Genomic DNA, 55,078 nt, shown 5'->3' with positions numbered 1-55,078 from the left:
GTGAACAGCGCGCCGGGGCGCGGCGTGGCGGTCGCCACCGTGGCGTCGTCGAGGGTGAGGGTGACGAAGCCGGCCCCGACCTCGATCGTCTCGACCCCGCGGAGCGTGAAGGGGCCGAGGACGACGCTGAGGTTCCCGTCAATGGCCAGCACGTCGTGCGTGCCCGCCCCGCCGTCGAGCCGGTCGGCGGCGTCGAGCATGGCGCCGGCGACGATGCGGTCCTCGCCCGCGCCGGCATCAACGGTGTCGGCGCCGCCGCGGTCGATCGCGATCCAGTCGGCGCCGTCCGTGCCGGCGCGCGTGCTGTTGCCCGGGCCGTCGAGGAAGAGGACGCTGCCGTCCTCGAAGACGAAATTCGCCCCGCTCAGCCCCGAGCCGACGAGCGCGACATCGAGCAGGCGCAGGCTCTGCCCGCCGGAGGAGACCAGCAGATCCGCCCCGGCCTGGGTGAAGCGGATGGAGGCGGCGGCATAGGCCGCGCCGAACAGGAGCTGGTCCTGGGAGGGGACGAAATTGACGGCGCCGCCGGCGAGGTCGGCGAAGACATGGGTGGCCATCGCATCCTGCGATCCTGACCGCCCTAGCAAGCAGCCTCGCGGTGAAGCCCCGGTTAACCGGCGCTCGGCGCCGCGGCTGGACGCCCGCGCGGGGGCGGGCCAAGGTCCGGCCCATGAGCATCGCCGCCGCCATCATCCCGGTCACGCCCTTCCAGCAGAACTGCACCCTGATCTGGGACGAGGAGACGAAGGAGGGCGTGGTCGTGGACCCCGGCGGCGATGCGCCGAGCATCCTCGAGGCGGTGCGCCAGAGCGGGATGACGGTGCGGCGCATCCTGCTCACCCACGGCCATCTCGACCATGCCGGCGGGGCGGCCGAACTGGCCGAGGCGCTCGGCGTGCCCATCGAGGGGCCGCACCGGGCCGATGCCTTCCTGCTCGACGGGCTGGCCGCGCAGGGCGCGGCCTATGGCATGGACTGCCGCCCCGTCACCCCCGACCGCTGGCTCGAGGAGGGCGAGACGGTCGAGATCGCCGGGCACGACTTCGCCGTGCTGCATTGCCCGGGCCACACGCCGGGGCATGTGGTCTTCGTCTCCACCGCGCTCGGCTTCGCGCTGGTGGGCGACGTGCTGTTCCGCGGCTCGGTCGGGCGGACGGATTTCCCCTATGGCGACCACGCGGCGCTGATCGGGGCGATCCGCGGCAAGCTCTTCCCGCTGGGCGACCACATCCGCTTCATCTGCGGCCACGGGCCGGGCTCGGATTTCGGCACCGAGCGCCGCACCAACCCCTATGCCGGAGAGGGCGCGCCATGAGCGTCATCGAGACCGACACCCCGCCCCTGCCGCCCGCACGCCCCGAGGCGGTGGGCATGTCCTCGGCGCGGCTCGCGCGCATCCGCCCGGCGCTGGAGCGCGAGGTCGCGGAAGGGCGCCTGCCCGGGGCGGTGGTGGCGATCGCGCGCGAGGGGCGGCTCGTGCATCTCGAGGCCGCGGGCTTCCTCGATGCCGAGGCGCGGGTGCCGATGCGCGCGGATGCGATCTTCGCCATCGCCTCCATGACCAAGCCGGTCTGCGGCGTCGCCGCGCTGAGCCTGGTCGAGGAAGGGCGGCTGCTGCTCTCCGACCCCGTGGGCGCCTATGTGCCGCCGCTGATGGAGATGCAGGTGGCGCGGCCGACGCCAAGGATGCTCTCCGGGGAGGGGCCGATCGAACTCGAGCCGCAGCGGCGGCCGATGACGGTGCAGGACGCGGCGCGCCACACCACCGGCTTCGTCTATGGCGGCGGCTTCGGCGGCACGGCGGCGCACCGAGCGAATCCGGGATCCTCGCTGACCGTCGCGCGCGAGCATGACGCCGAGAGCCTCGCCGCCGCGCTGGCCGCCACACCGCTGCGCCACCATCCGGGCGAGGCGTGGGAATACGGCTTCTCGACCGATGTGCTCGGCCTCGTCGCGCAGGCGGTCGCCGGCTGCTCCCTCGGCACGCTGATGCGCGAGCGCATCTTCGCCCCGCTCGGGATGGAGGAGACGGGCTATGTCCTGCCGGCGGAGAAGGCGCATCGCTTCGCCAAGGCTCTGCCGCGCTGCCCGCTGACCGGCGCGCCGCAATCGGTCGCCGCGCCGCTCGCGCCGCCGCGGCTCGAAGTGGGCGGGGCGGGGCTGGTCTCCACCGCCGCCGACTACCTCCGCTTCGCCGAGATGCTGCGCGCGGGCGGGCGGCTCGGCGCGGCGCGGGTGCTCTCGCCGGCGACCGTGCGCTGGATGGGCTCAGACCATCTGCAGGGCATCGAGGGCGGGCCGGACCGGATGGACCCGGGCCTGGCCGGCTACGGCTTCGGCCTGACGGTGGCGGTGCGGCGCCATCCCGGCGGCTCGGCCTTCATGGGCGCGCCGGGGGCCTTCGGCTGGTCGGGCGTCTTCGGCACTTTCTTCTGGGTGGACCCCGCCGAACGCCTCGCGGTGGTGCTGATGGCCCATGCCCCGGGCGAGATGCGGCTGCGCTACCGGCGGCTGGTGAACATGCTGGCCTACCAGGCGCTGGACGCCTGAGCCCCGGCGGGCGCAGGCTGCACCTCCCGCCGAGGGAGGAGCCCGCCATGGTGATCGTGCAGATCAACTACACCCGCCCCGACATGCCGAAGGCCGAGTGGGAGGCGCGCTACACGCCCGAGCGGGCGCGGCAGTTCCTTGCCGTGCCCGGGCTGCAATGGAAGATCTGGCTGGACGGGGAGGCGGAACGGCGCGCCGGCGGCATCTACCTCTTCGACAGCCGCGCGAGCGCCGAGGCCTACGTCAACGGCCCGATCGTCGCGCGCATGAAGGCCAATCCGGACATCACCGACCTTCAGATCCGCATCTTCGACGTGCGCGACCGCATGACCGCGATCACCCGGGGCCCCGTGCCGGGCCTCGCGATGGCGGCCGAATGATCAGGCGAGGTCGCCGCGCCGCCTGAGCGCGGCGACCGCCTTCTGCACGATCGCCGGCGGATCGGGATCCACGTCGAGGTCGATCACGTCCGCCTCGGTGTCCGGCGGCTCGAGCGTCGCGAACTGGCTCGCCACCAGGCTCGCCGGCATGTAGTGGCCCTGCCGCGCCGCCTGGCGGGCCATGATCAGCGCCGGCTCGCCGGTCAGGTGCAGGAAGCGGATGTCGGCATGGCCGGCGCGCAGCACGTCGCGATAGGCGCGCTTCAGCGCCGAGCAGGCGATCACCACGCCCCGGCCCTCCGCCCGCGCGGCGGTGATGCGCGCGGCGATGGCGGCGAGCCAGGGCCAGCGATCCTCGTCGGTCAGTGGCGTGCCGGCGCGCATCTTCTCGACATTGGCGGGCGGGTGGAAGGAATCCCCATCCTCGAAGGGCCAGCCCAGGCGTTCGGCGAGCAGCGCGCCCACCGTGGACTTGCCCGCCCCCGAGACGCCCATCACCACGATGCCGGCGAGGCTCATCCCTGCTTCGGCTCCAGATGCCCGCCGAAGCCCGCGCGCATGGCCGAGAGCGCCTTGCCCGCGAAGCGCCCCTCGTCGCGCGAGGCGAAACGCGCATAGAGCGCCGCCGTCAGGACCGGCGCGGAAACCGCCGTCTCCACCGCCTGCTGCACGGTCCAGCGGCCTTCGCCGGAATCGCCGACGCGGCCGGAATACTTCGCGAGCTCCGGGTCCTCGGCGAGCGCCGCCGCCGTCAGGTCGAGCAGCCAGGAGGTGATGACCGAGCCGCGCCGCCAGACCTCGGCGACATCGGCGATGTCCACCGTGATGCGGTGCTCCTGCGGCAGGTCGGGGCTGTCGGCGTGGCGCAGCAGGTCGAGGCCCTCGGCCAGCGCCTGCATCATCCCGTACTCGATGCCGTTGTGGACCATCTTCACGAGATGCCCCGCGCCATGGCCGCCGCAATGCAGCCAGCCTTCCTCGACATTGGGCGCGCGGCCCTCGCGCCGCGGCGTGGCCGGGATGCTGCCGCGCCCCGGCGCCAGCGCGGCGAAGATGGGCGCAAGCCGCGCGACGGGCTCCGCCTCGCCGCCGATCATCAGGCAGTAGCCGCGCTCCAGCCCCCAGACGCCGCCCGAGGTGCCGATGTCGAGGTAGTGGATGCCCTTGGCGCGCAGGTCCGCCGCGCGGCGGACATCGTCCTTCCAATGCGTGTTGCCGCCGTCGATGGCGACATCGCCGGGCGAGAGCAGGCCGCCGAGCGAGGCGATCGCTTCCTCGGTCGGCGCGCCGTGCGGCAGCATGACCCAGACGGCGCGCGGCGCCGAAAGTCCCGCGACCACGCCCGCGAGATCGTCCGCCCCGGCGGCGCCATCGGCCACCACCGCGGCGACGGCGGCCGGGTCCCGGTCCCACACCACGCAGCGATGACCGCTGCGCATGAGGCGGCGGGCGATGTTGGCGCCCATGCGCCCGAGGCCGACGATCCCGATCTCCGCCATGCGGCTTCCCCCTCTGGTCGCGGGGATGCTTGCCGCAGCGGCGCCGGCCGCGCAACGCCCGTGCAGGCGCCGCTGCGGCAGCGCCGCCCCGCCCGGCGGATGCCCCGGGGTCAGGCCGCGAGCGCCGCCCTTACCCGCCCGATGAAGCCGTCCATCGCCGCGGGGTCCGTCCAGCGCAGCACCGCGACGATGCCGGAGGACGGATCGATCCAGGTCAGGTTGCCCCCCGCACCCGAGGCGAAGAAGGCGTCCCGCGCCGCGGAGGGATACTTCTTCCCGTCCGAGTTCAGCCACCAGAGGAAGCCGTAATGCGGGTTGAGCGTGCAGGGTTCGGTGGATAGGCCGAACCAGGCCGCCGGCAGCAGGAACTCGCCGCCCCAGCGGCCGCGGGCGAGCGCCAGCAGGCCGATGCGCGCCTGGTCCTCGGCATGGATCGCGACGCCGCCGCCCCAATGCGTGCCGCCGGGCACGGACTGCACGCGGCGGCCATCCTTCAGCGTGACCCAGGAGGTGCGGTAGCCGTCCCAGCGCCAGTCCGAGGACCCGCCAATGGGCGCCAGGATCCGCTCGCGGAAGACCTCCGGCAGGGGTCGCTGGAAGACGCGCAGCAGCGAGAGCGACAGGCGGTTCACCCGAACGTCGTTGTATTCCCAGTGGGTCCCGGCAGGTTCGAGGACGCGCTGTCCCTTCTTCCCCTGCCCCTCGACGCCGAGGTTGCGGCCGCGGTCGATCGCATCCGCCTTGCCGAAGAGCGTGCCGTCCCATTCGGAGGTGTTGGTCAGCAGGTGCCGCCAGGTGATCGGCGCGTTCTGGGCGCTGTCGAAGCCGCCATCGTCCACCGTCTCGCGCACCGGGCGGTCGATGTCGGGGATCAGCCCGTCGGCCACGGCGATGCCGGTGAGCAGCGACAGGTAGGACTTCGCGACGCTGAAGGTCTGGCTGACCTCCCGCGTGTCGCCCCAGCGCGCCACCAGCACGCCGTTGCGGGTGATCAGCCCGCAGGGCGCGCCGCGCGGCCAGAGGGGGCCTAGCACCTCGTTGTCCGGCGGCGGCTCGAAGGCGCCGCGGCCGATATGGCCGGCGAGGTCGTAGGGCCAGGGCGTCTCGTGCGCGGCGGCGAAGGCGACGGCCTCGGCCAGCTTCGCGGCGTCGAAGCCGAGCGTCGCGGGAGCGGCCTCGGGCCAGGGGGCGGGATGGGGCGCGGGGAAGGTCATGGTCATGGCAGGGACCATGCGCGGAAGCGGCGCGGCGTCCAAGGGGGCGCGGCGCGGGATGGGGCGCCGCCCGCCCTCCGCCGGTCACGGGGTCCGGCGGCCCCTCGGCCTGTGCCGGGGAGCGGCCCGGAGGGGGCAAGGCCCCGCTCCGGGCCCCATCCTCACACGTGGAACGGCCGCTGCACCCAGGCGTAGCCCTCGCCGTCGCGGATCACCCGCCCGAAGCCCGGCCAGGGCACATGCACACCGCCCACCTGGATGCGGTCGGCGGCCAGCATGTCGAGGTGCTTCACCCGGCTCTCGATTCCCATGGCCGGGTCCACGTCCACGCCCACGCGCCAGCGCGGGCGGGCGAGTTGGATGACGGTCTGGTGCGCGATGTCGCCCCAGATCAGCATCGTCTCGTTGCCCGAGGCGAAGCGGAAGGAGACATGGCCCGGCGTATGGCCCGGGGCGGGCACGGAGAAGACGCCCGGCAGCACCTCCACCTCGCGCGCGATGTCGAAGGTGCGGATGCGGTTGGCATAGGGGCGGATGGCGCGCCGCGCCGCCTCGATGAAGCGCTGGCCCTGGGGCACGCGGCTTTCCTGTGCCGGGTCGGTCCAGAAGGCGTGGTCCACGGCCGAGACGACGACCTCGGCATTCGGGAAGTTCGCCGTGGCGCCGTCGTAGGAGAGGCCGAGGGCGTGCTCGGGGTGGATGTGCGTCAGCAGCACCGTGTCCACCTGCTCGGGCCGGTAGCCCGAGGCGCGCAGCGCATCGAGCGTGCGCCCGGTGGTGCGGATGAAGGAGGAATGGCCGCCGCAATCCACCATGAAGAGGTTGCGGCCGGTGTTCACCACATAGGCGCCGACCGGCTGGTGCAGGCCGTTGGGCATGAACCAGGCGCGCTCGCGCAGGGCGGCGATGCTCTCGGGCGTGCTGTCGGGGAAGAAGCGCGGGATGAACTGCTCGCCCGCCCCGCCCATGGCGCCGTCGAGCAGCGCGGTCACCTCGATCTCGCCGACCTTCACGCGGTGGAAGCCGGGATTGGCGGTGCCGGCCTGGGGCGGGGCCGCGGCGCGCGCGCCGGGCGCGAGCGCGGCGCCGGCGAGGAGCGCAGGGGCGGCGAGCATGGCGCGTCGGCCGAGCGGCATGGGCATGGGCGTCTCTCCCTGGAACGAGGCACCGCTCAGATGGGGCGCGCGCATGGCGGGGGGAAGTGCGGCGGCTTGTGCGCCGGGCCGCGGCTGCCCATGCTCGGACCGTCACGCCGCAGGAAGGAGCCCGCCATGTCCGCCACCGAAGCGACCGCCGGCCGGCTCGAGATCGTCTCCGACGCGATCTGCCCCTGGTGCTGGATCGGCAAGGCGCATCTGGACGCCGCGCTGGCGCTGCTCGCCGCCGAGGGCCTGCGCTTCGAGATCGGCTGGCTGCCATACCAGCTCAACCCGGACATGCCCGAAGGCGGCGTGGACCGGCGCGCCTACCGGACGGAGAAGTTCGGCTCCTGGGAGCGGTCGCAGGAACTCGACGCCCAGGTCGCCGAGGCCGGGCGCGCGGCCGGGCTCGAATTCCGCCACGCGCTGATGACGCGCACGCCGAACACCGTCGAGGCCCATCGCCTGATCCGCCTCGCCGCACCGGACGGGGTGCAGCACGCCGTCGCCGAGCGCCTGTTCCGCGCCTATTTCCAGGAAGGCGAGGATGTGGGGGAGCCTGCGACGCTCGCGCGGCTCGGCGCCGAGGCCGGCATGGGGGAGGATGCCCTCGCCGCCTTCGCCGCGGGCGAGGCGGCGCGGGCCGAGGTGGTGGCGGAATCCCTCGGCCTCGCGCGGGCCGGGATCTCGGGCGTGCCGTCCTTCCTGCTCGATCGCCACCTGCTTTTCTCTGGCGCCATGCCGGCCGAGCGCATGGCGGCAGGCTTCCGCAGGGCGGTCGAGATCCTGCGCGAGCGGGCCGCCTAGGCCGCGGCGCCGGCGGGGCGTGGCCTCGCGGATCGGCCGAGGCCCGGGCTTCGCCGCGGGGCCTCAGCCGGGCGGATGCTTCGCCCAGGGATAGCCTGCGCGGCCCCTCTCGTAGCCGTATTGGAACAGCGCGCGCATGTAGTCCTGGTCGAAGCGTGCGCGCGGCAGCAGCGGGAAGTCCGGCCCGATCGCCGCCAGGTTGAAGTCGATCCCGTCGCGCTCGGCATAGGTCGCGATCCGTTCGATGTCGCCGAAGCCGTTGGCGCGGATCAGCGCGGCAAGGGCGCGTTCGGCGATCGAGAAGGTCGAGCGCCCGACCGGCGCCTGCGGGCCGGACGCGCCCAGGCGGGCGTTCCTGATCACGTAGGCGGCGGCGCGCGGCACGGGCAGGCCCTGCCTGATGCGCTCGCGCCGCTGCGCGCCGTAGGAGGATGGGTAGAGGAAGGTCTGCGCCAGCGCGCCGCCGTCCACGTGCATCTCCTCGTAGCGGTGGCCATCCACCGTCACGTCCAGCATGGTCGGCGGAAACAGGCCCGGGATCGCCGAGGAGCCGAGCAGGATGCGGCGCGCGAGATCGAGCGCCCCGGGCCTGCCGCTCGCGGCGATCGCGCCGATGTTCCACCAAATGCCGGCCTGGGCGTCGAGGTTGACCGTGGCGACCAGGAGCATGCGCCCGGCCTCGTAGGCCGCGGCGATGTCGGCGAGCATCGCCGCGTCGAGGTGGCGCGAGATGGTCTCGAGGAGCGGCGCGTTGTCGGCAAGGCTGTCGCCGAGCAGCGCGGCGATGTAGCCGCGCTCGCGCATCACATCCGTGGTCGAGATGCCGGTGAAGAGGCGGCGGATCTCGGGATCGCGGCCGGGACCGAGCAGCGCGAAGGGGGCGAGCAGCGCGCCGGCGCTCACCCCGGTCACGAAGTCGAATTCCGGCCGGCTCCCGTGCTCGGTCCAGCCGCAGAGCAGGCCGGCCCCGAAGGCGCCGTTCTCGCCACCGCCCGAGATGGCGAGCAGGTTCCGCTGCAGCAGCGGCGTCCCGATCGGCAGGCCCAGCGCGCGCCGGCGCCGCATGTTCGCGGCCGTCATCTCGCGCTGCAGGCCCTCGACGCCTTGCGGGGAGCCGATGACGAAGCGCTCATTCGGGATGCCGAGGACCGAGGCGTCAGTCACGCGATCGGGCGGGACGGGGTCCCCGCGCGAGGGCGGCCGGTGCCGGGCCGCCACCCAGACACCCGCCCCGCCGGCAAGCCCGGCGCCGAGAAACACACGCCTGCCCAATGCCATCGGATGCCGGAATTCGTTCTGCCGGGTCGGGAGATGGGCCCGGCAGGGCAGCGTGCCAATCCTCGCCGGGCGGGGTCAAGGCGCCGGCCCCGGCGGGTCCGGCTCAGGCGCCCCCGGCCCAGAGCGCGATCTCGGCGACCGCCCAGGCGATGGCGAGGAAGCCGGTGAAGTCCCGCATCATGCGCCGGGCGATGCGCGCCGGCGGGCGGGCGGGGACGAAGCGGACCGCGACGGGGCGCGGCGGGATCGCGAGGCCGGGATCATCAAGGGTGCGCGTGCTCATGGGAGGATAAGAACAAAAAGAGAACATTAACGCAAGCCTGATTGCGCCCGCCGAGGATCCGGCCTCCGGCATTGTGTCGGCACCGCTCCGGGCGGAGAATGGTCCCGCCAGCACGCGGAGACGCCAGCCATGACCGACAGCAACGACCGCCGCCTCGCCCGGCGCCTCCTGATGGTCAGGGCGGCGGCGGCAGGCGGCGCGGCGAGCGTGCCGGGCCTCGCCTCCGCCCAGGGAACAAAGGGACCGGAAGGCGGCGACGGCGCGCCGGGCCGCAGCCCGACACCGCCGGAACCGCGCCCGCCGGGCCCGGGCATCAGCGATGCGGACCCCAACGACCCGCCCGGCCGGGGGCGCGGGCCGCAGGGCGGCGGGCGTCCGCTCGGCCCCTCCGACTCGGACCCGAGCGACCCGCCCGGCCAGGGGCGCGGCGGCGGCCAGCGGGGCGGCATTTCCGACGCCGACCCCAACGATCCGCCCGGCCGGGGGCGCGGGCCGCAGGGCGGCGGGCGTCCGCTCGGCCCCTCCGATTCGGATCCGAGCGACCCGCCCGGCCAGGGGCGCGGCGGCGGCCAGCGGGGCGGGATTTCCGACGCCGACCCCAATGATCCGCCCGGCCGGGGGCGCGGGCCGCAGGGTGGCGGTCGCCCGCTTGGCCCCTCCGATTCGGATCCGAGCGACCCGCCAGGCCAGGGGCGCGGCGGCGGCCAGCGGGGCGGCATTTCCGACGCCGACCCCAATGATCCGCCCGGCCGGGGGCGCGGGCCGCAGGGCGGCGGGCGTCCGCTCGGCCCTTCGGATTCGGACCCGAGCGACCCGCCCGGCCAGGGGCGCGGCGGCCCGGGCCGCCAGCAGCCCGCCGGCCCGAGCGACAACGACCCGAGCGACCCGCCGGGGCGCGGGCGGGGTCCCGGCGGAGGCCAGATCAAGACCTGATGGCCGCACGAGACAGGATCGCTTTTTCCTGGATTCGTCTCGAAAATTCGTCTCCTTCTAAAGACAGGCGCTCATCCTGCGGGGGAACGGCGCGGCCGCGCGCCGCCCCCCGCCGGAGGCCTTCGCCCTGTCCAGCATCACCCTCCCCCAGGATTCGCCGAACAGCGCCACGCTCGCCGCCTTCTCCACCCTCGTCGGCGGGGCCTTCGCGGACGACATCACGGTCAGCGGCGCGCTCGCCGGCGCCTATGTGGACCTCGGCGGCGGCGCCGACCGGCTGACCCTCGCCAACGCGACCAACCTCGTCGTCGCCGCCAATGTCGAGACCATCATCGGCGGCACCGGCAACGACCACATCACCATGCTCACGCCGCTGGTGAACGGCCGCATCGAGCTGCGCGGCGGGACCGACGTGCTGGTCCTCGCCGATGGCGGCAACTCGCTGCGCATCCTGCGCATCGAGACGGTGATCGGCGGCAACGGGGACGACGACGTCTTCACCGGCACGACGATGAACGGATACGTCTCGCTCGGCGCCGGGCGCGACAGGCTCACCGTCTCCGCGCCGGGCGGCAACGTGCTGCTGCTCGCGCCCGACATCGAGACGGTGATCGGCAGCAGCGGCACGGAATCCATCACCGTCGCCGGGGCCGTCTCGGACATGCGGATCGAGCTCGGCGGCGGCCAGGACGACCTCTGGCTGAGCGAGGGCGACGACCGCGTGACCGTCTCCGGCGCCGAGCTGATCAGCGCCGGCGGCGGGGACGACACCATCCTGCTCGAAGGCGCGAATGCGGGGGCCTACGACCTCGGCCCGGGTGCGGACCTCCTGGTCCTCGGCGATGGCGGCACCGATGCGACGGTCAGCGGCGCCGAGACCATCATCGGCGGCGCGGGCGCCGACCGCATCGTGCTCGCCGATGCGCTCAACGACATCCTCATCGGCGGGATCGAGACGCTCGTCTCCGGCGCGGGCGACGACGTGGTGCGCGTGACCGGCCCGCTCGGGCCCGGCGCGGCGTTCGACCTCGGCGCGGGGTCGGACCTCCTCGTCCTCGGCGATGGCGGCGGCACGCTCGACCTGCGCGGGGCCGAGACCGTCATCGGCGGCGCGGGCCCCGACCGGGTGCGGCTGCTCGAAGGCGGCGCCTTCCTCTTCACCGGCGTCGAGAGCATCGAGGGCACCGCGGGGGCCGAGAGCGTGACGCTGGGCGGGGCGATGGCCGGAGGGGTGGTGGACCTCGGCGAGGGGGCTGACCGCCTGTGGCTCGCCGATGGGGGCAACAGCCTGCAGGCGGGCGGCGTCGAGACGCTGACCGGCGGGGCGGGCAGCGACGCCGTGACGCTGACGGGCGCGGTGCTCGACGGCATCCTCGACCTCGGCGCCGGCTTCGACAGCCTCGTGATCCGCGGCGGGCCGGTGCGCGCGCTGCTGCTCGGCGTCGAGGCCCTGCAGGGCGGCGGCGGGGACGAGGAGCTGACGCTCGGCCAGGCCGCGCCCGCCTTCGTGGATCTCGGCGCGGGGCGGGACAGGCTGCGCCTGGCCGATGGCGGCAACATGCTGGCCATCGCCGGGATCGAGACCCTGATCGGCGGCGCGGGCGACGACCACGTGACCTTCGCCCATGCCTCGACCGATGCGCTGGTGGATCTCGGCGCGGGCTCGGACGTGCTGGTGCTGGCCGACGGGGCGAACCGCGTCTCGGTGGCCGGGGCGGAAACCATCCTCGGCGGCGCCGGGGCGGACGAGGTGATCCTGCTCTCCCCCGCCGAGGACGCGCTCGTCGCGCTCGGCGCGGGGCAGGACAGGCTGGTGCTCTCGGATGCGGCGGATGCGCTGCGCATCTCGGGCGTGGCGCATCTGCATGCGGGCGGCGGCGACGACACGGTGACGGTGCTCGATCCGCTGCAGGGCGCGCATCTCAACCTCGGCGCCGGGGCGGACATCCTGGTGCTTGCCGATGGCGGCAACAGCGCGACCATCGCGCTGGCCGAGACCATCATCGGCGGCGGCGGGGAGGATGCGGTCACGCTCGGCAGCGCGATGGCCGATGGCGTGGTGGATCTCGGCGCGGGATACGACACGCTGGCCCTGACGCGCGGGGGCAACCGCATCGCGCTCTCCGGCGTCGAGCATGTGACGGGCAGCGACGGGGACGATTCGATCCTGCTCGCGGGCGGGGCCGATGGCGTGGTGCTGCGCCTCGGCGCCGGCCTCGACGAGGTGGTGCTGGCGCCGGGCGGCAACCGCGTGCTGCTGGCCGATGTGGAGCGCGTGACGGGTGGCGGCGGCGACGACATCCTCACGCTGCTCGGCGGCATCGCGGGGGCGGACTACGACCTCGGGGCGGGCCTCGATGCGGTCGCGCTCGGGCCGGGCGCGAACAGCATCGTCCTGCGCGGGGTCGAGACCGTGACCGGGCAGGCCGGGAGCGATCATGTCACCATCGCCTCGGCCGATGGGACGGTGAGCGCCGCGCTCGGCGGCGGGCACGATGTGCTGACGCTGGGCGATGGCGGCATCGCGGTGGTCGCGACCGGCGTCGAGGTGATCCGCGGCGGCGCCGGCGCGGACCATGTCGTGATCGGGCCCGGCAGCGGCGCGGCCCTCGTCACGGGCGGGGCGGGCGGCGACACCATCATCGGTGGCCCGGGCAACGACACCATCCAGGGCGGCGCGGGGCGGGACTGGCTCGCGGGCGGGGGCGGGGCGGACCTCTTCGTCTATACCGCCGTGGCGGATTCGGCCGCCGCCGCGCCGGACACCATCGCCGGCTTCAGCGCGGCCGAGGGCGATGCCATCGTGCTGGTGGGCATCGCGACCGCCGGTGCCTTCCGCTGGCTCGGCAGCGCGGGCTTCAGCGCCGGCGGACGCGCCGAGGGCCGCTACGATGCCGCGAGCCAGACGCTGCTGCTCGACCTCGACGGCAATGGCGGGGCGGAGATGGGCTTCGTGCTGCCCGGCCTTGCGGGCGGCGCCTTCGACCCGGCGGCGATCCTGTGGGTGTGAACGGCGCGCGGCCCCGGCCGGCCGGCGGGAACGCGGCCGAGGCTGGCGGGAGGGGCTCGCGGAGAGCCGGGCCCACGCCCGTCAGCGTGCGCCCAGCATCTTCCGCGCCACGATCAGCCGCATGATCTCGTTGGTGCCTTCCAGGATGCGGTGCACGCGCAGGTCGCGCACGATCTTCTCGATGCCGTAGTCGGCCAGATAGCCATAGCCGCCGAGCAATTGCAGCGCCTCGTCCGCGACGCGCGATCCGGTGTCGGTGACGAAGCGCTTCGCCATGGCGCAGAAGGCCGTGGCGTCCGGCGCGCCGGCATCGAGCTTCGCGCAGGCGCGCCACAGCAGCGCGCGCGCCGCCTCCAGCTCGGTGCGCATGTCGGCCAGCCGGAACTGCGTGTTCTGGAAATCGCTGACCGCGCGCCCGAAGGCCTTGCGCTGCCGCGTGTAGTCGAGCGCAATCTCCAGCGCCGCCTCCGCCCCGCCCAGCGAGCAGGCGGCGATGTTGAGCCGCCCGCCATCGAGCCCCGCCATGGCGAAGCGGAAGCCCTGCCCCTCCTCGCCGAGCAGCGCCTCCGCCGGCACGCGCGCATCCTGGAAGATGACCTGCCGCGTCGGCTGCGCGTTCCAGCCCATCTTGCGCTCGTTCGCGCCGAAGGAGAGGCCCGGCGTCTCCTTCGGCACCAGCAGCGCCGAGATGCCCGAGGGCCCCTCCCCGCCGGTGCGGACCATGGTGAGGTAGAGGTCGGATTCGCCCGCGCCGGAGATGAACTGCTTGGTGCCGTTCAGCACATAGCCCGCATTGTCGCGCGCGGCGCGGGTGCGCAGCGCCGCCGCGTCGCTGCCCGAACCCGGCTCGGTCAGCGCATAGGAGGCGACGCGCTCCATCGTCACGAGCGACGGCAGCCAGGCCGCGCGCTGCGCGTCGGAGCCGAAGCGGTCGATCATCCAGGCGACCATGTTGTGGATCGAGAGATAGGCCGACACGGTCGGGCAGCCCGTCGCCAGCGCCTCGAACACCACCGCCGCGTCGAGGCGCGTCAGCCCCGCGCCGCCCGACTCCTCGCGCACATAGAGCGCGGCCATGCCGAGCCCGGCAGCCTCGCGCATCTCGGCCAGCGGGAAATGGCGCTCCTCGTCCCAGCGGCGGGCATTGGGCGCGAGCACGTCGCGGGCGAAGTCGAGCGCGACGGATTGCAGCGCACGGGTGGCCTCGGGCAGGTCGAAGGCATGCATGGCGGGTCTCCCTCGCGGCGAAGGATAGCGGGGGGAGAAGGGAACTTCTCCCCCCGCGCCCCCCTCAACCTTCTCTGGCAACGGGATGATGGCGGCGGGCGCGCTATTCCGCGGCCAGGGCGGGCGCCTCGATGCGCGCGAGGCTTGCGCGCACGGCGGCGAGGTTGCGGGCCTTGATGGGGCCGAAGCCCTTCACGCCGGCCCAGGCCTCGGCCCAGTCGCAGGCCATGGCGTGCGAGGCCGGCAGCGCGGCGAGGAAGCGCTCGATGCCCGCGCGGAACTCGCCCGGCAGCGCGCGCTCCATGCGGCGCTCCTCCGTGCGACCGAAGGGGTCGAGCACCGTGCCCCGCAGCACCTTGCCGTGGCGCAGCCAGCCCATGGCGCGGAACATCCACGGCCCGAAGCGGCGCTTCGCCTGGCCGAGCGCAGGTGGCGCGAGGTGCATCTCCACCGCGCGCGTGCCGGTGAAGCCATGCGCCAGCGCCTGCTTCCATTCCGGCAGGCTGTGCAGGCGCGCCACCTCGTACTCGTCCTTGTAGGCCATCAGGCGATGCAGCTGCACCGCGACGGCGCGCGCAAGCCGCTCCTCGCCCGGCCGCGCGGCGGCCTCGGCGGCGCGCACCCGCGCGACGAAGGCGGCATAGTCCCGCGCATAGCGCGCATTCTGATAGGCCGTGAGGTCGGCCACGCGGCGGGTGATGAGCGCATCCAGCGTCTCGGCAGCCGGCGCCGGCGGGCGCAGATCCTCGAGCGCGGCGGCGCGGCCGCGGGCGAAGGCCTCCTTGTTCAGCGCCACCTGCGCGCCGTTGAGCTCCAGCGCGCGTTCGATCGCCTCCGCCGACAGCGGGACCAGCCCGCGCTGATAGGCGATGCCGAGCAGGAAGACGTTCAGATAGACCGCGTCGCCCAGCTCGTCGGCGACCCGCGTCGCCCCGGGCAGCGCGATGGTCTGCCGGCAGGCCTGGCGGATGCTTTCCAGCATCTCCGCCGCCCGGTAGCGCGTCCCGGTGTCCTTCACGAACTGCGCCGTGGGCGCGAGGTCCGCATTCACCACCGCCACCGTGCGATCCGGCCCGAGCAGCGGCCGCGCCGTGCGGCCATGGGCCACCACCATGTCGGCGGCGATCAGCAGGTCGGCGGACCCGGCGCCGATGCGCGCGCCTGCGATGCTCTCCGGCGCCGCGCCCGGCGCGCCGATGCGCAGCTGCGCATAGACGCCGCCGCCCTTCTGCGCGAGGCCGAGGAAATCGAGGCTCCGCACCGGCCGTCCTTCGAGATGCGCCGCCTGCGCGAGGATGGCCGCGAGCGAGGAGACGCCCTGCCCGCCCACGCCGGCCATCAGAAGGTTCCACGCCTCGCCCTGCACCTCGGGGCGCCTGGGCTCGGGCGGCGCGGCGCCCGAGGCGGCGACGTGATGCTCGGCCGGCGTCGCGCCGAGCAGCGTGACGAAGGAGGGGCAGAAGCCCTGCACGCAGGAATAATCCTGGTTGCAGGCGGACTGGTCGATGCGGCGCTTGCGGCCGAACTCGGTCTCGACCGGCTCGACCGCGAGGCAGTTCGAGACGCGCGAGCAGTCACCGCAGTCCTCGCAGACGCGCGGATTGATGACGACGCGCCGCTCGGCCTTCGGTGCGAGATCCCGCTTGCGCTTGCGGCGCCGCTCGGTGGCGCATTCCTGGTCGTAGATGATCGCCGTGACGCCCTTGAGGCCGCGCATCTCCCGCTGCACGGCATCGAGTTCGGAGCGGTGGTGGAAGGTGGCGTCGGCGGGGATCAGCGGGTCGCCCCGGTGCCGGTCCGGATCGTCGGAGACGATGGCAATGCGCCGCACGCCCTCGGCGCGAAGCTGCGCGGCGATGTGCGGGACGTCGATCTCGCCCTCGGGCGTCTGGCCGCCGGTCATGGCGACCGCGCCGTTGACGAGGATCTTGAAGGTCATGTCGGCCTTCGCCGCGACGGCGAAGCGCACGGTCAGCGAACCGGAATGCCCCCAGGTGCCGTCGCCGATATTGGCGAAGACATGCGCCTCGGAGGTGAAGGGCGCCTGGCCGATCCAGGGAATCCCCTCCCCGCCCATCTGGGTGAAGGCGTCCGAGTTGCGGTCCATGAAGCGCGCGAGGTAGTGGCAGCCGATGCCGGCGAGCGCGCGCGAGCCCTCGGGCACGCGGGTCGAGGTGTTGTGCGGGCAGCCGGGGCAGAAATACGGGTCCCGCATGTGCAGCGGCGGCTCCTGCGCGGCGGCGAGCGCGTCGAGCTCCGCGATGCGCGCGGCAAGGCGCTCCGTCCGCAGCGCCGGCGGCAGGCGGGCGGCGAGCGCGCGCAGGATCTGCCCGGCATCGAGTTCCGTCAGGTCCGACAGCAGCGGGCGGCCGTTCTCATCCCGCTTGCCGGTGATGCGCGGGCGCGCGGGGGCGTGGAACAGCGCGTCGCGGAGCTGCCATTCGAGCAGCGGGCGCCGGTCCTCGACGACGAGGATCTCCTCGAGACCCTGCGCGAAGGCCTGCGCCGCCTCGGCATCCAGCGGCCAGGCGAGGCCGACCTTCCAGATCCGCAGCCCATGCGCGCGGGCCATCGCGTCGGTGATGCCCGCCTCCTCCATCGCCTGGCGCAGCACGGCAAAGGCCTTGCCTCGCACGGCGATGCCGAAGCGCGCCTCCGGCGCATCGAGCAGGATGCGGTCGAACCCGTTCGCGCGGGCGAAGGCGATGGCGGCCGGCAGCTTGAAGTGGCGCAGCCGCTCCTCCTGGGGCAGCGGGCCGTCGCCGGCGCGGATATGCAGCCCGCCCGGGGGCATGGGCAGGCCCTGCGGATCGCGCGTCGCGTAGCGCGCGGGATCGAGCAGCACCGTCATCGAGGCATCCATGGTGTCGGCAACGCATTTCATGCCGACCCAGAGGCCCGAGAAGCGCGAGAGCGCGATGCCCTTGAGGCCGAATTCCAGCACCTCCCCCACATCGGCGGGGTCGAGCACCGGGATCTCGGCATCCATGAAGGCGTATTCGCAGCCCGAGGTGATGGTGGAGGATTTCGAGGAGGGATCGTCGCCCGCCAGCGCCAGCACGCCGCCGCGCGGCGCGGTGCCGGCGCAGTTGGCATGGCGCAGCACGTCGCCCGAGCGATCGACGCCCGGGCCCTTGCCGTACCAGATGCCGAAGACGCCCTCGACCTTCGCCCCCGGATAGAGCCCGACCTGCTGCGAGCCCCATACCGCGGTCGCCGCCAGATCCTCGTTCAGCCCGGGCTGGAAGACGACGCCATGGGCGGCGAGGCGCTTCTGCTGGCGGGCGAGCTCGCGGTCGAAGCCGCCGAGGGGGGAGCCGCGATAGCCCGAGATGAAGCCGCCGGTGTTCCAGCCGAGCGCGGCGTCCATCTCCCGCCGCAGCATGGGCAGGCGGACCAGCGCCTGGGTGCCGGTGAGCAGCACCGGCCCGCCCGTGGCGTCCCAGCGTTCCTCGAGCGTGGCCTCCGGCCGGATGATGCTGCCCATGGCGGTCATGTTGGGCGTCCCTCGCGCATCTGCCAATGGCGGGATGATGGGCCGGGTTTCGCGGCGTTTTCTTCCGATTCCTGTTGTGCGGCGCCGAAAGGACGGAACATCCTTCCGCCATGGACGCCACCGACCGCCGCATCCTCCGCGCCCTCGCCCGCCGGGCGCGCCTGACCAATGCCGAACTGGCCGAGGAGGTGGGCCTCTCCCCCTCCCCCTGCTGGACGCGCGTGAAGCGCCTGGAGCAGTCCGGGGTGATCCAGGGCTATCACGCGCTGCTCGACCAGGCCGCGCTCGGCCTGCCCGAGACGGTCTTCGTCGAGGTGATGATGGAACGCCACGACGACGAGCATCTGCGCCGCTTCGAGGAGGCGGTGGCGGCGATGCCCGAGGTGCTGGAATGCTGGCTCGTGACCGGCGAATACGACTACGTGCTGAAGGCCGCGGTCGGCGGCACCGCCGACTATGAACGCCTGCTGCGCGAGAAGATCTATCGTCTGCCCGGCGTGCGCCACACGCGCACGGCCTTCACGCTGCGCTGCCTGAAGCGCGTGCTCTCGCCGGTGCCCTGAGCGCGCGGGGCCGGGGCCCGCGCGTCAGTGGCGGCCTTCGGCCTCGTCGAAATGCACCTTGATGGTGTTGAACGCGTTCAGCACGCCGAAGGCGACGAGGCCCCAGCCGAAGAGCGAGATGCCGACATCGCGCGCCGCCGCGGCCAGGATCACGCCGAGCAGCGCGAGCAGGCCGTACAGCACCATGAAGAACACGCGGTTTGCGCTCATTGCGGCGTCTCCTTGCGGGGTTTGTCGTCGAAAAGGATGCGGGAGGCGGCGCCGTCGAGATCCTCGTACTGGCGCGAACGCAGCGCCCAGAGGAAGCCGACGAGGCCGAGGAAGCCCAGGAACAGGGAAACCGGGATCAGCAGCAGCAGGCTGTCCATCGCTCACTCCTTCCCCGCGCGCAGCGCGTTGAGCACGACGACGAGGGAGGAGGAGGCCATCACCACCGCCGCGATCAGCGGCGTGACGAGCCCGGCCACCGCCATCGGCACCGCGAGCACGTTGTACACCAGGGAGAAGCCGATGTTCTGCCGCGCGATCGCCTGGGCGCGGCGCGCGATGCGGATCGCGGCCGGCAGGCTGCCAAGGCCCTCGCGCTGCAGCACGAGGTCTGAGGCGGTCTGCGCGAGGTCTGTCGCGCCGGCCGGGCTCGCCGAGACATGGGCGGCGGCGAGCGCGGCGGCGTCGTTGATGCCGTCGCCCACCATCAGCGGCCGGCGGCCCGCCGCCCTGAGCGCGGCGATGCGCTCGGCCTTGGCCGCGGGGCCGGCGCCGGACCGCCATTCCGGCACGCCGGCCTGCCAGGCGACGGCGGCGACCGCGCCCTCCCCGTCGCCCGAGAGCAGTTCGACGCCGAGGCCGAGCTCCTTCAGCCCCTGGACGGCGCCCGGCGCATCCTCCCGCAGGCGGTCGGCGAAGCGGAAGACGACCGGCGGCGCCGCGCCGTCGCGGAACGCCAGCGTCATGCCATCGGCCGATGGCGGCAGGCCGCAGAAGGCGGGCGAGCCGAGGCGCGCCGTCCCGCTCTCCAGCCCCTGTCCCGGCACCTCGCGCACATTCTCGGCGAGCGGCGCATCGGGGCAGGCGCGCAGCAGCGCCTGCGCCAGCGGATGGCGGGAGGCGCGCGCGAGCGAGGCCGCGCGCCGCAGCACCGGCTCTGCCTGCGCATCCGGGATCAGCACCGGCCGGCCCTCGGTCAGCGTGCCGGTCTTGTCGAGCACGGCGTGGTCGGCCGAGGCGAGGCGCTCGAGCGCGGTGGCGGAGGTGACCAGCACGCCGCGGCGGAAGAGCGCGCCCACCGCCACCACCTGCACCGCCGGCACCGCGAGGGCGAGCGCGCAGGGGCAGGTGATCAGCAGCACGCAGACCGCGTTGACGAGCGCCACCTGCCAGGCGGAACCGAGCACGCCCCACCACAGCACGAAGGTGCCCGCGGCGACGGCATGCGCGACCGGCACGTACCAGCGCGAGGCGCGGTCGGCGATGGCGACGAAGCGGCCCTTGGCCTGCTCGGCGCGCTCGAGCAGCCGCGCCATGGCGGCGAGCGAGCCGTCCCGCGCCGCCGCCGTCACGCTGAGCACGAAGGGCGCGCCCATGTTCACCGCGCCTGCGGGCAGGGCGGCGCCGGGCGGGAAGGTGCGGGGCAGGCTCTCGCCCGTCGTCGCCGCGGCGTCGAGCAGCGTCTGCGTCTCCGCCACGCCGTCGAGGCGCAGCCTCTCGCCGGCCGCGACCAGCAGGCGCTCGCCCGCCGCGATGCGCTCGACCGGAACCGTTTCGGTGCGGCCATCGGGCAGCAGGCGCGCGACGAGCCCTTCCTGCAGCGCCAGCAGTTCCGCCACGGATTGCCGCGCCCGGCGCCGCGCCGCGCGGTCGAGCACGCGGCCCGCGAGCAGCAGGGCGAGCAGCGCCGTCGCGCCGTCGAAATAGGTGTAGGGGCCGTTGAACACGGTCTCCGACAGCGACATCAGCGCCGTCGCGAGAACGCCGAGCGAGACCGCGAGGTCCATGCTCGGCCGCCCTGCGCGGATCGCGGACCATGCCGAGCGGTAGAACGGCATGCCCGCGATCAGCACGACCGGCATGCCGATCAGCGCGGCGAGCCAGTGCAGCCCGTGGCGCGTCGCCTCGCCCATGTCCGTCCCGACCCAGACCGCGACGGAGACGAGCATCACGTTCATCGAGCCGAAGGCGGCGATGCCGAGCGCGCGGACGAGTTCGCGCCCCTCGGCATCCTCCGTGGCGCGCAGGCAGGCGGGCGACCAGGGCGCGACGCGGAAGCCCAGGCGCGCGAGGCGCGTGCCGAGCTCGGTGGCGCGCGCCGCCTCGCCGCGCCAGGTGACCGTCAGGCGGCGGGCCGAGAGCGAGGCGCGCGCCGAGAGCACGTCGGGCTCCGCGGCGAGGGCCTGCTCGACGAGCCAGACGCAGGCCCCGCAGGTCAGGCCCGAGACGACGAGATCCAGCCGGTGCGTCCCGTCCGGCAGCGGTTCGGCGAAGGTGGCGAGGTCGAGATCCGCGGCCACGCCTTCCGGGCGCAGCGTGCCGGCCTCGGTGATCTGGCGCGCATAGAAGGAGGCGAGGCCGAGGCCGGTGACGAGGGCGTGCGCGCCCTCGCAGCCTGCGCAGCAGAAGCGGTCCTGGCCGGGCGCGAGGCGCGCGCCGCAATGCGCGCAGGCGCCGGCGGAGACGGCCGCGGTCGCGACGGGCCGGACGCGGCCGATCAGGCTCACGGCACCATCACCCGCCGGCGGATGTCGAGCGCGGCCTCCTGCGGGCCGAACAGCGTCAGGCGCGCTTCCCATTGGCCGCGCTGCGGCGGCTGCACCTCGGCGGCCCAGCGGCCGCCGCCGGTCGGCGTGAAGGCGAGCGGAAGCTCGGTGCCCTCGAGCGGGCGCAGCAGCACGCCCTCGACGCGGCCATGGACGGGCCGGCCTTCGCGATCGGTCGCGACCACGCGCAGCGCGCCGCCGGCGAGCGTGACCTCCGCCGTCCAGCCGAGCGCATCCTGCCGCGCCGCCTCCGCAAGCACCGCCTCGTAGCCCCGGCCACGCTCGTAGGAGCGCGGCACGGTCACGCCGGTGAAGGTGGAGATGGCGAGCCAGGCCATCACCCCATTGACCGCGACGACGACCGACATGCCGCCCACGAAGGCCCAGGGGATCCAGCGGCTGCGGTTCGGGTCGTGGTCCTGCATGGCTGCGCTCATGATCGCGGTCCCAGGAAGACGCTCGACTGGCTGGCCGCGGCACGGCCGCCGGCATCGAGAAGGCGGAAGCTCACCGGCGTCGATTCCGGCAGGCGCTGGCCGGGCGGGACGGTGACGAAGACGCGATACTGCGAGATCCCGTCCGGCCGGCGCGAGAGCAGCGGCCGCCCGGCGGGATCCGTCGCCGCATCCGGCACGCTGAGCGCGAAGCCCTGCGGGGCCTGCAGCACGAGGGCGAGCGGCGCCTCCTCCCGCGTCTTGTTGACGATCTTGATGGTGTAGGCGTTGCGGATGCTGCCGTCCGAAAGGCGGACGAAGAGCGGCGCGCGGTCGCGCAGCACCGTCACGTCCAGCGTCGAGCGCAGCAGGAAGGCGCCCAGCATCGCGAGTGCGACCGCCGACAGCGCGCCGGCATAGAGCAGCGTCCGCGGGCGGATGAAGCGCGGCACGCTGCGCGCCTTCATGCCGCAGGCATGGCGCTCGGGCCCGGCGGGCATGCCGGCCGTCGCCGCCTGGCTGGCGGCGAGGTTCTTCAGCGTCTCGAAGGCGATGAGCCCCTTGGGCCGGCCGAGCTTCGCCATCACGCTGTCGCAGGCGTCGATGCACAGGCCGCAGCCGATGCATTCGAGCTGCTGGCCGTCGCGGATGTCGATGCCGGTGGGGCAGACATGGACGCAGGCGAAGCAGTCCACGCAATCGCCCACGCCCTCGGCCTTGGCCTTGCCGCGCGGCTCGCCGCGCCAGTCGCGGTAGGTGACGACAAGCGAGTTCTCGTCGAGCATCGCCGCCTGGAAGCGCGGCCAGGGGCACATGTAGGTGCAGACCTGCTCGCGCGCCCAGCCGGCGAGCAGGTAGGTGAAGCCGGAGAAGAGGGCGAAGAAGAAATAGACCTTCAGCGTCGCCTGCCCGGTGAGGATCTCCCGCGTCACCGTCGGCGCGTCGTTGAAGTACATGATCCAGGCCCCGCCCGTGGCGGCGGCGATCAGCAGCCAGACGAGATGCGTGAGCCCCTTGCGCACCCAGTAGTTGGCGTTCCTCGGGCCCTGGTCGAGCTTCATGCGCGCGTTGCGGTCGCCCTGGATCCAGCGCTCGACGAACATGAAGAGGTCGGTCCAGACGGTCTGCGGGCAGGTGAAGCCGCACCACAGACGGCCGAACAGCGAGGAGACGGCGAAAAGGGCGAAGGCGCCGAGGATCAGCGCGCCGGCGAGGAAGTAGATCTCCTGCGGCCAGAGCTCGATCCAGAAGAAGAACAGGCGCGCATTCCACATGTCCACGAGGACGGCCTGGTTCGGCACGCCCTCGCCGCGGTCCCAGCGGATCCAGGGCACGATGTAGTAGAGCGCGAGGCAGAGGACGAGCACCGCCCATTTGACGCTGCGCACCAGGCCGAAGACGCGCTTCGGATAGACCTTCTGCCGCGTCGCGTAGAGCGGCTGGTCGGCAGCCGCCGGGGGGGCGGCCGCCGGCCTGTCGGCCTTGGCGCGATGGGGGGCCTCGATCGTGGACATGGCTCTGCCTTGCCGCGGGGCGGGGCTATTCGCCCCCGCCCAGCGCGTGCACGTAGACCGTCAGCATGTTGATCACGGCGGGATCGAGCCGTCCCTGCCAGGAGGGCATCACCCCCATCCGCGGGTTGCGGATGAAGGCCGCGATCTGGTCCCGGCTGCTGCCGTAGAGCCAGACCTGGTCGTTCAGGCGCGGGCCGCCGAACTCGCGGTTCCCCTCCCCGCGCTCGCCGTGGCAGGAGGCGCATTGCTCGGCGAAGATCTCCGCGCCGCGCCCCGCGGCCGCCGCGTCGGTCGCGCGGTTGGTGAGGGAGAGAACGTGCTCGGTCACGTCGTTGATCTGCGCCGGGGTCAGCAGGCCGTCGGCGCCGAAGCGCGGCATCATGCTCTGGCGCTGCTCGTCGCTTTCATTGGAGCGGATGCCGTGGCGGATGGTGTGCTGGATCGCCTCGAGGCTGCCGCCCCAGATCCAGTCGTCGTCCACCAGCGCGGGATAGCCGCCTTGCGCGCCCTGCCCGCCCGCGCCGTGGCAGCCGGCGCAGTTGTTGGCGAAGGCGACGCGCCCGCCCGCGACGGCGAAGGCGCGCAGCTCAGGATCGGCCGCGATGGCAGCCGGCGTCGCCTCGCGCAGGCGGGCCAGCATCGGCTCCTGCTGCGCGCGCACCTCGGCCATCTCGGCGACGATCGCCTCGCGCGCGATCCAGCCCGAGGTGCCGCGCCAGTAGGGGAAGGAGGGGTAGATGATGACGAAGGCGATCCCCCACACGATGGTCGCGTAGAAGGTCCAGAGCCACCACTTGGGCAGCGGCGTGTTCAGCTCCTTGAGCCCGTCCCACTCGTGGCCGGTGGTGTCGGTGCCCGTGATGCTGTCCTTCTCGATCTTGGTCGGCATCCTGCGATGCTCCTCAGCGTGGGCTTCTTGCGCCGGGCCGCCGGGAATGGTCCCCGGCCTCGTCGCGCAGCGGGATGTCGGCCTGGGCGTCGTAGTAGGCCCTCCTCGACGGGCGCAGGACGAACCAGAGCATCCCGAGGAAGAGGACGAAGAACCAGACGACCCACAGGCTGCGGAACAGCGGCATGGCGTCGATCAGCGTCTGCATCGTCGCCTCCGTCACGGCTGGCGCAGCTGCGCGGGCGTCACGTCGCGGAAGTCCACGAGCGTGCCGAGCATCTGCAGATAGGCGACGAGCGCGTCCATCTCGGTGATGCGCGTCGGGTCGCCGTCGAAGGCCGCCTGGCGGGCGCGGGCATAGCGCCCCTGGAAGGCGGCGGGGTCGGCGTCGGGGCGCGCCTGCGCCTCGAGGTCGGCGCGCGCATTGGCGATCATCTCGTCGGTGTAGGGCACGCCGACCGCACGCAGCGCGCGCATCCGCGCCTCGATGTCCGAGTAGTCGAGCGGACGGTCGAGGAAGGCGTAGGGCGGCATGATCGAGGCCGGCACCAGCGCCCGCGGGTCGCGCAGATGCGCCGCGTGCCAGTCGTCCGAATACCGCCCGCCGACGCGCGCGAGGTCGGGCCCCGTGCGCTTCGAGCCCCACTGGAAGGGATGGTCGTACATGCTCTCGGCCGCGAGGCTGAAATGCCCGTAGCGTTCGAGCTCGTCGCGGAAGGGGCGGACCATCTGCGAGTGGCAGACGTAGCAGCCCTCGCGGATGTAGATGTCGCGCCCGCGCAACTCGAGCGGCGTGTAGGGCCGCATGCCCGAGACGCGCTCGATGGTGGTCTCCACCGCGAAGAGCGGGACGATCTGCACCAGCCCGCCGATCGAGACCGTGATGAGCGTGAGCACGCCCATCAGGATCACGTTGCGCTCGATGATGCCGTGGTCGCGAAGCCAGGCGAACATGGGCTGCCCTCCTTACTCGGCCGCAGCGGCGATGGCGGGAGACGCGGCCGGCGCGGGCTCGGCGGCCTCGCTGTCGGTGACGGTCTTCCAGAGGTTGAAGCACATGATCAGCGCGCCGGTGAGGTAGAGCACCCCGCCGAGGGCGCGGATCACGTAGTAGGGATGCATCGCCTCCACCGTCTCGACGAAGGCGTACTGGAGGAAGCCGAGCTCGTCATAGGCGCGCCACATGAGCCCCTGCATGATGCCCGAGACCCACATCGCGGTGATGTAGAAGACGATGCCAAGGGTGGCGAGCCAGAAGTGCCAGGCGATCAGCTTCTCGCTCCAGACGCCCTTCTTCCGCCACAGCACGGGGAACAGGTAGTAGAGCGCGCCGAAGGTGATGAAGCCGACCCAGCCCATCGCACCCGAATGCACGTGGCCGATGGTCCAGTCGGTGTAGTGCGACAGGCCGTTCACCGCGCGGATGGACATCACCGGGCCTTCGAAGGTGGACATGCCGTAGAAGCCGACCGCGGTCACGCTGAAGCGCAGCGCCGGGTTGGTGCGCAGCTTGTCCCACGCGCCCGAGAGCGTCATCAGCCCGTTGATCATGCCGCCCCAGGAGGGCATCCAGAGCACGACCGAGAACACCATCCCGAGCACCTGCGCCCAGTCGGGCAGCGCGGTGTAGTGCAGGTGGTGCGGACCGGCCCAGATGTAGAGGAAGATCAGCGTCCAGAAGTGCACGATGGACAGGCGGTAGGAATAGACGGGCCGCTCCGCCTGCTTGGGGATGAAGTAGTACATCATCCCGAGGAAGCCCGCGGTGAGGAAGAAGCCCACCGCGTTGTGGCCGTACCACCACTGGATCATCGCGCTCTGCACGCCCGCCGGCACCGAGTAGGAGGCCGAGGAGCCGAGGCTGACCGGCACATGCAGGTTGTTGCCGATGTGCAGCATGGCGATGGTGATGATGAAGGCGAGGTAGAACCAGTTCGCCACGTAGATGTGCGGCTCCTCGCGCTTCACGATCGTGCCGCCGAAGACGACGAGGTAGACCACCCAGACGAAGGTGAGCCAGAGGTCCACATACCACTCGGGCTCGGCGTATTCCTTGCCCTGGGTGATGCCGAGCACGTAGCCCAGCGCCGCCATGACGATGAAGAACTGGTAGCCCCAGAACAGGAACCACGCCGCGTCGTCGCCGCCGAAGAGCCGCGCGCGGCAGGTCCGCTGCACGACATAGAGGCTGGTGCCGAGCAGCGCGTTGCCGCCGAAGGCGAAGATCACCGCACTGGTGTGCAGCGGGCGGAGCCGGCCGAAGGTGGTCCATTCAAGGTCGAGGTTCAGCAGCGGATAGGCGAGCTGCAGGGCGATGACCACACCCACCAGGAAGCCGACCACCCCCCAGAAGGCGGTGATGACGGCGAAGGCGCGGATCGGGGCCTCGACATACCCCACCTCCTGCGCCCGCGAAGCCTGCCCCGGAGCCAGGGCGGCGGTTGCCGTTGCTGATGCCACGACCGGATCTCCCCACGCGACGCCGCGGCGGAGTCGCCGCGCGCATCATGCCGCGCAGGGAAGCCCCGTCCCGTCCCCGCGTCCTTGATCCGGATCAACTCTTCCGCATCGCAACACGACTAGGGTTCCGCCCTGGCAAAGGGCGGAGCAGCCGCCCGACCGGGGGGAGAGCGCCTGCCATGACCAGCGATGCGGAGACACTGACCCGTCGCCCCGTGACCATCCAGGCGGTGGCGCCCGACCGGCCCTGGGCCTGGCTGACCGCGGGCTGGCGCGATCTGATGGCCAATCCGCAGATCGGCTTCTTCTACGGCGGGGCGCTCACCGTGGCCGGCTGGCTGCTCGCGCTGCTCCTGCTCTGGACCCGCACGGCCTGGGCCATCCTGCCCGCCTCGGCGGGCTTCTTCATGGTCGCACCGCTGCTCGCCGCGGGGCTCTACGAGGCCTCCCGGCTGCGCGAGGAAGGCAAGGAGGTCACGGTCGCCGCCTGCCTGCGCGGCTTCACGCGCAATGCGGGGCAACTCGCCTTCATGGGCGTGGTGCTGCTCGTGCTGCACCTGTTCTGGGTGCGCGTCGCGGCGCTGATCTTCATGCTGATGTTCGGCATCAACTTCGCCCCCGCGCTCGAGGACGTGCCGATGGCGATGCTGCGCTCGCCGATGCTGCTGCCCTTCCTCATCGTCGGCACGGCGGCCGGCGCGGTGCTCGCCGCCGTCGCCTTCGCCATCTCGGCGGTCTCCATCCCGATGATGCTCGACCGCGACGTCTCGGCGATGGAGGCGGTCGCCGTCTCGGTCCGCACCGTGCTCGCCAACCCCGCGGCGATGCTGTTCTGGGCGGGGCTGATCGTGGTGCTGACCGCGATGGCGATGGTGCCCTTCTTCCTCGGCCTCGCGCTGGTCATCCCGCTGATCGGGCACGCGACCTGGCACGCCTACCGCGACCTGGTGCGGTAGGCGGCGGCGCTCAGGCCACCACGCGCAGGGCCATCGCCGCCAGCACCGCGCCGTTGATCGCGAAGAGCGCGGCGCCCGCGACCCGCATCCCCGGCCCCGCCTGCCGCCCGAAGAAGCGCCCGAGCAGCGCCACGCCGACCAGCGCCGGCACCGTCCCGGCGACGAAGGCGGCCATCGCGAGCGCCCCGCCCAGCGCCGAGCCGGTCGCGGCCGCGCCGGCCAGCGCGCCATAGAGGAGGCCGCAGGGCAGCGCGGACAGCATCAGGCCGAGCGCGACGCCGCGCAGCCCCGTCGGCGCGGCGAGCAGGCCGGCAAGCCGCGCCTGCAGGGCCCGAGGCAGGCGCGGCGCGGGAAGCCTCGGCAGCAGCGCGGCGACGCGCGCGCTCGCCTGGGCGAACATCAGCACCGCGGCGAGCAGCAGCATCGCCGCGAGCACGAAGCGGAACCCCGTGCCGAAGGCCACCACGCCCGCGAGCCCGCCCGCCCCGGCGCCGAGCGCGCCATAACCGAGCAGCCGGCCGAGGTGATAGGGCACGAGCGCCGCGCCCGAGAGCCGCGCGAGCATGCCGCCGGCCGCCGCGCGATCGGCCACCGCCGCCGCCTGGGCGAGGACGAAGGGCCCGCACATCCCCGCGCAATGCGTCGCCCCGCCTGCCAGCCCGGCCAGGAACAGCGCGCCCATCACCGCCGGAACGCCGCCGGGCCCGAGCGCCGTCAGGTCGTGCAGGCAATTCGCGAGGAATTCCATGCGCGCTCTCTAGCACGACGCGGCCGGCGCGGCTTGCGGCGGCGCAAGCCCTCGCCAGGATGCGCGGCGCGGCCTATTCCTCGGGGCATGCGCCCGATCGCCCTGACCATGGGAGAGCCCGCCGGCATCGGCGCGGAGATCGCCGCCGGCGCCTGGGCCGCGCTGCGCGGCACGGGGCCGGCCTTCTTCCTGCTCGACGACGCGACCCGCCCCTTCGCCGCGCCGGTGCGTGCCATCGCCGCACCGGAGGAGGCCGCCGCCGCCTTTCCCGAAGCCCTTCCCGTCCTGCACCGGCCGCTGCCGCGCCCGCCCGTCCCCGGCCGGCCGGACACCGGAAATGCCCCGGCCGTGATCGCCGCCATCACCGAGGCGGTGGCGCTGTGCAAGGCCGGCCGCGCCGCGGGCGTGGTGACCAACCCGATCCAGAAGGCGACGCTGACCGCGGCCGGCTTCCGCCATCCCGGTCACACCGAATACCTGGGCGAGATCGCCGGCACCGGGACGCCACCCGTGATGATGCTGGCCTGCCCCGGGCTGCGCGTGGTGCCGGTGACGGTGCATGAGGCGCTCGCGCGCGCCATCGCGCGCCTGACGCCGGAGCTGATCGCCGGGACCGCGCGCATCACCGCCCGCGCCTTGCGGGAGGAGTTCGGCATCGCGCGCCCGCGCCTCGCCGTCGCGGGGCTGAACCCCCATGCGGGCGAGGCCGGCACCATGGGGCGCGAGGAGATCGACATCGTCGCCCCCGCCGTCGCCATGCTGCGCGCCGAGGGCATCGAGGCGCGCGGCCCGCTGCCGCCCGACACCATGTTCACAGCCCATGCGCGGCCGACCTACGACGCGGCGATCTGCCTCTACCACGACCAGGCGCTGATCCCGATCAAGACGCTCGACATGGCCGGGGGCGTGAACGTGACGCTCGGCCTGTCCATCGTGCGCACCAGCCCCGACCACGGCACGGCGCTCGACATCGCCGGCACGGGGCGCGCCGATCCGTCCTCGCTGATCGCCGCGATCCGGCTCGCGGCCGAGCTCGCGCGCGCCAGGGGCTTCGCATGACACATCTCGATTTCTCGGTGAATGTCGATCACGTGGCGACGCTGCGCAACGCGCGCGGCGGCACCTTCCCCTGCCCCGTCGAGGCGGCGCGCATCGCCGTCGCGGCCGGAGCCGACGGCGTGACCATGCATCTGCGCGAGGACCGCCGCCACATCCGCGACCGCGACGTGGAGCGCGTGCGCGCCGAGATCGCCGCGCCGCTGAACTTCGAGATGGCCGCGACCGAGGAGATGGTCGCCTTCGCCGAGCGCATCCGCCCGCCCTATTGCTGCCTGGTGCCGGAAAAGCGGCAGGAACTGACGACCGAGGGCGGCCTCGACGTGCTGCGCGCCGGGCCCTTCCTGAAGGAGGCGGTGGACCGGCTGCGCTCGGCCGGAGTGCGCGTCTCGATCTTCATCGAGGCCGACGCGGCGCAGATCGAGGCCGCGGCACGGATCGGCGCGCAGGCGATCGAGCTGCACACCGGCACCTATGCGGAAGGCCCGGTCGCGGACCGCCCGGCGCAGCTCGCGCGCCTCAGGCGCGGGGCGGAGGCGGCGCGCGCGGCGGGGCTGCTCTGCCATGCCGGCCACGGCCTCTCCTTCGACACGGTCGGCCCGATCGCCGCCATGCCGGAGGTGAGCGAGGTCTCGATCGGCCACTTCCTCATCTCGCAATCCATCTTCGAGGGCCTGCCCGCCGTGGTGCGGCGTTTCCGCGCCATCATGGACGAGGCGCGCAAGGGCTGAGCCCCGGGGCTTTGCGCGCGCGCCGCGCCGTGCCTCCATGGCGGCATGGAGGAACCACCCATGCCCAGCCTGACCATCGACGGCCATCCCATCGCCTATGCCGAGGCCGGCGCGGGCCCGCCGGTGGTCATGATCCATGGCACGCTGGGCGATCAGCGCTCCTGGGCCGGGCAGATGGACGCCTTCGGCGCCGCGCACCACGCCATCGCAGTCAGCCTGCGCCATTGCTGGCCGGGACATTGGAGCGAGGACGGCGACTTCACCATCGCGCGCCACACCGCCGACATCGCCGGCTTCATCGCGGCGCTGGGCGAGGGCCCGGTGCGCCTCATCGGCCATTCCCGCGGCGGGCACATCGCCTTCCGGGTGGCACAGCATCATCCGGAGCTGGTCTCGGCGCTGGTGCTGGTGGAGCCCGGCGGCGAGCTGGACGAGAGCCTCGGCGGCGCGCCGCCGGCCGGCATCCAGGCCGCGGCCTTCGCGCGGGCCGCGGCGCTGATCGGCGAAGGCCGGGTGGAGGAGGGCCTGACCATCGTCGCCGAGCACACCGGCGGCCCCGGCGCCTGGGCGAAGCGCTCCGAGGCGCGCAAGGCCATCAACCGCGACAATGCCCGCACCCTGCTCGGGCAGGTGAACGAACAGCGCAGCCCCTACAGCCGCGCCGAGGCCGCAGGCATCGCCATCCGCATCCTGCTGGTGGGCGGCGACCAGTCGCAGCCGCAATTCGGGCGCATCCTTGATGCGCTGGAAGGGGCCATGCCGAATGCAAGGCGCGTGACCATCCCGCGCGCCGCGCACAGCGTGCAGGCGGACAATCCGGCGGACTTCAACGCGGCGGTGCTGGCGTTCCTCGCCGGCGGCTGACTGCGCGGCGAGGAGACGGAGGGCCCTTCAAGCGCCGGCCATCCGGCTCCTTCGCGCGCGGCCGGCCTGCCAGACGGGCGCGCGATGCCGAGGAGCGAGAGGCCGGACAACGACATCCGCCGGCATCATACCAGCGCGCGAAAGGAAGACCTTTCTCCCGCTGGTGTGGCGCGAGGGGTTGCCAGGGTAGCCGCGCGCGGAACCAGATCGTGATGCCCTGCGGACAGAGGTCGCTCCTTTGCGCGCAGGGCATCAGGCGTCGGTGAACTGCAGCGCGGCGAGGCGCGCATAGAGCCCGCCTTCGGCCAGCAGCGCCTCATGCGTGCCGGTGGCGACGATCCGCCCGGCCTCCATCACCACGATGCGGTCGGCGCGGCGCACCGTGGCGAGCCGGTGCGCCACCACGATCGTGGTGCGCCCCGCGCTCAGCCGAGCGAGCGCCTGCTGCACCGCGTGCTCGCTCTCGGCATCCAGCGCGCTGGTCGCCTCGTCGAGCAGCAGCACCGGCGGGTCGCGCAGGATGGCGCGCGCGATGGCGATGCGCTGGCGCTGCCCGCCCGAGAGCGTGACGCCGCGCGCGCCGAGATGCGTCGCGAATCCCTCCGGCAGCGCCTCGATGAAGCCGAGGGCATGGGCGGCTTCCGCCGCGGCGCGGATCTCCGCCTCCGTCGCATCCGGGCGGCCGTAGCGGATATTGTCGGCGACGCTCGCGCTGAAGATGACGGGATCCTGCGGCACGAGGCCGAGGCGGCGGCGCAGCGCCTCCGGGTCCACCCGCGCGATGTCCACGCCGTCGAGCAGCACCGTGCCGCGCTCGGGGTCGTGGAAGCGCAGCAGCAGCGCGAGCACGGTGGTCTTGCCCGCGCCGGAGGGGCCGACCAGCGCGACCGTCTCGCCCGGCGCCACCTCCAGCGAGAAGCCGTCGAGCGCCGCCGTGCCGGGCCGCGAGGGGTAGCGGAACACCACCTCGCGGAAGGCGACGCGGCCCTGCGCGGGCGGCAGGGCGAGCGGCGCGGCGGGGGTGGCGATGGCGGGGCGCACCGCCAGCACCTCGGCCAGGCGGTCGGCGGCCGCGGCCGCGCGCTGGATCTCGCCCCAGAGTTCCGAGACGGTCGCGCCCGCGCTCGCGAGGATCACCGCGTAGAAGACGAAGGCGGTGAGCTGTCCGCCCGACATGCGGCCGGCGATCACGTCATGCCCGCCCACCCACAAGGCGAAGGTGATCGCCCCGAAGCCGAGCAGGATGACGGCGAGGATCAGCGCGCTGCGCGTCGCCACGCGCCGCAGCGCGGCCTGCACCGAGCGCTCCGAGGCCGCGCCGTGCCGCTCGCGCTCGGCCGCCTCCTGCGTGAAGGCCTGCACGGTGCGCATGGCGTTGATCGCCTCCTCGGCATGGGCCGCGAGGTCGGCGATGCGCTCCTGCGCCGCGCGGGAGAGGCGGCGCTCGCGCCGGCCGAAGGCGATCATCGGCAGCAGGACCAGCGGCACCACCACCGCCATCAGCCCCGCGAGCTTCGGGCTGGTCAGCACCAGCATGACGAAGGCGCCGGTGCCGGTGAGCGCGTTGCGCAGCCCCATCGAGACGGCCGAGCCGATCAGCGACTGCAGCAGCGCCACATCGGCGGTCAGGCGCGACATCAGGTCGCCGGTGCGCGCGGTCTCGTAGAAGCGGGCATCGAGCCGCGTCAGGTGGTCGAAGACCGCGCGGCGCAGGTCGGCCGCCACCCGTTCCCCGAGCCAGGTGACGAGGTAGTAGCGCAGCGCCGTGGCGAGGCCGAGCGCCGCGATGATGGCGCCCATCGCGAGCGCTGCGCGGTCCAGCGCGGCGGCGCCGCCGGTGAAGCCGTCGTCGATGATGTGCTTGAGGCCCTGCCCGACCGCGAGCGTCAGGCCCGCCGCGGCGAGCAGGGCCGCCGCCGCGCCGAGCGCGCGCGGCAGGTAGGGCCGCAGGAAGGGCAGCAGCATCCGCAGCGAGGCCACGCCGCGGCGCGCCTCAGCCGCCATGGGGATGCTCCGCGGGGCCGATGACGGGCATCATGCGTGCCGCCGGGGCGAACCGGCGCGGCTCACCCCGGCGCATGAACCGGGCGAGGATGCGCCGCGCCCTCAGATCCCGCCGCGCGCCCGGGAGGGGGGCGCATCACGGCCGGGCTCACACATGCTGCCCGCCATTGATGTGCAGCTCGGCCCCGTTCACGTAGGAGGAGGCGTCCGTGCAGAGGAAGTAGATCGCCTGCGCGACCTCCTCCGGCCGGCCGAGGCGGCGCATCGGGATCTGCTCCTGCACGATCTTCTCCGTCCCCGGCGAGAGGATGGAGGTGTCGATCTCGCCGGGCGAGATCGCGTTCACGCGGATGCCGAGCGGGGCGAAGTCGCTCGCCATCTCCCGCGTCAGCCCGGCCAGCGCGGCCTTGGAGGTGGAATAGGCGACACCCGCGAAGGGATGCACGCGCGAGCCGGCGATCGAGGTGACGTTCACCACCGAGCCCTTGGCGCGTTGCAGCGGTTCGACGAGCCCGCGGGCCAGCAGCACGGGGGCGAAGAAGTTCACGCGGAAGACGCGCAGCCAGCCATCGAGGTCCATCTCCAGCGAGCCGAGCCGCGCCCCGCCCGGCCCCTTGGGCGAGATGGCGGCGTTGTTGACCAGCGCGTCCAGCCGGTCGCCGTCGGGCTTGAGCCGCGCCTTGATCTCCTCGATCGCCGCCTCGGTCGCGGCGGGGTCGGTCAGGTCGAGCTGGATGTGGTCCTCGGGGCCCATCTCCCACGGGCACTGCTCCGGGAAGGGCTGGCGCGAGACGGTGATGACCCGCCACCCGGCCGCGGAGAACCGCTTCACTGTCGCATGCCCGATGCCGCGCGACGCGCCCGTCAGCAGCAGGACGCGCCGCGGCCCGTTGGACGCCTTGCCTCGGCTGGCGCCGCCGTTTGCCATGATCCTGACCCCGTTTTCCCGATGCCTTTGGGTATAGCGCGGATGGCAGGCGCGCACATCCTCGACGCACCCCGGTATTCCGGCCGGGAAGGGAATGGCGCCCCGCCGCTCGCGCGGGCGGGGCGCGGAAGGGTCAGGCCGCGAGGCGGTCCGGCGAGGGGCTGAAGGCCGCGGCCCAGTCGGGCGCGGCGCGCAGCAGCCGGTCAACCGCCGCGACCGGCAGGCTCTCGGCGTATTCGAAGGCGGTCAGGGCGGAGGGGTCCCAGTTGCGGGCGATCTCGGTGACCGCGCGCACGGCGGGCAGCGCCGCGCTCGGCAGCGCGAGCGCGCCTTGCGCGGCGAGGTCCGCCACGCGACGGGCGGTCACGATCACGCGGGCCGCCTGCTCCAGGCGGATGCGTTCCGGCAGGCGCCCCTCGGCCAGCTCGGCCAGGATGCGCGCAAGGACGGCGGTCTGCGAGTGACGGTCGGTGGTCATGCGGGTCCCCCTTCGGGCGTTGCGCGCGGCCTCCCTCTCCTCGCGCGTCGCCCGGTTATGGTGACACGCTCATGAAACGACAAGCGCCGCAGCGTCATTCCGCCAATGTCCGCGGCGCATGTGGCGGAAGCGCGGCCCTATTCGGGCTCGATCCCGGCGGCGCGCGCCTGCTCGCCCCAGAAGCGGATCTGCTCGCGGATGAAGGCGCCGAATTCCTGCGGCGTCGAGGTGACGCGCTCGATCCCGAAGGTGCCGAGCCGGGCCGCCGTCTCGTCGCGGTCCCAGACCTTGCGGATGGCGGCGTTCCAGGCGGCCACCGCTTCCTCCGGCATGCGCGCGGGCCCGACCGCACCCATGAAGGAGAGGAGTTCGAATCCCGGCAACCCGACCTCCGACAGCGCCGGCCAGTCGGGAAAGAGCGGCGTCCGGCGCGCCGAGGTGATGCCGAGCGGCTTCATCTTCCCCTCGTTGAGGAAGGCGCGGGAGGAGGCGACATCGGCGAACATCGAGGTGATGCGGCCGGCGATGAGGTCGGTCATCGCGGGCGGCGAGGAGCGGTAGGGCACATGCGTCACGTCCACCCCGCCGATGCGGTTCAGCATGGCCGCCCCGACCACACCAGTCGTGTTGCCCGAGGCGCAGGTGAGCTGGCCCGGACGCGCCTTCGCCAGCGCGAGGAATTCCTGCATGGTGCGGACCGGAACCTGGTCGTTCACCACGAAGGTGAAGATGTAAGTTCCCATGCGGCAGATGGCCGTAAAGTCCGCGATGGCGTCGTAGGTCGGCCGGCGCATCAGGGCGGGCGTCGCGCCGTGCGGGCTGTTGGTCGTGATCATCAGCGTGTGCCCGTCCGGCGCGGCGCGGGCGGCAGCCACCGCGGCGATCGCGCCGTTGGCGCCCGGCCGGTTCTCCACCACCGTCTGGATGCCCCAGTCGGCTTCGAGCAGCGAGGCGAGCAGGCGCGAGACCGTGTCGGTGCCGGAACCCGCCGCGAAGGGCACGATCAGGGTCACGGGGCGGGAAGGCTTCCAGCCGCCCTGGGCGCGCAGGCGGCCCGGCAGGGCAAGCAGCGGCGCAGCGGCGAGCAGCGCGCGGCGGGACGCGGTGAAGGGCATGGCGGATCCTCCGGTTCGGTGTTGGCGGCAGAATCGCAACCCCCCGCGGCCTTGTCCATGGGCGGGCCGGCGCGGCCTGGCAGCGTGGATCGGCCCGGCCGGTTGCCAGCGGGCGCGCGGTTCGAGCCGCTGCGCGCCGTCATCGCGGGGCGCGGGCGGGGCGGCCGCGCGTGAAGCGAGGCGCCGATGCCCGGCGGGCGTGCAAGGCTGGGCACCCTGACCTGACGTCGCGGCGCCCCGCATGGCCTGCTTACCGGCACGGTTCGGCCCGGATGGCCGCGCCGCATTCGTGCCGTGACGGAATGTTCAACCGCTGCGTGCTTGACCCGGCGCGGCGCCAAGGTCCAAGAGGGTCGCATGCCGACGCACCAAGCCCGCGGCGCCGGACGGTTCGCCCTTGCGCTTCCGTTCCTCGCCCTGGCGGCCCTGCCCTGGGCGCCTGCCGAGGCCAATGCCCAATCCCGGAATGGCGAGCAGGCCGCGCGCCCGGCCGCCGCACGCCCCGCGGCCGCGACGGCCACGCCCGCGCGCGGCGGCGCGGCGAACGGCCAGCGCCGCGTCACGCCCGCGCGCGCCCCGGCCGCCGCCCGCGGCCCGGCCGCGCAGCCCGCCGCACCGCCCGAATCCCCCTGGGAGGCCTGCACCCGCGCCATCGCCGCCGCGGAGCCGGGCTCAGGCCTGCCGCCCGGCCTGCTCGGCGCCATCGCGCGCGTCGAGACCGGCCGCCGCGCGCCGGACGGGCGGATCGCGCCCTGGCCCTGGTCCTTCAACGCCGCCGGCGAGGGCCGCTACGCCGCCACGCGGGCCGAGGCGGTCGCCGAGGTTCAGGCGCGCCTCGCCGCCGGGACGCGCTCGATCGACATCGGCTGCATGCAGATCAACCTGCTGCACCACCCTGACGCCTTCCCCTCGGTGGATGCCGGCTTCGACCCGGCGGCGAACGTGGCCTATGCCATCCGCTTCCTGCGCGGCCTGCACGCGCAGACCGGGGACTGGGCCCAGGCGACGGCCCGCTATCATTCCGCGACGCCGGAGCGCGGCGTGATCTACCACCAGCGGGTGATGGCGGCGCTCAGCGGCCAGGGCTTCGTGCCCGGCCCCGCCCCCGGCGTGATCCCGCTTCCCGGGCCGGCCATGGCCGGGCTCTGCGCCTCGGGCCGCGGCGCGGTGCTGCTGGTCGGCACGCAGTCGCCGAGCCTGCGGCCGGTGGTGGCGGTGCCGAACGTGGAACTCCGCCTGCGCGGCCGCCCAGCGGCCGGGCCGGCGAGGCCGCGGATCATGTGCCTGCCGACATCGAGCCGCGCGGCACCGGGCTGAGCGCGGGCGCCCCGGGCGCGGCCGCGCGCCGCCAGGCCGCATCCCGCCGCCAGGCCAAGCCGAGGATGAGGACCCAGGCGAGAGGCCCGACCAGCGAAAAGGGCCGGAACACCACCACCAGCAGCGCCGCCGGCGCCAGCACGAGCAGCGCCTTCTCGCCCGGCAGCCAGCCCTCCCGCCGCGCCGCGCGGGCGAGGAACAGCGCCGCAATGGCGATCACCGGCGTGTCGTAGGTCCAGGCATAGGGGGTGAGGAGGAAGGCGGCGGCGATGGCCGCGGCGGCGCGCGCCTCCTCAGGCCCTTCGGGCCGGCGGAGCCACAGCCGCAGCACCACCGCGAGCGCCAGCGCCGCCACCGCGCCATGCAGCGCCCAGGCAAGGGCCGCCTGGCCCGTCGCCTGCATCACGAAGGCATGGACCGACTGGATCTTCGGCAGCACCTCGGAGCCGGGGGCGAGGTAGCGGTCGGCCGTGCCGGCGACCATCGGCAGGAAGGCGCGCCACGTCTCCCCGCCGAAGGCGATCCAGGAGGCGGCGGCGACCGCGGCGACCGTCGCGCTGGCGGCGGCGAAGACCCGCCAGCGGCCGGTCAGCGCGAGCAGCAGGGGGAAGACGAGGCCGAACTGCGGCTTGATCGTCAGCAGCCCGAGCGCGACCCCGGCCAGCGCCGGCCGCCGGTCGAGCAGCAGCAGCGTCCAGGCCATCAGCGCGGCCACCAGCGCCCCGTTCTGCCCGACGCCGAGGGAAAGAAGCACCGAGGGGGTGCAGAACACCGCGACCAGCGCCGCCGCGCCGGGCATGATGCCGCGCGCCGCGAGCCCGAGCAGCACCACGCAGGCGAGGATCCAGCCCGCCCAGGCCCATGCGTAGGCGAGCGGGGCGAAGGGCAGGACGGCGAAGAAGAAATGCGGCGGGTTGAGCCAGCCGAGGTAGCCCGTCATGCCCTCCGGCGCGATGCCGAGGATCGCGGCCTGGACGTCGCGCAGGCGCTCCCAGTCGTAGGCGGCGGCCGCCTCCCCCGCCAGCGCGAGCCGACCCGCCGCCTGGAAGGCGATGAAGTCCACGCGGTGCGGCGTCTGGCCGGTGAAGAGGATGCCGAAGACAAGGATCAGCGCGTTGATGGCGCAGATCAGCCCGCCATAGAGGACGATGCGCGGGCCGGTCAGCCAGTCGAGCGCGAGGATGCGCCTCATCGCGGATGCAGCGGCGCGTGGCGGGACCGTCCGGCCTCAGCTCCGGTCGCCGGGCGTGACCTCGATGACCTGCCGGTTGGTGCGGAAGGCAGCGCCGAGGGCCGCGAGGTCCGAGCCCTCGTCGCCGCCGAGCACGGTGCGCGCGGCGGCGACATCGCCGGTCGCCGCGAGCGAGACGGCGTAGTTCGCGGTCACGCGCGCATTCGCATCCGGGCGGCGCGCGAGCGGTTCGAGCACCGCGCGCGCCTCGTCGGGCCGGCCGTCGAGCAGCAGCGAGAGGCCGAGATTGTTGGCGACCGAGACGGATTCCGGCGCCAGCGCCTGGGCGCGGCGATAGCTCTCCTGCGCCTCGGGATGGCGGCCCATCAGGTCGAGCGCGACGCCGCGGCCGTCCAGCGCGGGGACCGAGCGCGCATCGGAGGCGAGGACGCGGTCGAACAGCGCGAGCGCCTCGCCCGCCTGGCCGCGCTGCAGCCGCAGGCGGCCGAGGGCGAGCAGGATGGTGCGGTCGTTCGGCCGGCGTTCGAGCGCGGCGGCGAGCACCTGCTCGGCCTGCGCATGGTTGCCCGAGCGCCGGAGCGCGGCGGCGAAGCGGAGCTGGGCGTCCATGTTGTTCGGCTCGTTCGCCGCGGCCGCGCCGTACATGTTCAGCGCGACGTCCATCTGGCCCGAGGCCTCGGCCGCGCTCGCGACGCGCATGCGCGAGGCGGTGTCCGGGTCGCGCACCCCCTCGGTCGCGCAGGCGGCGAGGGTGACGGCGGCGAGCAGGGGAGCGAATCGGACCGGCATCATGGCGCGTTCATCCCGGAGAAGAGGCCCTTGCCCAGTTCCAGCACGGACGGGCCGACCAGGGCAATGAACACGGCGGGCATGATGAAAAGAATCAGGGGGATAACCAGGAGGGCGGGCAGTCGGATCGCCTTCTCCTCGATTCGCAGCATGCGGTCCTGGCGCATCTCGGCCGCCAGCACGCGCAGCGCCTGGGCCAGCGGCGTGCCGTATTTCAGCGTCTGGGACAGGGTGCCGCCGAGTCGCTTGAAGCCCTCGAAATTGGTCCGCTCGGCGAAGCGCTCCAGCGCCTGTCGCCGGTCGGGCAGCATGCGCAGCTCCTGCACCAGCACCAGGAAGGAGATGGCGAGCGGGCGGTTGCTGTTCTCCATCTCGCGCGCCACGCGGTCGAGCGCGGTCTCGATGCCGAGCCCCGCCTCGGCGCAGACGACGAGCAGGTCGAGCGCGTCGGGCAGGCCCTTGCGCAGCTTCTCCTCGTGCTTGCGCTTGAGATAGTTGAGGAAGAAGTTCGGGCCGAAGATGCCGAGCAGGATGCCGCCGAAGACGACGACCGCCGTGCGCGGCATGTCGTAGCCGCTCGCCTGTGCGTAGATCAGGGCGAAGAGCGGCAGCGCCACCATCAGCACCGCCTTGACGCCGATGAAGGTCGGGACCGCCGCGCGCGGGTTCAGCCCGGCGGCGGCGATCGCCATCTGGAAATCCTCGACGTCGCGGTCCGAGACGAGGGTGGTGTTGCGCAGCGCCTCGCCGAGCTTGCGGAAGGGCGCGGCGGCGCGGATGGTGGCGCCGGAGATCGCCTGCGGCCCCGCGCCGACCGGGCGCAGCACGGACTGCACCCGGCTCTCGAGATCCTTGTCCTCGGCGCCGCGGGCGAGGATGACGGCGGCCGAGACCGCGAGCAGCACCGCGCCGATGACGGCGAGGATCGGGGCGATGCCGCCCTGGAGGAGAAGGTCGAGCATCGCCTCAGTCCGAGCCCGCGCGCTTGATCATCCAGCGGATGACCAGATACCCGAAGACCGAGAAGCCGAGCCCGATCAGCGCCAGCTTCTGGCCGGTCGGGTTGCGGAAGAAGTTGTCGATGTAGAAGGGCTGGATCTGCGACATGGCGAGCGCGGCGATGTAGGGCAGCACCATCAGGATGCCCGCCTGCATGCGCGCCTCCGCCGCGAGCGCCTTGGCGCGCTTGGCCAGCGCGACGCGCTTGCGCACGATGTCGGCAAGGTTCTCGAGCGTCTCGGCGAGGTTGCCGCCGGTCTGCGTCTGCAGGCCGAGGGTGACGGCGAGGAAGGAGAACTCGGGCAGCTCGGTCCGCTTGTAGAGGCGCATCAGCGCCTGGTCCACCGGCCGGCCGATCGCGACATCGCCGAGCATGCGGGCGAACTCGTCGCGCAGCGGATTGGACGTCTCGGCCGCGACCGAGCGCATCGCCTCGCCGATCGGCAGGCCGGCGCGGATGGCGCGGACCATCAGGCCGATGGCGTCCGGGATCTGCTGGAAGATCGCCATCACGTAGCGGTTGTGCTGCCAGGAGAAGAGGCCGCGCACCACGAAGATGCCGATCGCCACGCCAGCCCCCGCGCCGAGCGGCCGGCCGACCAGGAAGCCGAGGTAATAGCCGACGATCAGCCCGGCGAAGGCGCCGATGAGCAGCGTCGCCCACCACGGGATGAGCTGCTCCTGCGGCGTATCGGGGTTGAAGCGCAGGAAGCGGAGGATGCGTTCGAGCAGCGGGCGCGACTCGTTGGTCTGCAGCCGGATGCTCGGCAGGCCGGTGGTCGGGACCGCGCGGACGTCGGGTGTTCCGGCCGTCACGACGCGTTCGCGCAGGCGCCGGGCCTGGCCCGACTTCGAGAGCGCGACAAGCCCCGTGACCAGCGTGATCGTGAGGAGCGCGCCGATCCCGAGCAGGATGGTCCGGTCCATGGATCAGGCTTCCTGCAGCGCCCGCATCCAGGAATCGAGCATGCCGAAGTAGCTGAGGCGCTCCACGAAGGCCGGCCGCATGCCGGGCGTGACCCAGGTGCCGCGCAGGCGGCCCTCGGCGGTCTCGCCTTCGTACTGGAAGGTGAAGATGTCGTTCATCGTGATGACGTCGCCTTCCAGGCCGCAGATCTCCGAGACCTGGGCGACGCGGCGGCCGCCGTCGCGCATGCGCTCGACCTGGACGATCAGGTCCACCGCCGCGGCGATCTGCGTGCGGATGGCGCGCGAGGGCAGGGTGGACTGCGCCATCATCACCATGTTCTCGACGCGCGTCAGGGCGTCGCGCGCGGTGTTGGCGTGCACGGTGCAGAAGGAACCGTCGTGGCCCGTGTTCATGGCCTGCAGCATGTCGAAGGCCTCGGCGCCGCGCACCTCGCCGACGATGATGCGGTCGGGGCGCATGCGCAGCGCGTTGCGCACGAGGTCGCGGGCGGTCACCTCGCCGCGGCCCTCGAGGTTGGCGTGCCGCGTCTCGAGCCGCACGACATGCGGCTGCTGGAGCTGCAGCTCGGCCGCGTCCTCGATGGTCACGATGCGCTCGCCATGGTCGATCAGCCGCGACATGGCATTGAGCATCGTCGTCTTGCCCGAGCCCGTGCCGCCCGAGATGATGACATTGAGCCGGCAGCGCGCCGCGATCTCGAGGATGCGCTGCACCGCGGGCGACATCGCGCCGACCTGCGTGAGCGACGGCAGGTCGAAGCGCTTCTTGGCGAACTTACGAATGGAGATGCAGGGGCCGTCGAGGGCGAGCGGCGGGAAGACGATGTTCACGCGCGAGCCGTCGAGCAGGCGCGCGTCGCAGAGCGGGCTCGATTCGTCCACGCGACGGCCGACGGTGGCGGCGATCTTCTGCGCGATGGCCGCCACCTGGGAGGAGGAGCGGAAGCGCACATTCGTCTTGATGAGCTTGCCCTTGACCTCGACGAAGACATTGTCGGGGCCGTTGACCATGATGTCGTTGATGCTGTCGTCCTGCAGCAGCGGCTCGAGCGGGCCGTAGCCCACCATGTCGCGCGCGATCTCCTCGGCGATGCGCGACTGCTCGCGCGCCGAGATCTCCATGCGCTCGCGGCTGGCGAGCTCGTGCACCAGCGCGTCGAGCTGCTGGCGCAGCGCGGCGGCGGGCAGCTCGCCGGCGACGACCGGGTCGATGCGCTCCAGGACGAGGGTGCGCAGGCGCGCGAGCTCCGCGCTCTCCGACAGCGCCATGTCGGCGGCCGAGACGTTCAGCGAGCGCGTCTCGGGTTCGGCGGAGATCGGGATGGGGAGCTGGTTCGCGCCTTCGCTCCGGCGTCCGAAGGGTCGCATGGTCAGCCTCCGCGTCCAAACAGCCTGGCGAACAGGGAGCGCGGCCGTTCGTTCGAGCGCACGGCGGCGATCTCCTGGGTGAGGTAGCCGAGGGCGCGCCGGAGCTGCGGGCAGTCGTTCACCGCCGGGCGGCCGAGATTGGCCGCACGGGGCAGCTGCTTCGCGAGGTCGGGGATCTCGACCTCGGGCGGCGCGCCGATCCCCTCGGTGATCAGCTTGGTCGGCAGGAAGCCGCGGCGGCCCGCACCGTTCAGCACGGTGATGACGCGCCCGGCCGAGCCGGTCATGGTCACGAGCTTGCGAAACGAGACGGTGTCGCGGATGCTCGCGACGTCGGGCGCGAGCACGAGCACGACATGCCGCGCGCGCTGCAGCACCAGCCGCTCCACTGGGCCGGGCGGCATCGGCAGGTCCACGACCACATGGTTGAAGCGCTGGCGCAGCATCTCGAGGACGCGGCGCACGCCTTCCTCGGTCGGCTTGACGTCCGCCTCCATCGGCTCCTCGGCCGCGATCAGGCGGATGCGGTCGTTGATCGGCACGCCCACGCGGTCGAGGAACAGCGCATCCACGCGCTCCGGCTCCTCGAGGGCGATGCGCAGGCCGGAGGTGACGCGCGCGCCGAGCATCATGGCAGCAGCGCCGCCGCGCAGATGCAGGTCGAGGATCGCGACATGGCTGTGCGTCGCGGCCTCGAGCTGCAGCGCGAGGTTGACGGCGAGCGTAGTCGCGCCGACGCCGCCATGCACGCCGCACACGGCCGTCACCTGCCCGCCGCGATCCTGGCTGCCCTCCGCCCCGCCCTGGATGTGCGGGGCGAAGAGGCGCGCCACGTTGTCGCGCGTCAGCGGCTTGTGCAGGTATTCGTGCACGCCGACATTGCGGGTGATGTCGCGGTAGAAGGCGATCTCGGTGCGCTCGCCCACGACCAGCACGCGCACATCCGGCGTGCAGACCGAGGCGAGGTCGTCGAGCGCCCCGAAGGGATCCTCGATGCCGCTGATGTCCACGATCAGCACGCGCGGCGTGGTTTCCTTCTCGAGAGCCTTGACCGCCGTGCGCACGGTGCCGCGGCGCACCTGCGCCCCCAGAACGTCGCCGATGCCGCCGCGGATGGCCGCCTCGCTCGCCTCGTCGGCGACGAAGACCATGAGCGAGGGGCGGTCGGCCGACATGACCGCGCCGCCGCGCTGCGCATCGGGGACTTCCCGTGCGGGAAGGCGCTCAGCGCGCACCGCCGCCTCCGCCCGAGGTGACGCCGGCCGGGGTTGCGCCCTGCCGGCCGATGTCGGTGATGCCCTCGGGCAGCGGCGGGCGCCGCCCCTGCTGCATGGCCGTCACCGCCGCCGAGCCGGCATCGCCGCGCTCGGTCGCCGCGCCGACGCCGCGCGTCAGGTGCGACGGATCGGCGACCATGGCGCGCAGGTTGCGGTCGTTGACGCCGTCGGCCTGCCAGGTGCCCCGCCGCTCGAAGTCGGTCGGCGCGATGTAGCTGTCGGCGCAGGCGCCAAGCGCCAGGGCGATGGCGAGGATGGGAGCCGGGTTCCGGGCCATGTCGCTCACTCCACGATGAAGCCGGAGGCCGCGGGCGGCCGGATTTCCCGGTAGGGCGCGCCCGATCCCGTCTGACGCCGGAACAGGATGCGTTCGAGATCCGTCGCCGGGCGGAAGCTGTCGAGCGGCGTGCCGAGCGCGGAGGGATCGGAGACCGGCCGCACGAGGTAGGGCGTGATGATGATCACGAGCTCCGTCTCGTTGCGGCGGAAGCGATCGGAGCGGAACAGCGCGCCGAGCACCGGGATGTCGCCCAGCCCCGCGAGGCCGCTGTTGTTGATGGCCGAGTTGCGGCTGAGCAGGCCGGCGATGGCGAAGCTCTGCCCGCTGCCGACCTCGATGGTCGTCTCGGCGCGCCGGACCGTCAGGCCCGGGATGCGCACCGTGCCGCCGGCCACCGGGAAGATCACCGAGTTGGCCTCGGAGAGTTCGCTGACCTCGGGCCGCACCCGCATGTTCAGCCGCTCGGGCGAGAGCACGGTCGGGACGAAGGAGAGGCTGACGCCGAACTGCTTGAACTCCACCGTCAGCGCATTGGCGTTGCCCGCCGCGGCCACCGGCACCGGGAACTCGCCGCCGGCCAGGAAGGAGGCGACCTCGCCCGACTGCGCGGTCAGGTTCGGCTCGGCCAGGATGGTCACGAGCCGGTCCTGCGCCAGCGCGTCGATGATGGTGTTCACGTCCCAGTTGCCGCGGGTGTAGCCCGCGCCGACCAGGCCACCGGTGCCCGCGCTGGCCCCGGTCAGCGAGCCGATGATGGTCCCGACCACCCCGCTGCCGGTCCGCAGGCCGAGCTGCCAGGACCCGTCGCTGAAGGCGGCGCGCCAGTTGAAGCCGAGATCGCGCGTCACCTCGCGCGACACCTCGGCCACCCGCACGCGCAGGTTCACCTGGATGCCCGAGAGGAGCTGGAGGTTGTTGATCACCTCCCGCCCCTCGCCGCCCATCGCCTTGGCGATGGCCTCGGCGCGCTGGGCGTCGGCGGCGGTGGGCACCATGCCGGTCAGCCCGATCGCGCCGCGGCCGACGATGCTCACGCGCACATTCTGCCCGCCGCGGACCATGCGGCGGATCATGCTCTGCACCTGGCCCGCGGTGACCGGGGCGATGGCGGCGGCGGTGGCCGGCGCGGCCTGCGGCACGCCCGCCGCGCTGCTCTGCACCGTGATGTCGAACTCCGCGACCAGCGAGCCGTCCTCGCGCGTCGCGATCAGGTTGGTGCGGCCGGCATTCACGCCCATCACGAAGAGGCTGGTGGGCGAGGCCGGCTGCACGCGGGCGATGCGCGGATCCGCCACCAGCACCGTGACCGCCGCGGCGGGCAGTTCGACGAGGCGGCCAGAGCCCTGCTCGAGCACGATCGGCCGGGTCAGGGTGGCGCCGGGCTGAGGCGCGCTGACCTGCGGCATGCCGGGGATCTGCGGCACCGTCGGCATCTGGGCCTGGGCCTGCTGGGCCTGCGCCTGCGGCAGCAGCGTGAAGCCCTGGGTCTGCGCCGGCACGGTCAGCGGCGTTCCCATGCGGGGACCGGAGGGCGGCAGGGCCTGGGCCATGCGCACCACCGCGGGTTCCTGCGGCGGGAGCGCCTCCGGCGCGATCGGGGTGGCGGGCAGGCTCGCCGTAGCAGGCGAGGCGCTCGCGAGGATGGCCGGCCGCGGGGTGACGGCGGGGTTGGGGCGCTGCATCGCCTGCGCGAGGTCGGCGATCACCGCCTCGGCGCTGGGCAGCGCGGGCTCGGGCGCCGTCGCCACGGAAGCGGCGGGGGGCGCGGCGGCGGCGGCAGGCGCCGAGGGGTCGAGAATGTCGATCACGAGCTTCGGCCCGTGATGGAAATGGCGGAACCGCACGCCGGGCCGGGTCGCGATGCGCACCCCGCCCTCCGCCTGGGCCAGTTCCGTCACGTTGCGCGGCACCGCCACGCCATCGAGGCGGGCCTGGCCGGGCGAGGCGAAGCGGACAAGCAGGCCGTCATCGGTCGGCACCGCCTGGTATTCGGTGCGGGCCGGCCAGTCGAAGACGATCCGGCCATAGCCGGGATGCGTGCCGGTCCTGACGCCGATCACGCGGGGCGCCTCGGCCGGTCCCGCCTCGACCGCCTGGGTTCCGGCCGCCTGCGCCGCGAAGGAGGCGGGCATCAGGACCAGAACCGGCAGGGTCGCGGTGGCGGCGAGCAGGGGCAGGCGACCGGCGCGGCGCGCGCCGGTCATCCACTCCCCCGCGGCCGCGCGGAACTCGGCCAAGCGCGCATCTTTCATCGGAACGTCACCTCTTGCTGCGTACCGCCCTGGATAACCCGCATGCGGGGCGCGGTGGGCGCCGGCGCCTGGGGTCCGGTCAGCGCAGAGGAGACATCGGAACCGAACACAAGGGAAGGACGGGGCCCGGTCGCCTCGGGCACACCCTCGATGGAGCGGACCACGAGGGAGATGCGGCCGAGTTGCATGGCGACAGCCACACGCTCAGCCTGCTCCGGGGTAACCTCAAGCGTCACCGTGCGCGCAACCACACGCCCGGCAGTCGCATCCGACCCGCTGTGACTGATCTGCTGGTCCACCGCGATAACCCGAACGGCGGACAGAATGGTCTCGCCAACGACACGGCGTCCAGGCGATTCGCGTCCCTGGTCCCCGGTATTGAGGTTCTGCGTCAGGATCAGGTCAACCTCGTCGCCCGGCCAGATCAGGCCCGAGGCGCCGGTCACCACGTCCACGCCGATCGAGATGGCGCGGGTGCCGGGGCGCAGCACGGCGGCGAGGAAGCCGCGGTCGCGCGGGCGCAGCACGTCGGTGCGCACGATCGGGGTGTTGGGGTCCACGAAGCGCCGCAGCAGCGCGCCGCGCAGCTCGGCCAGGGATTCCTGCCCGCCGACGAAGGCGCCATCGGGGACGCTGTCGCCCGAGACCTCCATCTCGCGCAGGTCGTCGTCCTTCAGCAGGGTGCCGATGGACAGCGGCCGCGCCGCGACCAGCATCCGCACGCGCGGGGCCGGCGCGACGACCGGCGGCGCCTCCACGCGCGCCACCTGCGGGACGTATTGCGGCGGCTGCATGAGCTGCATGGCCAGGATGCCGAGGCCGGTGGCGCTCAACACCAGGGAGAAGATGACAAGGATGCGGAGGAACATGGTGTTTACGCCCTCGGCAGAAGGGTCAGGACAAGGATGCCGCCCACCGCGATGGCGACGGCATAGGGAAGCGGGCCACGGCGCCGAACGCGCCATGCCTCGACGACCAGGACGCGGCGGAGCAGCGAGGCCTGGCCGGCGAGCCGCGGCTGCGGCACCACATGCCGGCCCAGGATGTAGGCCACCCCGAGCAGCCCGCCCGCGAAGACGGTCGCGACGATGAAAAGCCAGGTCTCATGCGGCGCCAGGCCGACCGCCATGGCGCTCATGACCTTGACATCCCCGCCGCCGAGCAGGCCGCGCGCGGCAAGAGGCAGGAGAAGAAGGAAGAGCGCGACGCCGATGAGGAGCGACAGGCCGGCATCGGCCCAGCCGGCCGTCATCACGCGGCCGATCAGGCCGGCCACTGCGATCGCGATGGAAACCTCATCCGGAATCAACCGTGTGGCGATATCGCGCGCCGCGGCGAAGATGAGCAGAGGGATCGCGACGACCTGGAACAACAGGAAGCCAGTCATGTCGCGCACCCGCTCCGCCTGGAGTTGACTCCGTTCCGGTGACTTCAGCGTGCCGTCGCGGCGAGCGAACTCTGGCCGGCGACGATCTGTTGCCCCGCGTAGTTCATCGGGTTGTTGATGTCGAAGGCGAGGATCGCCCCGCCGACCACGATCACCACACCGACCGCCAGAATGGCGTATTCCGCCGACGTGACGCCCTTCCGGTCGTCCCAGCCTCGGCGGAGAACATGCCAGATTTTCTGGACCGCTCTCATTGCCTTCACCCCCTAAGGCCAGCCCCAGCTCGCCGATCCTGGCTCCGGAAGGCTGGCGCCGGCCCGCGGCGCCGTCCAGTGTTTCCCCTCACACCCCTGAGGGGACCTCCCCGCCCCACTCCGGACGTCCGGCCGGTCAGGCTTGCGCACTGCGGCCGGGCGCCCGGGCGGGGATCAGGAAGCCTGGATCAGCGGCCGGTGATCGAGCTCTGGGTCGAGGTGATCTGGGTGCCGATGCCGGTGAACGCCTGGTTCAGGGCCGGCGCGAAGGCCAGGACGGCGCCGCCGACCACGATGACCACGCCCACCGCGAGGATGGCGTACTCGGCCGCGGTCACGCCCTTCTTGTCGGAAGCGGCGCCAAGGATGGAGGCCAGGAACTTGCGAATCATGTCGATCCCCTTCGAAGCATCTCAATAACGAGCCTGTTTTGCCTCACCCTCTCCCGCACCCGCTCGTCTGGGCCTCGCGGGGGAGAGTGCGAAGCGGATCCCTCGATGAGGGGGTGACCGCGTCTGAGGGGAGATGACCATTTTCATTAATGGTCCGTCAACTCTAAAAAACGAGATTCTTCTTCAAAAACGGAAAACCTGTTTCAACTATTCGTGATATGCGTAGCGCCATCTCAGCGCAGCCCCGCGCATGCGCCGAATGCGCCTGCATATAGCCGCCGGCCACCACAAAGAATCGTCGAAAAATTGCAACGTCGCCCACTCACATACGATCTCGCCTTCGTGAGGTCGTTCCACGGCCGTTCTTTTATTAAATTTTCCTTCATGATTTACCGATTCCCGCTTGAATAGCACCAAAAATACGCGCAGACTAAATAAGCGTCCCGTATCAATTTTCGCTCTGCCGCTCAGGGCTTCACGGAGGCCAGAATGGCTCGAACCCCGGCGCAAAGGCTGAACCCCGCGCAGCGCGGACGCGCCCGCCGTCGCGGCGCTGTCGGTGCCGCGATGGCCGTGGGCCTGACCGCCATGCTCGGCATGGGGGCGCTCGCGACCGAAGCGGGCGTGTGGCTGACCGTCCGGCGGAACGTCCAGAATGCCGCCGATGCCGGAGCCTATGCCGGCATTTCCACCCTGGCCCTGCGGGGCCCCAACGCCCCGCTCGCCCTGTCGGTGGACACCGTCGCGCGCGACGCGGTTGAACGAAACGGCTTCCTGGCCGGCCGGGATGGCACCAGCGTGACGGTCCGGACCGGCTTCTGGAACGAAAGCACCCGCACCTTCACCTCGCCGGCGCCGGCGGGCAACTCGCCGAACGCCGTCCGGGTCGAAGTCACGCAACCCCAGCCCACCGCGCTCGCGCGGCTCATCTCGGCCACGACGCCCGTCGCATGGGGCGGCGCGACGGCCATCATCGCCCAGGGCGGACCGGCCTGCACCCTGACCATCCCGCCGCCGACCACCACATCGCAGGTCAGCGGCCGCACGAACATCGCCGGCAGCAGCACGGTCAACGCGCCCGAATGCCTCATGGTCGCGAATGCGACCGGACGGCGGGCGATCAACATCCAGAACAATTCGGCCGCCCAGGCCGCCACGATCGGCGGCCTCCGGTCCTCCGGCCAGTGCTACAACTGCAACCAGGTGATGGGCGGCAACATGCCCGCCGGATACTCGTCGAACCAGGCGCCCACGCCCAACCCGTACCGGCATGTGGACCTCGCGCCGATGCCGAGCTTCAACAACGCGCAATGCGTTGAACCGACCTACCTGAACGCCAGCGGCCAGCCGACGAACCGCAACGGCGCCGTCGAGATCCGGCTCGCCGCCCACACCAACCCCAACACGACGCCGAGCGCCACCTGCACGAACGTCGCCATCGGCGCCGGGCAGACGCTGACGCTGACGCCGGGGACCTACTACTTCAACAATGCCAGCCTGTCGCAGACGGGCGGCCGCATCGTCTGCAGCGGCTGCAGCGTCGGCGGGGCCGGCGTCACGATCGTCCTGACCGGCAGCAACCCCAACAATGTCGGCAACCTGCGGATCACCGGCGGAGAGTTCAATCTCAACGCGCCTGGCCCCGGCTTTGGCACGATCAGCGCCTATGACGGCATCGTGCTCTACCGCGACGACCTCGGGCGGGTCTCGAACGCGGCGAACGACTCGATCAAGATCACGGGCAACCCGAACAGCACCATCTTCGGCGCGATCTACGCGCCGACCGCCCATGTCGAACTCGAAGGCACGGGCACGATGAACCAGACGCCGACGCCCGCCGGCGGATGCATGGCCGTGGTGGCGGGCGAACTCACCTATTCGGGCAACTCGGCGGTCAACATCGCCGCCTGCGAAGCCAATGGAACCGCCGTCACCCGCATCGTCTATGTGAGGCTCGCCCAATGAGGCGCCGCCTGGACCGCGGCGCCTCGGCGCTCGAGTTCGCGCTGACTGCACCCATCGTGTTGTTCATCACCCTGGCGGTGGTGGATTTCGGCAACGCCCTGCAGCGGACGATCCGCCTCGAATCCGCGGCGCGCGCGGGCGCGCAGGTGGCGTTCTCGCAGCCCGATGACCAGAATGCCATCCGGGCGGCGATCCTGCAGTCGCTCGGGATCCCTGCGACGGGCACGAACAACCCGGCCGGGAACACCTCCATCTCGGTGTCCTCATCGTGCCTCTGCCCGCCCCCGGGCACCACGGCGTTCGACTGCTCGACCGGCGATCCCGTGGCGTCCTGCGGCACGGATGACTTCCGGCAATACGTCTCGGTCACCGTGTCGCAGCCCTTCACGGCGCTGCTCGTCGTCCCCCTGACCACGCTGCGCGGCAATGTCGAGCTCCGCCTCCGCTGACCCGCCCGCCCGCCGGACGCGCCGCGCAGCTCGCGGGTTCGCCGCGCCGTGGCGCTCGCGGCGCGGCGTGGCTGCCGTCGAGTTCGCCGTCGTCGGCGGCCTCTTCATGGTCATGCTGCTCGCGGCGGTCGAGGTCGGCCGCTACTACATGACCGTCCAGGGCCTGCGGAACTTCATCGCGGATGCCGGGCGGCACGGCATGGTGACCATGCAGAGCGGCCAGACGCTGTGCCGCGAGCAGCTGGTTTCCGCAATCGGCCGCGGCGGCGTGGTCGGCGGCCTCGTGAGCGGGAGCCCCGGCGTGTGCGTCTCGCGCGTCGAGGCGCCGGTCGGTGGCGGCGGAACCGCCGTCACCGTCACTGTCACGACCGACGTGACGCTCAATCTCGTCATGAACGTCTTCGGCGTCGGCCCCCAGCGTTTCCAGGACACGACGACGGTCCGCTTCGTCTTCTGAACTTCCCCGCTCGTCATCCGGGCGAACCGGCGAACCGGCCTGCGCTTGACCGCGCGCCATGCTCGCGGCGTGATGCCGCCGCCGGGCGCCCTTGCCGCCCGGGATGCGACGCACGCGGCGAATGCGCGGGAGGACGGCGGCCATGCCCGCAACGATGCTGGACAGGATCTGGGACCCCCATGTCGTCGCCGATCTCGGCGGCGGCTGGTCCCTGCTGCATTGCGACCGGGTGCTGCTGCACGACCTCTCCGGCGGGCGCGCGCTCGAGGAGGTGCTCGAGGCCGGCCACCGCATCGCCCGCCCCGACCTCGTCTTCGCGACACCCGACCATGCCGTCTCCTCGGCCCCCGGGCGCACCGCCGAGACCTTCCCGAAAGGGGGCCGGCTGCTCGCGGGCCTGCGCGCGCGCGCGGCCGAGACGGGCATCCGCCTCTTCGACCTCGGGCAGGACGGCAACGGCATCGTGCATGTCATGGCGCCCGAACTCGGCATCGTGCTGCCCGGCACGGTGCTCGTCTGCGGCGACAGCCACACCTGCACCAATGGCGGGCTCGGCGCGCTGGCCTTCGGCATCGGCGCCTCCGAACTGCGCCATGTCCTCGCCACCCAGACCCTGCCGCAGAAGAAGCCGCGCAGCATGCGCATCCGCTTCGAGGGCACCGCCCCGCCGGGTGTGACGCCGAAGGACATGATCCTCGCCGCCATCGGCCGCTTCGGCGCCGGCGCGGGCACCGGCCATGCGGTGGAGTATGCCGGTTCGGCGGTGCGCGCCCTCTCGGTCGAGGGGCGGCTGACGCTGTGCAACCTCTCGATCGAGATGGGGGCGAAGATCGGCATGGTCGCCCCCGACGAGACCACCTTCGAATGGCTCGCGGGCCGCGACTTCGCGCCGCGCGGCGCCGCCTGGGACGCGGCCTTGCGCGCCTGGCGCGCCCTGCCGAGCGATGCCGAGGCGCGCTTCGACCGCGACCTCGTGATCGAGATGCGCGACATCGCCCCGCAGATCACCTGGGGCACCAGCCCCGAGCATGTGCTGCCCGTCACCGGCCGCGTGCCCGACCCCGCCGCGGCCGCGAATGCCGAGCAGCGCACCGCCTGGGAAGCCGCCCTCGCCTACATGGGCCTCGCACCCGGCGCACCGATCGCGGGAACGAAGGTGGACTGGGTGTTCATCGGCTCCTGCACCAATTCGCGCATCGAGGATCTGCGCGCCGCCGCCGCCGTGCTGCGCGGGCGGAAAGTGGCCCCGCATGTCACCGCCTGGGTGGTGCCGGGCAGCGAGCGCGTGAAGCGCGCGGCCGAGGCCGAGGGGCTCGACGCCGCCTTCCGCGCCGCCGGCTTCGAATGGCGCGAGCCCGGCTGCGCGCTCTGCGTCGCGGCGAATGGCGAGGCGGTGCCGCCCGGCGCGCGCTGCGTCTCCACCTCCAACCGCAACTTCGTCGGGCGGCAGGGCACGGGGGCGCGCACGCATCTCGCCTCCCCGGCCATGGCGGCGGCGGCGGCCGTCACCGGCGCCATCGCCGATGTCCGGCAGCTCGCGGCGTAAGGGGCGGCCCAGATGGAAAAGTTCACCACCGTCAGCGGCCCCGCCGCGCCGATGCTGGCGCCCAATGTGGACACCGACGTCATCATCCCGATCCAGCGCCTGGTGGGCACCGGCCGCACCGGCCTCGGGCCCCATGCCTTCGAGCGCCTGCGCTACCTCCCGGACGGGTCGGAGAATCCGGATTTCGTCCTCAACCGTCCGCAATACCGCGGCAGCCCGATCCTGCTGGCGGGGCCCAACTTCGGCTGCGGATCCTCGCGCGAGGGCGCCGTCTGGGCGCTGATGGGCATGGGTTTCCGCGCCGTCCTCGCGCCCTCCTTCGGCGACATCTTCTTCAACAACTGCTTCCAGAACGGCCTGCTGCCCGTGGTGCTGCCCGAGGAGGCGATCCGGCGCATCGCCGCCGAGACCGAGGCCGCGCAGGGCGCGCGCCATACGAGGGTGGACCTCGTGCGGCAGGTCGTCGTCACGCCCGAGGGCGCCGAGATCCCCTTTGCGGTGGATGCGCGCAAGCGCGAGGCGCTGATCGAGGGCCTCGACGACGTGGCGCTCACGCTGCGCGTGCAGGACCGCATCCTGGCCTGGCAGGCCGCCGACCGGGCGGCGCGGCCCTGGGTCTGGCAGCCGGTGGAGCGCGGCGCATGATCGAGATCGCGGTGCTGCCGGGCGACGGCATCGGCCCGGAGGTGACGGACGAGGCGGTGCGCGTGCTCGACTGGTTCGCTGCCCGGCGCGGCCTGCCCCTGCGCATGACGCGCCTGCTGTTCGGCACCGCCGCCTGGCAGGCCGAGGGCACCACCATGCCCGACGCCACCTGGGCGGCGATCGAGGCCGCGGATGCGCTGCTCTTCGGCGCGACCGACAGCCTCGCGCAGCAGCACATCCCGGCGGAGGAGCGCCGCAAGGGCGCGCTGCTGCGCATGCGCAAGGCGCTCGACGTCTTCGCGAACCTCCGCCCCATCCGTGCCTGGCCCGCGCTCGCCGAGGCCTCGCCCTTCAAGCCGCGGACCATCGCGGGCGCGGATCTCGTCTTCGTGCGCGAGCTCACCGCCGGGGTCTATTTCGGCACGCCGCGCGGCATCGAGACCCAGCCCGATGGCAGCCGCCGCGGGGTGAACACCCACAGCTACACGGAAGCCGAGATCGCCCGCGTCGCGCGCTTCGCCTTCGCCCTCGCCCGCCAGCGGCGCAACCGCGTGACCTCGGTGGACAAGGCCAACGTCATGGAGGCAGGCCGGCTGTGGCGCGACGTGGTGAGCGAGGTGCATGCGGCGGAATTCGCCGATGTCGCGCTCGAGCACATGCTCGCCGACAATTGCGCGCTGCAGTTGGGCCGCGCGCCGGCGCGCTTCGATGTCATCGTGACCGACAACCTGTTCGGCGACCTGCTCTCGGACTGCGCCGGGGCGATCAACGGCAGCCTCGGCATGCTGCCCTCGGCGGCGCTGTCGGCGCCGGGTCCGGACGGACGCCGCCGCGCGCTCTACGAGCCGATCCACGGCTCGGCGCCAGACATCGCGGGCAAGGGGGTCGCGAACCCGCTCGGTGCCATCCTCTCCGCCGCGCTGCTGCTGCGCTGGACGGCCGGCGCACCGGCCGAGGCGGACAGGCTGGAGGCGGCGGTGGAGGCCGCGCTCGCCGCCGGCGCCCGCACCGCCGACATCGCGCTGCCGGGCGAGGCGGTGCTCGGCACCCGGGCCATGACGGATGCCGTGATCGCCGCCCTCGAGGCCTCGCTGTAGGGGCGGGGGCGATCCGGGCGGGCGGTCATGCCCGGCAGACCCCTCGCCTCCGCGCGCGGCCTGTCCTAGCGTTCCTCCCAAGGAATAGGGAGGAAGGGTGAGATGCGTCGCCTGCTGCTGGCCGCCGTCGCGGCTTCCCTGCTGGCGTTCCCGGCCGCGGCCCAGGAACGCACCATCCGCATCATCTCCGGCTTCGCGCCCGGTGGCGCGGGCGACCTGATGGCCCGGCTGATCGCCGAATACGTCCCGCCGCTGATGGGCGCGCGCGGCGTGGTGGAGAACCGCACCGGTGCCAACGGCCTGATCGGCGCCGAGGTGGTCGCTCGCAGCGCGCCGGACGGCAACACCGTGCTGCAATGCCCGATGGGCAGCATGACCATCACGCCCAACCTGCCCGGCGCCGCGCTGCCGATCGACCCGCGCACGGAGCTGACGGGTGTCGCCAATGTCGCGCTGTCCACCTATGCGCTGGTGGTCGCCGCGCGCGGGCCGCACCAGGACGTTCCCGGCCTGCTCGCGGCCGCGCGCGCGCGGCCCGGCGGGCTGACCTATGCCTCGGCGGGCGTGGGCTCGGCGCAGCACCTGTCCGCCGAACTGCTGAAGGCGCGCACGGGGCTCGACATCGTGCATGTGCCCTATCGCGGCGCGGCGCTCGCGGTGGTGGACATCCTCGGCGGCCGGACCGACTTCATGATCACCAATCTCGGCGACGTCATGCGCCAGGTCACGGGCGGGGAACTGCGGATCCTCGCCATGGGCGACGATGCGGGCTCCCCGCTTTTCCCGCAGGTGCGGCCCATCTCGGCCTTCGTGCCGGGGCTGCAGATGGCGGGCTGGTTCGGCATCTGCGGGCCGCGCGCGATGAGCGAGGAAAGCCTCGCGCGCTGGTCCGACGCCACGCGCCGCGCGCTCGAGAACCCGCAGTTCCGCGAAAGGCTGCTGGCCAACGGCCTGACGCCGAACTTCGAGGACACGCGGAGCTTCAACGCGCGCATCGCGCGCGACCTCGCTTCCTGGGGCGAGGTGATCCGCACCGCCGGCGTGCGAGGGGACTGAGCGGCGTGGCGATCCGCCTCGCCGCCTTCACCAAGAACGGCGTCAATCCGAACTACCAGGCCTTCCTGCGTGGCGTGGAGCGCGCGGCGGCGGCCGAAGGCGCGACCGCCACGCGGC

The 55,078-nt window shown here is 73.0% G+C and carries 54 protein-coding genes (2 of these 54 cut by a window edge); 19 read left to right on the top strand and 35 right to left on the bottom strand.

The annotated features are described in order from the left end of the window. Positions 1 to 557 carry the start of a calcium-binding protein gene (locus tag FHS88_RS21090; RefSeq protein WP_184485015.1) on the bottom strand. It extends 1,732 nt beyond the left edge of the window, so only the first 557 of its 2,289 coding nucleotides appear in the window; the start codon lies at positions 555 to 557; its stop codon lies beyond the left edge, outside the window. A 113-nt stretch (positions 558 to 670) separates the two neighbouring features. Here FHS88_RS21090 and FHS88_RS12280 point away from each other — a divergent pair, with 113 nt between their 5' ends. The 3 genes from FHS88_RS12280 to FHS88_RS12270 are packed head-to-tail and all read left to right on the top strand — an operon-like array spanning position 671 to position 2,930. After that, complete coding sequence (locus FHS88_RS12280; protein ID WP_221244405.1) at positions 671 to 1,315, top strand: MBL fold metallo-hydrolase; 645 nt, start codon at positions 671 to 673, stop codon at positions 1,313 to 1,315. Beyond that, a complete protein-coding gene (locus tag FHS88_RS12275) occupies positions 1,312 to 2,550 on the top strand; it encodes a serine hydrolase domain-containing protein (RefSeq protein ID WP_184485013.1) in 1,239 nt (412 codons plus the stop codon). Before FHS88_RS12280 ends, FHS88_RS12275 begins: the two co-directional genes overlap by 4 nt. A gap of 47 nt (positions 2,551 to 2,597) precedes the next feature. Beyond that, positions 2,598 to 2,930, top strand: a complete 333-nt coding sequence (locus FHS88_RS12270; RefSeq protein ID WP_184485011.1) for a YdhR family protein — start codon at positions 2,598 to 2,600, stop codon at positions 2,928 to 2,930. On the opposite strand, the gene FHS88_RS12265 is transcribed toward FHS88_RS12270, so the two are convergent. The 4 genes from FHS88_RS12265 to FHS88_RS12250 all read right to left on the bottom strand — a co-directional run bounded on the left by FHS88_RS12265 (position 2,931) and on the right by FHS88_RS12250 (position 6,785). Then, the gene (locus FHS88_RS12265) at positions 2,931 to 3,449 is read right to left on the bottom strand and encodes a gluconokinase (protein WP_211842394.1); all 519 of its coding nucleotides are present in this window, start codon (positions 3,447 to 3,449) and stop codon (positions 2,931 to 2,933) included. Beyond that, entirely contained in the window at positions 3,446 to 4,429 is a 984-nt protein-coding gene (gene gnd / locus FHS88_RS12260) for a phosphogluconate dehydrogenase (NAD(+)-dependent, decarboxylating) (protein WP_184485009.1), read from the bottom strand. Before gnd ends, FHS88_RS12265 begins: the two co-directional genes overlap by 4 nt. A gap of 110 nt (positions 4,430 to 4,539) precedes the next feature. Continuing rightward, positions 4,540 to 5,649: a serine hydrolase domain-containing protein gene (locus FHS88_RS12255; protein WP_246419851.1), complete on the bottom strand. Its 1,110-nt coding sequence runs from the start codon at positions 5,647 to 5,649 to the stop codon at positions 4,540 to 4,542. 155 nt (positions 5,650 to 5,804) lie between these two features. Beyond that, on the bottom strand, positions 5,805 to 6,785 hold the full coding sequence (locus FHS88_RS12250; protein WP_184485007.1) for an MBL fold metallo-hydrolase: 981 nt from the start codon (positions 6,783 to 6,785) through the stop codon (positions 5,805 to 5,807). Positions 6,786 to 6,914: 129 nt separating this feature from the next. On the opposite strand from FHS88_RS12250, the gene FHS88_RS12245 reads away from it, so the two are divergent. Further along, on the top strand, positions 6,915 to 7,589 hold the full coding sequence (locus FHS88_RS12245; RefSeq protein WP_184485005.1) for a DsbA family oxidoreductase: 675 nt from the start codon (positions 6,915 to 6,917) through the stop codon (positions 7,587 to 7,589). A gap of 63 nt (positions 7,590 to 7,652) precedes the next feature. On the opposite strand, the gene FHS88_RS12240 is transcribed toward FHS88_RS12245, so the two are convergent. Further along, positions 7,653 to 8,753: a patatin-like phospholipase family protein gene (locus FHS88_RS12240; protein ID WP_184485003.1), complete on the bottom strand. Its 1,101-nt coding sequence runs from the start codon at positions 8,751 to 8,753 to the stop codon at positions 7,653 to 7,655. A gap of 217 nt (positions 8,754 to 8,970) precedes the next feature. Beyond that, the gene (locus FHS88_RS12235) at positions 8,971 to 9,150 is read right to left on the bottom strand and encodes a hypothetical protein (RefSeq protein ID WP_184485001.1); all 180 of its coding nucleotides are present in this window, start codon (positions 9,148 to 9,150) and stop codon (positions 8,971 to 8,973) included. A gap of 1,183 nt (positions 9,151 to 10,333) precedes the next feature. Here FHS88_RS12235 and FHS88_RS21215 point away from each other — a divergent pair. Continuing rightward, positions 10,334 to 13,093: a M10 family metallopeptidase C-terminal domain-containing protein gene (locus FHS88_RS21215; protein ID WP_184484999.1), complete on the top strand. Its 2,760-nt coding sequence runs from the start codon at positions 10,334 to 10,336 to the stop codon at positions 13,091 to 13,093. A gap of 81 nt (positions 13,094 to 13,174) precedes the next feature. Here the strand turns inward: FHS88_RS21215 and FHS88_RS12225 are convergent, their stop codons facing one another. Then, entirely contained in the window at positions 13,175 to 14,320 is a 1,146-nt protein-coding gene (locus tag FHS88_RS12225) for an acyl-CoA dehydrogenase family protein (RefSeq protein WP_184484997.1), read from the bottom strand. 103 nt (positions 14,321 to 14,423) lie between these two features. Further along, entirely contained in the window at positions 14,424 to 17,807 is a 3,384-nt protein-coding gene (locus tag FHS88_RS12220) for an indolepyruvate ferredoxin oxidoreductase family protein (protein WP_184484995.1), read from the bottom strand. A gap of 119 nt (positions 17,808 to 17,926) precedes the next feature. Between FHS88_RS12220 and FHS88_RS12215 the strand changes: the two genes are divergently transcribed. Continuing rightward, the gene (locus FHS88_RS12215) at positions 17,927 to 18,379 is read left to right on the top strand and encodes an Lrp/AsnC family transcriptional regulator (protein ID WP_184484993.1); all 453 of its coding nucleotides are present in this window, start codon (positions 17,927 to 17,929) and stop codon (positions 18,377 to 18,379) included. Positions 18,380 to 18,403: 24 nt separating this feature from the next. Here FHS88_RS12215 and FHS88_RS12210 read toward each other — a convergent pair whose 3' ends face one another. From FHS88_RS12210 to ccoN, 9 genes are read right to left on the bottom strand one after another with little or no spacing between them, the layout of a single operon-like run. Then, entirely contained in the window at positions 18,404 to 18,589 is a 186-nt protein-coding gene (locus FHS88_RS12210; protein ID WP_184484991.1) for a hypothetical protein, read from the bottom strand. Continuing rightward, a complete protein-coding gene (gene ccoS, locus FHS88_RS12205) occupies positions 18,586 to 18,747 on the bottom strand; it encodes a cbb3-type cytochrome oxidase assembly protein CcoS (protein WP_184484989.1) in 162 nt (53 codons plus the stop codon). Before ccoS ends, FHS88_RS12210 begins: the two co-directional genes overlap by 4 nt. 3 nt (positions 18,748 to 18,750) lie before the next feature. Beyond that, positions 18,751 to 21,093 (bottom strand): heavy metal translocating P-type ATPase, encoded by a 2,343-nt coding sequence (locus FHS88_RS12200; RefSeq protein WP_338146545.1) that lies wholly within the window; start codon positions 21,091 to 21,093, stop codon positions 18,751 to 18,753. Then, entirely contained in the window at positions 21,090 to 21,569 is a 480-nt protein-coding gene (locus FHS88_RS12195) for a FixH family protein (protein WP_184484985.1), read from the bottom strand. Before FHS88_RS12195 ends, FHS88_RS12200 begins: the two co-directional genes overlap by 4 nt. Next, complete coding sequence (ccoG, locus tag FHS88_RS12190) at positions 21,566 to 23,080, bottom strand: cytochrome c oxidase accessory protein CcoG (RefSeq protein WP_184484983.1); 1,515 nt, start codon at positions 23,078 to 23,080, stop codon at positions 21,566 to 21,568. Before ccoG ends, FHS88_RS12195 begins: the two co-directional genes overlap by 4 nt. Positions 23,081 to 23,105: 25 nt before the next feature. After that, a complete protein-coding gene (gene ccoP / locus FHS88_RS12185) occupies positions 23,106 to 23,969 on the bottom strand; it encodes a cytochrome-c oxidase, cbb3-type subunit III (protein ID WP_184484981.1) in 864 nt (287 codons plus the stop codon). Between the two features lie 13 nt (positions 23,970 to 23,982). Continuing rightward, positions 23,983 to 24,177 carry a cbb3-type cytochrome oxidase subunit 3 gene (locus FHS88_RS12180; protein WP_246419849.1) on the bottom strand — a complete coding sequence of 65 codons (195 nt, stop codon included), beginning with the start codon at positions 24,175 to 24,177 and terminating at the stop codon, positions 23,983 to 23,985. A gap of 11 nt (positions 24,178 to 24,188) precedes the next feature. Further along, the gene (ccoO, locus tag FHS88_RS12175; protein ID WP_184484979.1) at positions 24,189 to 24,923 is read right to left on the bottom strand and encodes a cytochrome-c oxidase, cbb3-type subunit II; all 735 of its coding nucleotides are present in this window, start codon (positions 24,921 to 24,923) and stop codon (positions 24,189 to 24,191) included. A gap of 12 nt (positions 24,924 to 24,935) precedes the next feature. After that, positions 24,936 to 26,429: a cytochrome-c oxidase, cbb3-type subunit I gene (ccoN, locus tag FHS88_RS12170; RefSeq protein WP_408902407.1), complete on the bottom strand. Its 1,494-nt coding sequence runs from the start codon at positions 26,427 to 26,429 to the stop codon at positions 24,936 to 24,938. Between the two features lie 179 nt (positions 26,430 to 26,608). On the opposite strand from ccoN, the gene FHS88_RS12165 reads away from it, so the two are divergent. Then, the gene (locus FHS88_RS12165) at positions 26,609 to 27,385 is read left to right on the top strand and encodes a DUF2189 domain-containing protein (protein ID WP_184484977.1); all 777 of its coding nucleotides are present in this window, start codon (positions 26,609 to 26,611) and stop codon (positions 27,383 to 27,385) included. 10 nt (positions 27,386 to 27,395) lie between these two features. On the opposite strand, the gene FHS88_RS12160 is transcribed toward FHS88_RS12165, so the two are convergent. Further along, entirely contained in the window at positions 27,396 to 28,133 is a 738-nt protein-coding gene (locus tag FHS88_RS12160) for an urease accessory protein UreH domain-containing protein (RefSeq protein WP_184484975.1), read from the bottom strand. An 87-nt stretch (positions 28,134 to 28,220) separates the two neighbouring features. Between FHS88_RS12160 and pdxA the strand changes: the two genes are divergently transcribed. Genes pdxA through FHS88_RS12145 form a run of 3 tightly spaced genes read left to right on the top strand, consistent with a single transcriptional unit; the run spans position 28,221 to position 30,784 of the window. Further along, a complete protein-coding gene (gene pdxA, locus FHS88_RS12155) occupies positions 28,221 to 29,192 on the top strand; it encodes a 4-hydroxythreonine-4-phosphate dehydrogenase PdxA (protein WP_184484973.1) in 972 nt (323 codons plus the stop codon). Beyond that, positions 29,189 to 29,920, top strand: a complete 732-nt coding sequence (locus tag FHS88_RS12150) for a pyridoxine 5'-phosphate synthase (protein WP_184484971.1) — start codon at positions 29,189 to 29,191, stop codon at positions 29,918 to 29,920. Before pdxA ends, FHS88_RS12150 begins: the two co-directional genes overlap by 4 nt. 60 nt (positions 29,921 to 29,980) lie before the next feature. After that, positions 29,981 to 30,784 (top strand): alpha/beta fold hydrolase, encoded by an 804-nt coding sequence (locus FHS88_RS12145; RefSeq protein ID WP_184484969.1) that lies wholly within the window; start codon positions 29,981 to 29,983, stop codon positions 30,782 to 30,784. Positions 30,785 to 31,036: 252 nt separating this feature from the next. Here FHS88_RS12145 and FHS88_RS12140 read toward each other — a convergent pair whose 3' ends face one another. From FHS88_RS12140 to FHS88_RS12125, 4 genes are all read right to left on the bottom strand, one after another. Continuing rightward, a complete protein-coding gene (locus FHS88_RS12140) occupies positions 31,037 to 32,788 on the bottom strand; it encodes an ABC transporter transmembrane domain-containing protein (RefSeq protein WP_184484966.1) in 1,752 nt (583 codons plus the stop codon). A gap of 148 nt (positions 32,789 to 32,936) precedes the next feature. Beyond that, the gene (locus FHS88_RS12135) at positions 32,937 to 33,716 is read right to left on the bottom strand and encodes an SDR family NAD(P)-dependent oxidoreductase (RefSeq protein WP_184484964.1); all 780 of its coding nucleotides are present in this window, start codon (positions 33,714 to 33,716) and stop codon (positions 32,937 to 32,939) included. Positions 33,717 to 33,849: 133 nt separating this feature from the next. Then, complete coding sequence (locus FHS88_RS12130) at positions 33,850 to 34,194, bottom strand: hypothetical protein (RefSeq protein ID WP_184484962.1); 345 nt, start codon at positions 34,192 to 34,194, stop codon at positions 33,850 to 33,852. Positions 34,195 to 34,331: 137 nt separating this feature from the next. Then, positions 34,332 to 35,309: a Bug family tripartite tricarboxylate transporter substrate binding protein gene (locus tag FHS88_RS12125; RefSeq protein ID WP_184484960.1), complete on the bottom strand. Its 978-nt coding sequence runs from the start codon at positions 35,307 to 35,309 to the stop codon at positions 34,332 to 34,334. A gap of 357 nt (positions 35,310 to 35,666) precedes the next feature. Here FHS88_RS12125 and FHS88_RS12120 point away from each other — a divergent pair, with 357 nt between their 5' ends. Next, on the top strand, positions 35,667 to 36,626 hold the full coding sequence (locus FHS88_RS12120) for a lytic transglycosylase domain-containing protein (RefSeq protein WP_184484958.1): 960 nt from the start codon (positions 35,667 to 35,669) through the stop codon (positions 36,624 to 36,626). On the opposite strand, the gene FHS88_RS12115 is transcribed toward FHS88_RS12120, so the two are convergent. The 12 genes from FHS88_RS12115 to FHS88_RS12060 form a co-directional block, all read right to left on the bottom strand. Next, entirely contained in the window at positions 36,586 to 37,818 is a 1,233-nt protein-coding gene (locus FHS88_RS12115; RefSeq protein WP_184484956.1) for a glycosyltransferase family 87 protein, read from the bottom strand. The genes FHS88_RS12120 and FHS88_RS12115 overlap by 41 nt on opposite strands. Positions 37,819 to 37,854: 36 nt before the next feature. Then, the gene (locus FHS88_RS12110) at positions 37,855 to 38,610 is read right to left on the bottom strand and encodes a tetratricopeptide repeat protein (protein ID WP_184484954.1); all 756 of its coding nucleotides are present in this window, start codon (positions 38,608 to 38,610) and stop codon (positions 37,855 to 37,857) included. Further along, entirely contained in the window at positions 38,607 to 39,569 is a 963-nt protein-coding gene (locus FHS88_RS12105) for a type II secretion system F family protein (protein ID WP_184484952.1), read from the bottom strand. Before FHS88_RS12105 ends, FHS88_RS12110 begins: the two co-directional genes overlap by 4 nt. A 4-nt stretch (positions 39,570 to 39,573) precedes the next feature. After that, on the bottom strand, positions 39,574 to 40,533 hold the full coding sequence (locus tag FHS88_RS12100; RefSeq protein ID WP_184484950.1) for a type II secretion system F family protein: 960 nt from the start codon (positions 40,531 to 40,533) through the stop codon (positions 39,574 to 39,576). A gap of 3 nt (positions 40,534 to 40,536) precedes the next feature. Continuing rightward, a complete protein-coding gene (locus FHS88_RS12095) occupies positions 40,537 to 41,904 on the bottom strand; it encodes a CpaF family protein (RefSeq protein WP_184484948.1) in 1,368 nt (455 codons plus the stop codon). 2 nt (positions 41,905 to 41,906) lie between these two features. After that, positions 41,907 to 43,079: an AAA family ATPase gene (locus FHS88_RS12090; protein WP_184484946.1), complete on the bottom strand. Its 1,173-nt coding sequence runs from the start codon at positions 43,077 to 43,079 to the stop codon at positions 41,907 to 41,909. Positions 43,080 to 43,128: 49 nt separating this feature from the next. Continuing rightward, the gene (locus FHS88_RS12085) at positions 43,129 to 43,458 is read right to left on the bottom strand and encodes a hypothetical protein (protein ID WP_184484944.1); all 330 of its coding nucleotides are present in this window, start codon (positions 43,456 to 43,458) and stop codon (positions 43,129 to 43,131) included. Between the two features lie 5 nt (positions 43,459 to 43,463). Then, entirely contained in the window at positions 43,464 to 45,698 is a 2,235-nt protein-coding gene (locus FHS88_RS12080) for a type II and III secretion system protein family protein (RefSeq protein ID WP_184484942.1), read from the bottom strand. An 11-nt stretch (positions 45,699 to 45,709) separates the two neighbouring features. Further along, positions 45,710 to 46,582: a Flp pilus assembly protein CpaB gene (cpaB, locus tag FHS88_RS12075; protein WP_184484940.1), complete on the bottom strand. Its 873-nt coding sequence runs from the start codon at positions 46,580 to 46,582 to the stop codon at positions 45,710 to 45,712. A 5-nt stretch (positions 46,583 to 46,587) separates the two neighbouring features. After that, a complete protein-coding gene (locus FHS88_RS12070) occupies positions 46,588 to 47,100 on the bottom strand; it encodes an A24 family peptidase (RefSeq protein ID WP_184484938.1) in 513 nt (170 codons plus the stop codon). Between the two features lie 44 nt (positions 47,101 to 47,144). After that, positions 47,145 to 47,354, bottom strand: a complete 210-nt coding sequence (locus tag FHS88_RS12065) for a Flp family type IVb pilin (RefSeq protein ID WP_184484936.1) — start codon at positions 47,352 to 47,354, stop codon at positions 47,145 to 47,147. A gap of 188 nt (positions 47,355 to 47,542) precedes the next feature. Then, positions 47,543 to 47,746, bottom strand: coding sequence for a Flp family type IVb pilin (locus tag FHS88_RS12060; protein WP_184484934.1), 204 nt, complete (start codon positions 47,744 to 47,746; stop codon positions 47,543 to 47,545). A gap of 489 nt (positions 47,747 to 48,235) precedes the next feature. Between FHS88_RS12060 and FHS88_RS12055 the strand changes: the two genes are divergently transcribed. The 8 genes from FHS88_RS12055 to FHS88_RS12020 form a co-directional block, all read left to right on the top strand. Further along, positions 48,236 to 49,711, top strand: a complete 1,476-nt coding sequence (locus tag FHS88_RS12055; protein ID WP_184484932.1) for a TadG family pilus assembly protein — start codon at positions 48,236 to 48,238, stop codon at positions 49,709 to 49,711. Beyond that, on the top strand, positions 49,708 to 50,160 hold the full coding sequence (locus FHS88_RS12050; protein ID WP_184484930.1) for a TadE/TadG family type IV pilus assembly protein: 453 nt from the start codon (positions 49,708 to 49,710) through the stop codon (positions 50,158 to 50,160). Before FHS88_RS12055 ends, FHS88_RS12050 begins: the two co-directional genes overlap by 4 nt. 67 nt (positions 50,161 to 50,227) lie before the next feature. Next, the gene (locus tag FHS88_RS12045) at positions 50,228 to 50,617 is read left to right on the top strand and encodes a TadE/TadG family type IV pilus assembly protein (protein ID WP_184484928.1); all 390 of its coding nucleotides are present in this window, start codon (positions 50,228 to 50,230) and stop codon (positions 50,615 to 50,617) included. Positions 50,618 to 50,759: 142 nt separating this feature from the next. Further along, positions 50,760 to 52,163 (top strand): 3-isopropylmalate dehydratase large subunit, encoded by a 1,404-nt coding sequence (leuC, locus tag FHS88_RS12040; protein ID WP_184484926.1) that lies wholly within the window; start codon positions 50,760 to 50,762, stop codon positions 52,161 to 52,163. Between the two features lie 12 nt (positions 52,164 to 52,175). After that, entirely contained in the window at positions 52,176 to 52,808 is a 633-nt protein-coding gene (gene leuD / locus FHS88_RS12035) for a 3-isopropylmalate dehydratase small subunit (protein WP_184484924.1), read from the top strand. Then, positions 52,805 to 53,905, top strand: a complete 1,101-nt coding sequence (gene leuB / locus FHS88_RS12030) for a 3-isopropylmalate dehydrogenase (protein ID WP_184484922.1) — start codon at positions 52,805 to 52,807, stop codon at positions 53,903 to 53,905. The genes leuD and leuB overlap by 4 nt, the downstream gene beginning before the upstream one ends. Before the next feature lie 102 nt (positions 53,906 to 54,007). Beyond that, complete coding sequence (locus FHS88_RS12025; protein ID WP_184484920.1) at positions 54,008 to 54,961, top strand: Bug family tripartite tricarboxylate transporter substrate binding protein; 954 nt, start codon at positions 54,008 to 54,010, stop codon at positions 54,959 to 54,961. A 5-nt stretch (positions 54,962 to 54,966) separates the two neighbouring features. Beyond that, a protein-coding gene (locus FHS88_RS12020; protein ID WP_184484918.1) for a substrate-binding domain-containing protein crosses the window boundary here: on the top strand, positions 54,967 to 55,078 show its start. Its footprint extends 779 nt past the window's final position; 112 of the gene's 891 nt are visible here — the first part of the coding sequence; the start codon lies at positions 54,967 to 54,969; its stop codon lies beyond the right edge, outside the window.

Origin of the sequence: Neoroseomonas alkaliterrae (assembly GCF_014199195.1) — a bacterium.
Classification (GTDB): Bacteria; Pseudomonadota; Alphaproteobacteria; order Acetobacterales; family Acetobacteraceae; genus Neoroseomonas; species Neoroseomonas alkaliterrae.
Note: the sequence above shows the minus strand (reverse complement) of the source record. Positions and strands in the feature narration are given on the sequence as shown.

Excerpts from the sequence above, each read along its gene's own strand:
- FHS88_RS12280 (WP_221244405.1), top strand. The coding sequence starts at position 671 with ATGAGCATCGCCGCCGCCATCATCCCGGTCACGCCCTTCCAGCAGAAC.
- FHS88_RS12275 (WP_184485013.1), top strand. The coding sequence starts at position 1,312 with ATGAGCGTCATCGAGACCGACACCCCGCCCCTGCCGCCCGCACGCCCC.
- FHS88_RS12270 (WP_184485011.1), top strand. The coding sequence starts at position 2,598 with ATGGTGATCGTGCAGATCAACTACACCCGCCCCGACATGCCGAAGGCC.
- FHS88_RS12265 (WP_211842394.1), bottom strand. The coding sequence starts at position 3,449 with ATGAGCCTCGCCGGCATCGTGGTGATGGGCGTCTCGGGGGCGGGCAAG.
- gnd (WP_184485009.1), bottom strand. The coding sequence starts at position 4,429 with ATGGCGGAGATCGGGATCGTCGGCCTCGGGCGCATGGGCGCCAACATC.
- FHS88_RS12255 (WP_246419851.1), bottom strand. The coding sequence starts at position 5,649 with ATGACCATGACCTTCCCCGCGCCCCATCCCGCCCCCTGGCCCGAGGCC.
- FHS88_RS12250 (WP_184485007.1), bottom strand. The coding sequence starts at position 6,785 with ATGCCCATGCCGCTCGGCCGACGCGCCATGCTCGCCGCCCCTGCGCTC.
- FHS88_RS12245 (WP_184485005.1), top strand. The coding sequence starts at position 6,915 with ATGTCCGCCACCGAAGCGACCGCCGGCCGGCTCGAGATCGTCTCCGAC.
- FHS88_RS12235 (WP_184485001.1), bottom strand. The coding sequence starts at position 9,150 with ATGAGCACGCGCACCCTTGATGATCCCGGCCTCGCGATCCCGCCGCGC.
- FHS88_RS12225 (WP_184484997.1), bottom strand. The coding sequence starts at position 14,320 with ATGCATGCCTTCGACCTGCCCGAGGCCACCCGTGCGCTGCAATCCGTC.
- FHS88_RS12220 (WP_184484995.1), bottom strand. The coding sequence starts at position 17,807 with ATGGGCAGCATCATCCGGCCGGAGGCCACGCTCGAGGAACGCTGGGAC.
- FHS88_RS12215 (WP_184484993.1), top strand. The coding sequence starts at position 17,927 with ATGGACGCCACCGACCGCCGCATCCTCCGCGCCCTCGCCCGCCGGGCG.
- FHS88_RS12210 (WP_184484991.1), bottom strand. The coding sequence starts at position 18,589 with ATGAGCGCAAACCGCGTGTTCTTCATGGTGCTGTACGGCCTGCTCGCG.
- ccoS (WP_184484989.1), bottom strand. The coding sequence starts at position 18,747 with ATGGACAGCCTGCTGCTGCTGATCCCGGTTTCCCTGTTCCTGGGCTTC.
- FHS88_RS12195 (WP_184484985.1), bottom strand. The coding sequence starts at position 21,569 with ATGAGCGCAGCCATGCAGGACCACGACCCGAACCGCAGCCGCTGGATC.
- ccoG (WP_184484983.1), bottom strand. The coding sequence starts at position 23,080 with ATGTCCACGATCGAGGCCCCCCATCGCGCCAAGGCCGACAGGCCGGCG.
- ccoP (WP_184484981.1), bottom strand. The coding sequence starts at position 23,969 with ATGCCGACCAAGATCGAGAAGGACAGCATCACGGGCACCGACACCACC.
- FHS88_RS12180 (WP_246419849.1), bottom strand. The coding sequence starts at position 24,177 with ATGCAGACGCTGATCGACGCCATGCCGCTGTTCCGCAGCCTGTGGGTC.
- ccoO (WP_184484979.1), bottom strand. The coding sequence starts at position 24,923 with ATGTTCGCCTGGCTTCGCGACCACGGCATCATCGAGCGCAACGTGATC.
- FHS88_RS12165 (WP_184484977.1), top strand. The coding sequence starts at position 26,609 with ATGACCAGCGATGCGGAGACACTGACCCGTCGCCCCGTGACCATCCAG.
- FHS88_RS12160 (WP_184484975.1), bottom strand. The coding sequence starts at position 28,133 with ATGGAATTCCTCGCGAATTGCCTGCACGACCTGACGGCGCTCGGGCCC.
- pdxA (WP_184484973.1), top strand. The coding sequence starts at position 28,221 with ATGCGCCCGATCGCCCTGACCATGGGAGAGCCCGCCGGCATCGGCGCG.
- FHS88_RS12150 (WP_184484971.1), top strand. The coding sequence starts at position 29,189 with ATGACACATCTCGATTTCTCGGTGAATGTCGATCACGTGGCGACGCTG.
- FHS88_RS12145 (WP_184484969.1), top strand. The coding sequence starts at position 29,981 with ATGCCCAGCCTGACCATCGACGGCCATCCCATCGCCTATGCCGAGGCC.
- FHS88_RS12140 (WP_184484966.1), bottom strand. The coding sequence starts at position 32,788 with ATGGCGGCTGAGGCGCGCCGCGGCGTGGCCTCGCTGCGGATGCTGCTG.
- FHS88_RS12135 (WP_184484964.1), bottom strand. The coding sequence starts at position 33,716 with ATGGCAAACGGCGGCGCCAGCCGAGGCAAGGCGTCCAACGGGCCGCGG.
- FHS88_RS12130 (WP_184484962.1), bottom strand. The coding sequence starts at position 34,194 with ATGACCACCGACCGTCACTCGCAGACCGCCGTCCTTGCGCGCATCCTG.
- FHS88_RS12125 (WP_184484960.1), bottom strand. The coding sequence starts at position 35,309 with ATGCCCTTCACCGCGTCCCGCCGCGCGCTGCTCGCCGCTGCGCCGCTG.
- FHS88_RS12120 (WP_184484958.1), top strand. The coding sequence starts at position 35,667 with ATGCCGACGCACCAAGCCCGCGGCGCCGGACGGTTCGCCCTTGCGCTT.
- FHS88_RS12115 (WP_184484956.1), bottom strand. The coding sequence starts at position 37,818 with ATGAGGCGCATCCTCGCGCTCGACTGGCTGACCGGCCCGCGCATCGTC.
- FHS88_RS12110 (WP_184484954.1), bottom strand. The coding sequence starts at position 38,610 with ATGATGCCGGTCCGATTCGCTCCCCTGCTCGCCGCCGTCACCCTCGCC.
- FHS88_RS12105 (WP_184484952.1), bottom strand. The coding sequence starts at position 39,569 with ATGCTCGACCTTCTCCTCCAGGGCGGCATCGCCCCGATCCTCGCCGTC.
- FHS88_RS12100 (WP_184484950.1), bottom strand. The coding sequence starts at position 40,533 with ATGGACCGGACCATCCTGCTCGGGATCGGCGCGCTCCTCACGATCACG.
- FHS88_RS12095 (WP_184484948.1), bottom strand. The coding sequence starts at position 41,904 with ATGCGACCCTTCGGACGCCGGAGCGAAGGCGCGAACCAGCTCCCCATC.
- FHS88_RS12090 (WP_184484946.1), bottom strand. The coding sequence starts at position 43,079 with ATGTCGGCCGACCGCCCCTCGCTCATGGTCTTCGTCGCCGACGAGGCG.
- FHS88_RS12085 (WP_184484944.1), bottom strand. The coding sequence starts at position 43,458 with ATGGCCCGGAACCCGGCTCCCATCCTCGCCATCGCCCTGGCGCTTGGC.
- cpaB (WP_184484940.1), bottom strand. The coding sequence starts at position 46,582 with ATGTTCCTCCGCATCCTTGTCATCTTCTCCCTGGTGTTGAGCGCCACC.
- FHS88_RS12070 (WP_184484938.1), bottom strand. The coding sequence starts at position 47,100 with ATGACTGGCTTCCTGTTGTTCCAGGTCGTCGCGATCCCTCTGCTCATC.
- FHS88_RS12065 (WP_184484936.1), bottom strand. The coding sequence starts at position 47,354 with ATGAGAGCGGTCCAGAAAATCTGGCATGTTCTCCGCCGAGGCTGGGAC.
- FHS88_RS12060 (WP_184484934.1), bottom strand. The coding sequence starts at position 47,746 with ATGATTCGCAAGTTCCTGGCCTCCATCCTTGGCGCCGCTTCCGACAAG.
- FHS88_RS12055 (WP_184484932.1), top strand. The coding sequence starts at position 48,236 with ATGGCTCGAACCCCGGCGCAAAGGCTGAACCCCGCGCAGCGCGGACGC.
- FHS88_RS12050 (WP_184484930.1), top strand. The coding sequence starts at position 49,708 with ATGAGGCGCCGCCTGGACCGCGGCGCCTCGGCGCTCGAGTTCGCGCTG.
- leuC (WP_184484926.1), top strand. The coding sequence starts at position 50,760 with ATGCCCGCAACGATGCTGGACAGGATCTGGGACCCCCATGTCGTCGCC.
- leuD (WP_184484924.1), top strand. The coding sequence starts at position 52,176 with ATGGAAAAGTTCACCACCGTCAGCGGCCCCGCCGCGCCGATGCTGGCG.
- leuB (WP_184484922.1), top strand. The coding sequence starts at position 52,805 with ATGATCGAGATCGCGGTGCTGCCGGGCGACGGCATCGGCCCGGAGGTG.
- FHS88_RS12025 (WP_184484920.1), top strand. The coding sequence starts at position 54,008 with ATGCGTCGCCTGCTGCTGGCCGCCGTCGCGGCTTCCCTGCTGGCGTTC.